The organism is Rhodoferax sp., from assembly GCF_025354435.1.
In the GTDB taxonomy this organism is placed as follows: domain Bacteria; phylum Pseudomonadota; class Gammaproteobacteria; order Burkholderiales; family Burkholderiaceae_C; genus Rhodoferax_B.
This window is the reverse complement of sequence record NZ_JANXMU010000052.1, coordinates 1-55696: the sequence shown is the minus strand read 5'-3', so window position 1 is coordinate 55696 and position 55696 is coordinate 1. Positions and strand designations below refer to the sequence as shown.

Sequence of the window (55696 nt, the reverse complement as noted above, 5' to 3'; positions counted from 1 at the left end):
CCCAAGACCATCACTGTGCAGGCCCAGCACGCCACCACCCAGATCGCCCAGCGCTGGTACCAGGTGGAAAAGTCCGAGCGCCTGGCCACCGTAGGCAAGCTGCTGAACCACTTCCGCCCGGCCAGCACGCTGGCGTTTTGCAACACCAAGCTGCAATGCCGCGCCCTGGTGGCCGCCCTGCAGGCCGAAGGCTTCAGCGCGCTGGCACTCTACGGCGAGCTGGAACAACGCGAGCGCGACCAGGTGCTGGTGCAGTTTGCCAACCGCAGTTGCAGCGTGCTGGTGGCCACCGACGTGGCCGCGCGCGGGCTGGATATTGCCGACCTGGCCGCGGTGATCAACGTGGACGTGACACCGGATTCCGAAGTGCACATCCACCGCATTGGCCGCACCGGCCGCGCCGGGGCCGAGGGCCTTGCCTTGAATTTGGCTTCGATGAACGAGATGGGCTTTGTCGGCAAGATCGAGGTGCTGCAAAACCGCGAATCCGAGTGGCACAAGCTCGAAGAGCTGACCCCCACCAGCAAAGAGCCGCTGCGCCCGCCCATGATGACGCTGCAAATCACCGGCGGTCGCAAGGAAAAGATCCGCGCGGGCGACGTGCTGGGCGCGCTGACTGGCGACGCAGGCTACACCCGCGAGCAGATCGGCAAGATCAATGTGAACGAATACTCCACCTACGTGGCGGTAGACCGCCGCATCGCCCATGAGGCCGAGCGCAAGCTGAACGCGGGCAAGATCAAGGGCAAGAGCGTGCGTGTGCGCCTGATGACGGGTGAAGACGACTAAGCATTAAATCGGGCGCTAGCGTATATATCACCTGCGCTAGTAGCTATCAAATTTAGCACCCCTGTCACAGACCATACGTTGGGTGCAGCCAGAGCGCATGCCCCCAGAGATACCGTGGAACCGGCTTTGCCGGGCCACTGGTATCGCCCCCTGCAAGGAAGGGGTGGGCGGCCACACGCAGTGGGCAAGCCTGGGGGCGCGCTAAGACTTCAGCATTTCCACGTGCGGAATGTTGTCTTCTAGGTAGACAGCTGACACCGGCACAAAGCCGAAGCCCTGGTAGAACTTCAACAGGTACTGCTGGGCGCTGATGCGGTTCGGCTGGCCGGGCCAGGTTTGGGCATTGCGCGCCAAAGCTTCGGTCAACAGCAATTGCCCCAAGCCCTGGCCGCGGAAGCCAGGCGCGGTGAGCACCCGGCCCAGCGAGGGTTCGGGGTATTTGCTGCCGGGATCCGTCACCCGCAGGTAGGCCGCGAGCTGGTCACCGACCCAGGCCAGCAGGTGCCAGCATTGAAGGTCGTAGCCATCGGCATCCGGGTAGACGCAGTTTTGCTCCACCACAAACACCGCCTCGCGCTGCACCATGGCGGCGTGGAATTCCACCGCGCTCAAATCCTCCAACCGCGCCCACTGGAAACGCAACTCAGCCCTTTGCATTTTGCAGGGCGGCGATGCGTTGCTCGATCGGGGGATGGGTCGAGAACAACTGGCCAATGCCACCGGCAATGCCGAAGGCGGCCACGCTCTTGGGCAGCTCGGCCGTGTGCAGGCCACCCAGGCGGGCCAGGGCGTTGATCATCGGCTGGCGGCGGCCCATGAGTTGGGCGGCACCGGCATCGGCGCGGAATTCGCGGTGGCGCGAGAACCAGGCCACCACCATGGACGCGGCAAAGCCCAGCACGATATCCAGCACGATGGTGCTGACGTAATAGCCAATGCCGGGGCCGCTGTTGCGGTCGTCGCCCTTGCGCAAGAAGCTGTCTACCGCGTAGCCGATGACGCGGCTCAGGAACACCACAAAGGTGTTCATCACACCCTGGATCAGCGTCATGGTGACCATGTCGCCATTGGCCACGTGGGCGATTTCATGGCCCAGCACGGCCTCGATTTCTTCGTGCGTCATGCCTTGCAGCAGGCCGGTGGACACGGCCACCAGCGCCGAGTTCTTGAACGCGCCGGTGGCGAAAGCGTTGGGGTCGCCGTCAAAAATGCCGACTTCGGGCATGCCGATCTGGGCCTTGTCGGCTAGGCGGCGCACCGTCTCCATGATCCAGGCCTCGTCAGCATTTTGCGGCTGGGTGATGACACGCACGCCCAAGGTCCACTTGGCCATGGGCTTACTGATCAGCAGCGAAATGATCGCGCCGCCAAAGCCCATCACCAGCGCAAAACCCAGCAGCGCGCCCAGGTTCAGCCCATTGGCCGTGAGGTAGCGGTTGACCCCCAGCAAGCTGGCGACCACACCCAGCACGGTGACGACCAGCACGTTGGTCAGGATGAATAAAAGAATGCGTTTCATAGGGTGTCCCAAGAAAATGATTGGGGGTTAGATGGGGCTTTTGTAAAGAAGTTCAAGCCACAGAACGTCTACGCGCGCGGTGGGCGGAAGATCTGGGTGTCGGCATAAAAGCCGGGGGCGGCATTGTCGGCGCACCAGCCCGGCACACCCAGCACCGGCAAGGGCAGAAAAGGCTTGCTGCCCAGGTGGGCGGCGCTAAGCTGCCCTGCGATGATCGCATCCAAGTTCACTACAGAATTTATAGCTGCTTGTGCACAGTAGACGTGCGCAGTGATCGGTTTTCTTGGAGAAACCAGTTTTTCCAGCAAGGCGTGGCCAAACAGCAGCAACTGGGCCTGCGCCCACAGGGGCCGCAGCGTTACAAACAGCCGCCGCCAGTCCTGCGCCCGCAAGGCCTCCCACAGCGCGGGCGGGGCGATCAAAAAGGCCGCGTTCTCGTCGAACACCGTCAGCGCGTCGCGCACCGGGCCGCGCAAAGGCTGCACGCCATCGGCGGCAATCTGCGCCGCCTGCAGTTGGTTGAGCCGGGTTTTGGTCTGCGGAAAATGCTGCCAGCACAGGCCATTGAAGAAGTCGTGCAGGTTGTCGCGGCTGGGGCACTGGCGGGTGTGGAAGATGAAATGCTCATAGGCCTCGCCGGGTGGCAATGCGGACTGGGGCACGAACTGCACCGGGGCGGACGCAGCGGCGTTCAGGGCCGCAGCGATGCCCTGGTGGGCCTGCGCGGCCACCGCCTGGCCCACCGCGCGGTACGGGGCCAGCCAGGGGGCGGACCAGTCGATATCCTGCAGGCTCATCCCGCCAGGAAGCGCAGCCGGGTGGGCTGGGTCTCGGGGCTGAGTTCAAAGTGCGCGGCGTATTTTTTGAAGAACTTGATGGAGGAGCCGTTCTTGCCGATCAGCTTGGCATCGTGCAGCAGCTTGACGGCATCGTTCAAAGCCACGGTTTGGCCGTCTTGCAGGCCGGGGACGACGGCGAGGATGGCTGCAACGGCTTCTGCCAGCGCGGGTTGGGCGGGTGCGGCAACCGGGGGGGGCGCGGCAAGCGCAGGGGTGGGCGGGCGGGCCTTCGGCACCGCTTTGGCACGCGGGGCGGTCTTTTTGGCAGGTGGTGCTTTGGCCTTGGCTTTGGGTGCGGGCTCCGTATCCGCGGCACTCTTGGAGCGGACGATGAACACCTGCTCGTAGTAGGCGCGGATGTCGGGCGAGAGCTTGGTTTTTTGCGAGAAGCAGATCAGCCGCACACCGCGCTCCCGCAGGCGCAGGGCCAGCGGGGCAAAGTCGGCATCGCCGGTGCCGATGGCAATCACTGCGGGGGCGCATTCGTACCAAAGGTCAAGCGCGTCCACGGCCAGCAGCATGTCGGTGGTGTTCTTGGTCAGCGGATCGTTCAGGGTGGGCCGGATCGCCAAGTCACGCATCACCGTCGCCAGGCCCTTGAGGTTGTCGGCGCTGCCGTAGGCGCGGCGTATGGCCACCGGGCCAACCAGCTCGGTCAGGCGGCGCAGGGCCTCTTCCACCGATTCGGGCGAGGACAGGTTGTCGGCATCGATCAGCAGCGCAACGCCGCCATGGCCTTGCAGGGAAGAGGACTCTTGCATATTTAAAACTCCAGGGGGTTAAGCAACCAGCTTCCAGGGCAGGGCTTCGCCCGAACGCAAAGGCTTCAAGGTGGCTTCACCAAAAGCAAAGCTGTCGGGCGGAGTCCAGCTCTCGCGGGCTAGAGTGATGGTGCCGGTGTTGCGCGGCAGACTGTAGAAGGCGGGGCCGTTGAAGCTGGCAAAGGCTTCCAGCTTCTCCAAGGCACCGGCATTGTCGAAAACCTCAGCGTACATCTCGATCGCGGCGTGCGCCGTGTAGCAACCGGCGCAGCCCGAGGCGTGCTCTTTCAGATGGGTGGCGTGCGGCGCACTGTCGGTGCCCAGGAAGAATTTGGCGCTGCCGCTGGTAGCGACTTCGACCAGCGCCAGGCGGTGGGTTTCGCGCTTCAGCACCGGCAGGCAGTAGTAGTGCGGGCGGATGCCACCGGTGAAGATGGCGTTGCGGTTGTACAGCAGGTGCTGGGCGGTGAGGGTGGCGGCGGTGAATTGGTCGGAATCGCGCACGTACTGGGCGGCTTCACGCGTGGTGATGTGCTCGAACACGATTTTGAGTTCGGGGAAATCGCGGCGCAACGGGATCAGTTGCTGGTCGATGAAAACGGCTTCGCGGTCGAACAGGTCAATGTCGGGGCTGGTGACTTCGCCGTGCACCAGCAGCAGCATGTCGGCGCGCTGCATGGCTTCCAGCGTCTTGTAGACCTTGCGCAGATCGGTCACACCCGCGTCGCTGTTGGTGGTGACACCGGCGGGGTAGAGCTTGGCGGCAACGATGCCGGCGGCCTTGGCGCGGGCGATCTCGTCGGGCGGCAGGCTGTCGGTCAGATACAGGGTCATCAACGGGTCGAATGCCACGCCAGCCGGTACTGCCGCCAGGATGCGGTCGCGGTAGGCCAGCGCCTGGGCGGTGCTGGTCACGGGCGGGCGCAGGTTGGGCATGATGACGGCGCGGCCAAATTGGGCGGCGGTGTGCGGCACGACGGTGTGCAGGGCTTCGCCGTCGCGCACGTGCAGGTGCCAGTCGTCGGGGCGGGTGATGGTGAGGGTGATGGGTGTGGCTGAAGTCATGGGCGGAATTGTCGCATTGCAAAAATTCAGGTTGATGCGGCCAAAAAAAATCCTCCGAAACCATGCGAGGCCTCGGAGGATTTTGCTGAGTCGGCAGCGGCTAATTTAGCGGCTAGTGCGCCAGGATCTTGTTCAGGAAATCCTTGGTGCGCGGCTGGCGGTTTTCGGGGTGGCTGAAAAACTCGTCTTTGGAGCAGTCTTCCAATATCTTGCCCCCCACGTCGATGAAGATCACGCGGCTGGCAACCTTGCGCGCAAAGCCCATTTCATGGGTCACGCACATCATGGTCATGCCTTCTTTGGCCAGGGTGACCATCACGTCGAGCACTTCGCCGACCATTTCGGGGTCGAGTGCCGAGGTGGGTTCGTCGAACAGCATGACCATCGGGTCCATGCTCAGCGCCCGGGCAATCGCCACGCGCTGCTGCTGGCCGCCCGAGAGCTGGCCGGGGAACTTGTCCTTGTGCGCCATCAGGCCCACGCGGTCGAGCATCTTGAGGCCACGCACCTTGGCATCGTCCGGGGTGCGGTTCAGCACCTTGATCTGGGCCAGGGTCAGGTTTTCGGTAACCGACAGGTGCGGGAACAGCTCAAAGTGCTGGAACACCATGCCGACGCGGCTGCGCAGCTTGGGCAGGTTGGTCTTGGGGTCGTGCAGGGCAATGCCGTCGACAAAGATCTCGCCCTTCTGAAAGGGCTCCAATGCGTTGACGGTTTTGATCAGGGTGGACTTGCCAGAGCCCGACGGGCCACATACCACCACCACATCGCCCTTTTTGATGCTGACGTTGCAGTTGTTCAGCACCTGCACAGGGCCATACCACTTGGATACGTTTTTAATTTCAATCATATTTTACTCCACGGCTCGAATGACGGTGCTTGTTAGCGAATGATGGCAATTTTGGCTTGCAGCTTTTTAACCAGGTACGACAGGCCGAAGCACAGGATGAAGTACACCACAGCGGCCAGCAAATAGGCCTCTTCGGGGCGGCCATAAATCTTGCCTGCAGTGGTAAAGCCCTTGAGCAAATCGTAGGCTCCAATGGCGTATACCAGCGAGGTGTCCTGGAACAAGATGATGGTTTGCGTCAGCAGAATCGGCAACATGTTGCGAAACGCCTGCGGCAAGATCACCAGCTTCATGTTCTGCGCATAGGTCATGCCCACGGCCTGGCCCGCATGCACCTGGCCACGCGGGATGGACTGGATACCGGCGCGCATGATCTCGCTGAAGTAGGCCGCTTCAAACGCAATGAAGGTAATGATGGCCGACATCTCTGCGCCAATCGGCCTGCCGACCAGGAACGGAATCAGCAAAAAGAAGCCCAAAATCACCATCACCAGCGGCAAGGAGCGCATGCCGTTGACGTAGAAGGTGGCTGGAATCATCAAGATCTTGCGACCAGACAGGCGCATCAACGCCAGCAGGGTGCCGAAGAAAATGCCGCCTATGGTGGCAATGGCGGTGAGTTCCAGGCTGAAGATGAAGCCTTGCCGTACGAACTTGCTGACGATTTCCCAGCTGAAGAAACTTAGGTCGAGTCCGCCCATATCAATGCCCCCCGCCTGTGCCACCGGCTACAACGAAACCGGGGATCTGGATTTTTTTCTCGATGAACGCCATGACGCGGTTCACTACCACAGCGGACAACACATACAGCAGGCACACCGCCAGGTACACCTCGATCGGCCGCGATGTTTCTTCACCCACCTGGGTGAAGTAGAAGGTCAGCTCTGGGATCGACACCGCAAACGCCACCGAAGAATTCTTCAGCAAATTCATCGACTCGCTGGTCAGGGGCGGGAAAATAATGCGCACGGCCATGGGCAAGATTACATAACGGTAGGTCTGTGCGGTGGTAAAACCCACAGCCATACCGGCATACCGCTGGCCTTTGGGCAGCGCCTGGATGCCGGCACGCACCTGCTCGGCAATCCGCGACGAGGTGAAGAAGCCCAGGGCCATCACCACCAGCGCAAAGCCTGGAATCTGCTGCATCGGCGGAAAGATCTTGGGCAGCACAAAGTACCAGATAAAGATCTGCACCAGCAATGGCACATTACGAAACAACTCTACCCAGACATTGGCCATGCGCACCAGCCAAGGGCTGTTGGGCAAGGTGCGCAGGGTGCCCATGAAGGCCCCCACCACGATGGCGACCAGCCACGAACTGCCGGCCACGGCCAGGGTCCAGCGCCACGCCTCCATCAGCCATTGCAGATAGGTTCGCCCACTGCCGTCATCGTTGAGAAATACCAGCCAATCCATAACACTCTCCATCCAGGTGTGGTGGTATACCGCCAACTGCGGTACACCACCCGTGTAAGCAAATGCTTCCACCCTCAAGTAAAAAAAACCTGCCCACAAAACTGTGTGGGCAGGGTGGTGTACCGCTTAGGGGCGGCGTTTACTTTTTAACGTAATCTTCTGCGGGCTTGTCGTTCAGATTTGCCCAGGCGGCTTTGGTGGCTTCGCTGGCGGGCAGGCCGACCTTGACGTTCTTGGGTGGAATGGGTTGCATGAACCATTTGTCGTACAGCTTGGCCATTTCGCCGGTTTTGACCATGCCTGCAATGGTGTCGTCTGCCAGCTTCTTGAAGGCGGGGTCGTCTTTGCGCAGCATGATGGCAATAGGCTCGACGCTCAAAGGCTCGCCGACGATTTTGTACTCGGCGGGGTTCTTGGCGGTCGAAATATTGCCCGCCAAAATTTGGCCGTCCATCACGAATGCATCGGCGCGGCCAGACTCCAGCAGCAGGAAGCTGTCAGCGTGGTCTTTGCCAAAGACTTCTTTGAAGTCGATGCCGGTCGCACGTTCGTTCTTGCGCAGCAGTTGCACCGACGTGGTTCCCGTGGTGGTGGCCACGCTTTTGCCATTCAGTTGTGCGATGGTGGTAATGCCCGAGTTGGCTTTGACCGCAATACGCACTTCTTCCACGTAGACGGTGTTGGCAAAAGCCACGTCTTTTTGGCGGGTGGCGTTGTTGGTGGTGGATCCGCACTCGATATCGACCGTGCCGTTTTGCACCAGCGGAATCCGGTTTTGCGAAGTCACCAACTGGTATTTGATGTCCAGTTTTTTACCGACTGCTTTTTCCAGATTGGCAATGATGTGTTGGCACACTTCGTAGTGGAAGCCAGTGTATTTGCCGTCACCCAAGGTGAATGCAAGCGAGCCTGAAGAATCCCGTACGCCCATGGTGATGGTGCCGGAAGCCTTGACCTTGGCAATGGTGTCGGTGGCTTGTGCAAACGCACCACCAACCGCGAGAGCAGCCACGGTAATGGCAAGCAAATGTTTCTTCATGAGAACTCCAAGGTAAAAGATAAGAACTACACAACGTAAATTTTAAAGAAACGGGCACAAGGGATAACCCTTGCGCCCACTCTTGGTGCATGCAGAGGGATCGAAAACAATCGACTCCTCTGCGCTATGCAGACTTTGTGCCTGCACAGAAAACAGCTTAATCAGGCTTCACCACCATCGACTGGATAATGGTGACCAGCTGCGGACTCATGGGCAGGTTGATGCTGACACCCGAGGGCAGACGGCGCAAAAACCAACGGGTGTAGAAGCGATTGATGTCCCCGTCATCGGCCAAAGTCGCAAAGGTTTGTTTACCACTTCGGCCAATGGCGCATCACCTTTGCGGTACATGATGCCGTAAGGCTCATACGACAAAAATTCACCCACCACGCCATAGTCAGCTTGCACTTTATTCTGCGCCAGCAGCCCGTAGAGCAGTATGTCATCGGTGGCGAACGCATCCACCTTGTCCGAGGCCAATTGGGCGAACGACTCGGCATGGTCACGCGACACCACCAACTGCAGATTGAGCTTAAATTTATCGGATAGCTCGCGCAGGGTTTTTTCGTTGGTGGTGCCCGCCGTCACGCCTACGCGCTTACCCACCAGGTCGCGGAACGACTTGACCGGCGAGCCATTTTTGACCATCAACTTGGTACCTGAAATAAAAGTTGTGGGTGAAAAACCCACCACTTTTTGCCGCTCCAGGTTGTTGGTGGTGGAGCCGCATTCCAGGTCCACCTGGCCCGAAATCACCGCATTGAAACGTGTCTCGGATGTGACAGGCTGCCATTTAATCAGCAACTCGCGGCCGAGTTCTTCACCAATGGCATCGACCAGCGCGCGACAAATATCAATCGCATAACCGATGGGTTCACCACGCGCCGACAGGTAAGAAAAGGGAATTGATGCATCGCGGTAACCAATAGTCACCGCCCCGGTTTCATGGGCTTTTTTCAGGACTCCAGTCAATGCCTGGGCATTCGCCGCACAGGCCAACAGAAAAGACAGTAGCCCAACTGCCAAGGGCTTGATCCATGGGGTTCGCATGGTGTTGAGCGTCAAGCGGGAGCCGAACTGCTGACCATGGCTGCATCCATGGCGCGGGCATTGATATCGGCAGCGGCTTCGGGAATCAGTTCCCCTTCCCATTTGGCGACTACGGCGGCGGCAATGGAGTTACCCACGGCGTTGGTAGCAGAGCGGCCCATGTCCAAGAAGGTATCCACGCCCAGAATCAGCAGCAAACCGGCTTCGGGAATGTTGAACTGGTTCAGCGTAGCGGCAATTACCACCAGCGAAGCACGGGGTACACCGGCCATGCCTTTGGAGGTCATCATCAGAATCAAGAGCATGGTGATCTGCGTCGACAAGGGCAAATGGATGCCGTAAGCCTGGGCGATAAACAGCGTGGCGAAGGTGCAATACATCATGGAGCCGTCCAGATTGAACGAGTAGCCCATGGGCATCACAAAGCTGGAAATCTTGCGCTTGACACCAAAACGGTCCAGCGCATCCAGAATTTTGGGATAGGCGGCTTCAGAGCTGGCGGTGGCAAACGACAACAGGAATGCTTCCTTGATCAGCACCAGCAGCTTGAAGACCCGTGGCCCCAGGAACACATAGCCCGCAAAGACCAGTACGCCCCACAGCAAAAACAGCCCCAGATAGAAGTCACCTATAAAGACGGCAAACTTCAACAATATGCCCAGCCCATTGACGGCCACCGTGGCGGCCATGGCAGCCAACACGGCCAGGGGGGCTAGCTTCATCACATAGCCGGTGATCTTCAGCATCACGTGCGACAGCTCGTCGATGGCGCTGACCAGCACTTTGGCTTTGTCACCCAGCGATGCCATGGCGACGCCAAAGAACATCGAAAACACCACGATCTGCAGAATTTCATTGTTAGCCATGGCTTCGGCAAACGACTTGGGCACCAGGTGGCTGACAAAGTCTTTCAAGGTGAACTTGGAAGTGGCCAAACCGGCCGACGCACCAATATCTGGCAATGGCAAGCCCAGATTCTCACCCGGCTTCAAGAGGTTGGCCATGACCAGCCCCAACACCAGCGAGATCAGCGAAGCCGTCACAAACCAGCCCAAGGCCTTGCCGAACACGCGCCCTACCGATGCGGCATCGCCCATGTGTGCAATGCCCACCACCAAGGTCGAGAACACCAGCGGAGCAATCAGCATCTTGATCAGCCGCAGAAAAATGTCCGACATGATGGAGATCTAGCCCGCGATTTCGCTAGCTGCTTTTTTGTCGGGGAAACTGGTGAACACCATGTAACCCAGAACGATACCCATCACCATCGCAATCAAGATGGTGTATGCGGCAGGCATTTTTTTCTTCATGTCTCTTCCTCTCGATGTGTTTGAGCCCACCATGGGCAGCCGTCAAAACTATATACAAAGCCCGCAGCAATGGGCTGGTGAATGCTCTATATTGCGCAGAAAAAGTGCAAGCATTTTGTATGCCATCTAGCGATTGCCGCGCACCAGAGCCATCGGCTGCGTCAGTTTTTCAGGTACCAGCAGCGCTTCCAGCTCGGCGCGGGTCATGATGCCCAGCGACTCGGCCACTTCGCCGATGGGAGCACCGGTCTTCATGGCGGTTTTGGCGATCAGGGCCGATTTTTCATAGCCGATGAGCGGGTTCAAAGCGGTCACCAGCGTTACCGATTCGCGCACGCGCCTAGCCAACAATTCGCGGTTTGGCTCAATACCCACTACGCAATTGGTTTGCAAGGTGCGGCAGGCCTGGCTGAGATGCTCGATGCTTTTGAACAGGCTCCAGCCCATAATGGGTTCGAACGCATTGAGCTGCAATTGGCCTGCTTCGGAAGCCATGGTCACCGTCATGTCATTGCCAATCACCTCGAAAGCCACCTGGTTCATCACCTCGGGGATCACTGGGTTCACCTTGCCCGGCATGATGCTGGAGCCCGCCTGGCGTGCGGGCAACCGGATGTCGCCAAACCCGGCCTGCGGGCCGCTGGACAGCAGGCGCAAGTCGTTGCAGATTTTACTGAGCTTGCAGGCCACGCGCTTGAGCACACCTGACAACTGCACAAAAGCTCCCGTATCCTGCGTAGCTTCAATCAGGTTGCCGGCCTTTTCTACGGGTACGCCGCTGATTTCGGCAAGCAACTGGCAGGCCCGGTCCGCATAGCCGCCGGGTGCGTTGATGCCGGTGCCGATGGCGGTGGCACCCAGGTTAATTTCCTGGATCAGCGCGCGGGCTTCGCGCATGCGGGCTTCGTCTTCGCCGATCATGATGGCGTAAGTCAAAAACTCCTGGCCCAAGGTCATGGGCACGGCATCCTGCAGCTGGGTGCGGCCAATTTTCAAAATGTCTTTGAATTCAAAGGCCTTGGCCTCGAAGCCTTCGCGCAGAAACGCCATGGAGGCCAACAGCCGCTCGATGCCCAGCCACAGTGCAATACGCACCGCGGTGGGATAGACATCGTTGGTGCTTTGCGAGGCATTGACGTGGTCGTTGGGGTGCAGTACGTCGTAACGGCCTTTGTCCAGGCCCATTTTTTCGAGGGCCAGGTTGGCGATGACCTCGTTAGCGTTCATGTTGGTCGAAGTGCCCGCGCCGCCCTGAATCACGTCCACCACAAATTCGGTGTGCAGCTTGCCTGCCACCAGATCGTTACAGGCCAGCACGATGGCATCGGCCAGTTTGGCATCCAGCACGCCCAGCTCCACATTGGTGCGGGCGGCGGCAGTTTTGACGAAGGCCAGCGCGCGGATCAGGTCCGGCATGGCCGAAATACAAGTGCCCGAGATCGGAAAGTTGTCTACCGCGCGGGCGGTGTGCACACCCCAGTAGGCGTCTGACGGAATCTGCTTTTCACCCAAAAAATCATGTTCAATGCGAAAGTTGATAGACATACAGACCTAAGGCAGTTGTGGAAGTGGCGAACTGTAAGGTTCCACTTATCCAAACACCAATGCTGTTTGCATGCAGCCTTATGCATAACCGTCATAGATCTGACACATAAGCCATGCCTAACGTGCATAGCTTCTAAACCTTGAGCGCCCTTACGGCTGCCTTATTTGCTTGGTTTCTGCGATGCCAGGTAGGTCCACAAAGCCTGTGCCGTGCCCTTGGCCGCTGCCGGGCCGTTGGGTTTTTCGCGGTAAGCACGTACGTCCATGGTCATCTCCAGGCCGGTCAAACCGGCCGGTGCGGCGCTAACCAGCTTGCGGGAGCGCAGTTCTTTCTTGACCGCGCTGTAGGGCAAGAAGGCGATGCCATGGCCTTCTAGCGCCATGGCTTTCAGGCCTTCGGCCATGTCGGTCTCGTACACCCGGTCCAGGTGGATAGGCGTGGCCGACTGCTTCAGGATCATGTCCACCGTCTGCCCCAGGTAGGCACCCGGTGCGTAGCCCAAGTAGGGCAGCAACTGGCCCGGACGGCCCGGCAACTGGAACAGCGGCGCGCCATCGGAATCGGCCTTGACGTAGGGTGCAATCACCTCCTGCCCCAGGCTGACCATCTCGTAGCGGTCGGCCGCCAGCTGAAAAGGCTGCGAGGTGTGGTGGTAAGCAATCAGCAGATCGCAGCTGCCCTCGACCAGGCGCATCACCGCGTCGTGCACGTTCAGGGCGATCAAACGACTTTTGACGGGGCCAAACTTCTCGCGCAGCAGCGACACCCAGGCGGGGAAAAAGGTAAATGCCAGCGTGTGCGGCACGGCAAATTCGATCACGTCCTGCCCGGCCGAATGGTGGCCGCGCAGCATGGCACGGGTACTTTGCAGCGCCTGCAACACCTCCAACGACTGGGCGTACAGCGTTTCGCCCGCCGGGGTCAGGCGCGTGGGGTAGGAACTGCGGTCCACCAGATCGGTGCCCGCCCAGCCCTCCAGCGCCTGGATGCGCCGCGAGAATGCAGGCTGGGTCACATGCCGCAACTGGGCCGACCGGCTGAAACTGCGGGTTTCAGCCAAGCTGACAAAATCTTCAAGCCATTTGGTTTCCATACACGGATTATGGACGCGCCCTAGATGGGCGATACCACGGCTTGCCCGGTGAAGTGCCGCGTCGCGTTCTCGATAAAGCGCTGCACCGACGCTTCGATGGCCTGGGGCGACCAGCCGCCCACATGCGGGGTGAGCACCACGGTGTCCAAATCCAGCAGTTCGGCAGGCGGCTGGGGTTCGCTCTCGTACACGTCCAGGCCCGCACCGGCCAACTGGCCTGCGCGCAGGGCTGCCGCCAGCGCGGCGGTATCCACCACGCTGCCGCGCGACACGTTGACCAGATAACCGCCCGCGCCCAGCGCGGCCAGTACCTCGGCCCCGACCAGATGGCGGGTGGCCGGGCCGCCCGGCGTAGCCACCACCAAAAAGTCGGCCCAGACCGCCAGCGCCACCAGATCGGCAAAGTAGGCGTGCACCACCTGGGGCTGGGGCTTGCGCCCGTGGTAGCCAATCTGCATGCCAAAGCCCAGCGCCCGCTGCGCCACCTTGTGGCCAATGCCACCCAGGCCGACGATGCCCATGCGGCGGTGCGACACGCTGGCAGACAAAGGCAGGGCATCGCGCCACACGCCCTGGCGGCACTGCCGGTCCAGCTGGGGCACATTGCGCACCACGGCCAGCAGCAGGGCGAAGGCATGGTCGGCCACGCAGTCGTCGTTGGTGCCTGCACCATTGGCTAGCACCAGGCCGCGCACCCGGGCGTGGGCCACATCGATATTCTCGAAACCCACGCCCAGGGCGCAGACGATCTCCAGAGCGGGCAGGACATCCATTTCGGCGGCGGTCAGGCCCACACTGCCAATGGTCAGCACCGCACGGATAGTCGCTCCTTCGGCGGCGATATGGGCCGCGCGCAACACCGGCGTGGGCGCGTACAGCAGCTCAAAATGCGGCGCCAGCATGGCCTGGTGCACATCGGCCATGAAGTTCAAAACCAGGACGCGAGGGCGTGGAGCGGTCATACAAAGTGTTTCACTATCAAATAAATAGCTGCTTGTGCAGGTGGAATATGCGCTAGAGGCCAATTTTTACCATAAATACTATTCCGCGCTTTGCTGCAGCGCCCACATCGCCGCATAGCGTCCGTTGGCCGCCAGCAGCTCAGCGTGGGTGCCGCGCTCCAGGATGCGGCCTGCGTCCATCACCAGAATCTCGTGCGCGTCCACCACGGTGGACAGGCGGTGGGCGATGACCAGCGTGGTCTTGTTGCGGGCGGCGGTTTGCAGTTCGGCCTGGATGGCGCGCTCGTTGGCCGAGTCCAGCGCCGAGGTGGCTTCGTCGAAGATCAGGATGGGCGGGTTCTTCAGCAGCGTGCGGGCAATCGCCACGCGCTGCTTTTCGCCACCCGACAGTTTCAGCCCTCGCTCGCCCACCATGGTGCCGTAGCCCAGCGGCGTAGCGCAGATGAAGCCGTGGATGCGCGCGGCGCGGGCGGCCTCTTCCACCTGGGCGCGGCTGGCACCGGGCTGGCCGTAGGCGATGTTGTATTCCACCGTGTCGTTAAACAGCACCGTGTCTTGCGGCACGATGCCGATAGCTTGGCGCACGCTGGCCTGGGTGACGGTCTGGATGTTTTGCCCGGCGATCAGAATCTCGCCCTGCTGCACATCGTAGAAGCGGAACAACAGCCGCGCCAGCGTGGACTTGCCCGAACCCGACGGCCCCACCACCGCCACGGTTTTGCCCGCCGGGATGTGCAGGCTGATGTCTTGCAGGATGGGCCGCGCCGGGTCGTAGGCGAAGAACACGTGGTCGAAGCGCACATCGGCATGGCCGTCACCAGGCTTCAGCTGCAAGGGCTGGGCACCGGGTGCGTCGGCAATTTCGCGCTCTTTCTCCAACAGGGCGAACATCTTTTCCAGGTCGGTCAGGCTCTGCTTGATCTCGCGGTAGATCACGCCCAAAAAGCCCAGCGGAATGTAGAGCTGGATCATGAAGGCGTTGACCATCACCAGGTCGCCCAGGGTCATGCGGCCATCGACCACGCCCTGGGTGGCGCGCCACAGCATGGCGACCAGACCGGTGGCAATGATGAGCTGCTGGCCGGTATTCAGCAGGCTCAACGTGGTTTGGCTCTTGACCGAGGCGCGGCGGTAGCGCTCCAGGTTTTCGTCGTAGCGCTTGGCCTCAAAGGCCTCGTTGTTGAAGTATTTGACGGTTTCAAAGTTCAGCAGCGAATCGATGGCGCGGCTTTGTGCGTTCGAATCCAGCTCGTTCATCTGCTTGCGAAACTGGGTGCGCCACTCGGTCACCGTCACCGTAAAGGCGATGTAGGCCACCAGTGCGATCAGCGTGATCCAGGCAAACCAGATGTCGAATTTGACAGCCAGCAGGGTCAGCACAAAACCGACTTCGATCAGCGTCGGGATGATGCTGTAAAGCGAATACGAGATCAGCGAATTGACGGCCCGGGTGCCGCGCTCGATATCGCGCGTCATGCCGCCGGTTTGGCGCTCCAGGTGGAAGCGCAGGCTCAAGGCATGCAGATGTTGGAATACCTCCAGCGAAATCCGCCGCGATGCACCCGCCGTGGCCTTGGCAAACACCAGTTCGCGCAGCTCGGTGAACAGCGAGGTAGACAGGCGCAGCAGTCCGTAGGCCACCAGCAGTGCCACCGGCACTACGATCAGCGCGGGGAGCTGGTCGCTGCTGAGCTTGCCGCCGGTGGGGCTCATGGCATCGACCAGTTTTTTCAGCAGCAAGGGCACGCTGACACTGGCCGCCTTGGCCCCGACCATGAAGGTCAGCGCGGCAATCACCCGCCATTTGTACTCCCACAGGTAGGGAAACAGGCGGCGCAGCGTGCGCCAATCAGATTGCGGTGGCGCGGCATGGGTCAGCACCGGCATGGAAGCAAGGGGGGCGGTTTCGCCGTATCGGCGCATGGGGGACAATCTCAGTTATTTGCATTGGATTGTCCCTGATGTCTACAAATTCCAGCGACCCCGTCTCCTTGCCCACCGACATGGAACTGGTACTCAAGGTGATACCGATGCCCGCCGACTGCAACGCGGGGGGCGATATTTTTGGCGGCTGGGTGATGGCGCAGGTGGATCTGGCCGGGTCGGTGATCCCGGCGCGCTACGCCCAGGGGCGTATCGCCACGGTGGCGGTGAAAGAATTCATCTTCAAGCAACCGGTGCGGCTGGGCGATATCTTGTCGTTCTATGCCAAGCTGACCCGGCTGGGCCGCACCTCGGTGACCGTCAAGGTCGAGGTGTATGCCGAGCGCCTGAACATCCAGGGCCGCTACACCAAGGTAACCGAAGCCTCGCTGACCTTCGTGGCCATTACCGAGCAAGGCGAACCCCGCCCATTGCCCGTTCACAACTGATACCGCCACAACCGCCCTACCGACATGCCCCACAACACCGCCGCGCTGAGCCACGAATGGACCACCCTGCAAAACAACTACGAACAGATGGAGCGCAATGCGCTGCTGGTCAAACTGGCGGCCGTGGTGCTGTGTGTGGGAGGCTACGCGCTGGGTGTGCCGTATGAGCTGATCGGCGGCACGGCGTTGCTGCTGTGGGTGCAGGAAAGCCTGTGCCGCACCTCCCAGGCCCGCCTGGGCGAGCGCCTGGTGCGGGTGGAAGCCCTGGTCAGAAACTCTGCCCCAGCCAGTGCTGCCTGCCAGTTGCACACTGAATGGCTGGCCAGCCGCAAAGGCAGCGTGGGTTTGCTGGGCGAGTATGCCGCCCATGCACTGCGGCCTACCGTGGCGTTTCCGTATGCCGTGCTGGTAGTAGCCGCGCTGGTCGCCTACTCAGGACAGTAAAGACTCGGTCAGTGTTTGAGCACCTTGCGGATGGTGGCGGCTAGCTCTTCGGCGACAAACTTGCCCACATAGGCATCGGCCCCCACGCTCTTGACGTGCACCTCGTTGGCAGAGCCGGACAGAGATGAATGGATGATCACCGGCACTCCTTTGAAGCGGCCGTCCTGCTTGATTTTGCGGGTCAGGGTGAAGCCGTCCATCTCCGGCATTTCCAGGTCGGTCAGCACCAGGGCGACTTTGTCCTCGATGGACTTGCCTTCGGCCGCTGCCGCTTCCGACATGGTTTGCAAGCGGTCCCAGGCTTCTTTGCCGGTTTTGCACATAACGAACGGCACGCCCAAAGCCACCAGGCCCTGCTCGATCAGGGTCCGGGCCAGCATCGAGTCGTCGGCCGCCAACACCACCGCGCCGGGGCGCAGCTTGATCGTGGGGCCAATGCTGGCCGCATCGACATCGGGCGCCGAAGGCGGCATCACATTGCGCAAAATCTGCTCCACGTCCAGCACCTGGGCCAGCCGGGTGTTGTCCACATCGCCGTCCAGCCGGGCAATGCTGGTGATCATGCCGCCTTGGGTGTTGGACTCGGCCGATAGCACCTGGCTCCAGTCCAGGCGCACGATCTGATCGACTTCTTCGACCGCAAACGCCTGGGTAGAACGCGCGTATTCGGTCACCATCAAGATATTCAGGCCGTTTTTGGGCAGGCAACCCACGGCTCCCGCCAGATCGATCACCGGGATCACCTGGCCGCGGATATTGGTCATGCCCAGCATGTGTTTGGTAGACCCGGCGACCGCCGTGATGGTGGGCATCACCATGATCTCACGCACCTTGAAGACGTTGATCCCGAACAGCTCGCGCTGGCTCGAATGCGCCGCTTCACCCAGCCGGAACAGCAACAGTTCAAACTTGTTGCTGCTGGTGAGATTGGTCCGTTCGTCTACCTCTTGCTGGACTGTCGCCATGGATTTCCCCTTTGATGCACGCCATTAGATCTGGATTTGGATTTTTTACAAGTTCTCACACTTGCGTGCGCAGTGGAGCTGGATAAAGCCCATCTGCGGTCACCATGGCTTCAGAATGTAACAGCATGATTCACGCAAAGACGGCATTCCCAGCGATCACCCGGCCTTGCCCAACAGTGCGTCTTTCAGTTTCCAGTCCGCCGGGCTGGGGCCCAGCCAAATGCGCAGCAAGGCGTTAAAAAACTCCGCTTCGGGAAAAGGTTCGCCCTGCGGCTTGCCTTTAACCAGCAGCACCGTGCCCACACCGGGCATCCAGTCCAGTTCAAAGGTATCGCCAGGCAGCAGCTTTTTTTGCTCGGCAAACACCTGGCCCATGCGGTACAGGCTGGGCACCAGCTTGGACAGCTCGCCCCGGCCGGTGTTGTCTTCCACGCCCCGGGTGAACAGCTTGCCTAGTTCATTCGCATCGATCTCGCGCAGCATGGTGATGCTGATGCGTTTGGGGCCCGGCATGGCCATCACATCCTCGGGTGTACTGGCTTTTTTGGGCAGGTACAAGCCCGCGGCATAAACCTTGAAGACGGCTTTGTAGCGCACCCCCGCGCCGTTCAGTTGCAGCACGGTGCCGCGTTGGTCCAAGCTATCGGTATAGGCCACACCGGCCACCGTCACGGCCCACACCGGGGCGCTAGCGGCCAGCATACCCAGCCAGACGGCAGCACACGCGAGGAGTGACTTCATTCGAACCAACCTTTGAAAGTGGGGCATGTGCCACCGAGGCCCGCATTTTGACCCGTCTCGACCCGCTTGTCGCAGAAAAGCCCCCGTGCATACCCTGAAGACCAGTGCTTTGCGGGACAGAAGGCTGCGCGTGTTTGCTACACTTTGCGCATGTCCATTCCACGCACCATCATTGCAGGCTGCCTCGGCCAGGGAGCCTGGTCTTGGCGCAAGCCAAATTCTGCGCGTACCTGATTGCACGGCGCTGCCGTGCGTCCCACGCCTCACCCTCCGAGGCTGAATCGACATACAGCACCCCGTGCTGTGCCCCAGGCCCAGTCATAGAACGGGCCTGGACTCTCTCACAAAGGCACTTCCGTGATCACCGAACTTGAATTCAAAAGCCTGGCCCAGGACGGGTACAACCGCATCCCCTTGATGTTGGAGGCCTTCGCCGACCTGGAAACCCCGCTCTCGCTCTACCTCAAGCTGGCCCACACCCGCAATGGAGGCGCGTACAGCTTCCTGCTGGAGTCGGTGGTGGGTGGCGAACGCTTTGGCCGCTACAGCTTCATCGGCTTGCCCGCCCGCAGCTTTCTGCGCGCCAGCGGCTTTGGGGCGGCTGCCAAAACCGAAGTCGTGCGCGACGGCGTAGTGGTTGAGACGAACCAGGGCAACCCGCTGGACTTCATCGAGGCCTACCAAAAACGCTTCAAAGTGGCGCTGCGCCCCGGCCTGCCACGCTTCTGCGGCGGCCTGGCGGGCTACTTTGGCTACGACGCGGTGCGCTACATCGAGAAAAAGCTCGAAACCACCTGCCCGCCCGACACCCTGGGCTGCCCCGACATCATGCTGCTGCAGTGCGAAGAGCTGGCGGTGATCGACAACCTGTCGGGCAAGTTGTACCTCATCGTTTACGCCGACCCAACCCAGCCCGAGGCCTATCCCAATGCCAAAAAGCGCCTGCGCGAACTGAAAGAGCAGCTCAAGTACTCGGTCAGCGCCCCCGTCGTCAAGCCCACCCAAAGCCACCCCACCGAGCGCGAATTTGCCAAGGCCGACTACATCGCGGCGGTGGAACGCGCCAAGGAGCTGATTGCGGGCGGCGACTTCATGCAGGTGCAGGTGGGCCAGCGTATCAAGAAGCGTTACACCGAATCCCCCCTGTCGCTGTACCGCGCGCTGCGGGCGCTGAACCCCTCGCCCTACATGTTCTTCTACAACATGGGCGACTTCCATGTGGTGGCCGCCTCGCCCGAAATCCTGGTGCGCCAGGAGTCCATGGCGAATGGCGAACAAAAGGTCACCATCCGCCCCCTGGCAGGCACCCGCCCCCGCGCCTCCTCGCCCGAGCAGGACAAGGCTGTGGAAGCCGAACTCATCGCCGACCCCAAGGAACGCGCCGAACACGTGATGCTGATCGACCTGGCCCGCAACGACATCGGCCGCATCGCCAAGATTGGCACGGTCAAGGTCACCGAAGCCTTTGCGGTAGAGCGCTACAGCCATGTGATGCACATCGTCAGCAACGTGGAGGGCACGCTGCTCGACGGCATGAGCGCCATCGACGTGCTCAAGGCCACCTTCCCCGCAGGCACGCTGACCGGCGCGCCCAAGGTCCACGCCATGGAGCTGATCGACCAGCTGGAGCCCTCCAAGCGCGGCCTGTACGGCGGTGCCTGCGGCTACATCAGCTACGCGGGCGACATGGACGTGGCCATCACCATCCGCACCGGCATCATCAAAAACCAGACCTTGTACGTGCAAGCCGCCGCTGGCGTGGTGGCCGACTCGGTGCCCGAGCTGGAATGGAAAGAAACCGAAGCCAAAGCCCGCGCCCTGCTGCGCGCCAGCGAACTTGTTGAAGAAGGTTTGGAGTGACCATGAAACTGCTGATGATCGACAACTACGACAGCTTTACCTACAACATCGTCCAGTACTTCGGTGAACTGGGCGCAGATGTGGAGGTGGTGCGCAACGATGAAATCACCCTCGAAGAAATCGCCGCTCGCGCCCCCGACCGGCTGGTGATCTCTCCCGGCCCGTGCTCGCCCAAGGAGGCGGGCATCTCCGTCGCCGCCATCCAGCACTTTGCGGGCAAGCTGCCCATCCTGGGCGTGTGCCTGGGGCACCAGGCGATTGGCGCGGCCTTTGGCGGCAACATCATCCGGGCGCAGCAGCTGATGCACGGCAAGACCAGCGTCATCACCACCACGCAGCAAGGCGTGTTTGCCGGGCTGCCGGAACAGTTCACGGTGAACCGCTACCACTCGCTGTCCATCGAGCGCAGCACCTGCCCCACCGAGCTGGAGATCACCGCCTGGACCAATGACGGCGAGATCATGGGCGTACGCCACAAGACGCTGGCCATCGAGGGCGTGCAGTTCCACCCCGAGTCCATCCTCACCGAGCATGGCCACGCGATGCTGAAGAACTTCCTGGACCAGGGAGCGCGGTGATGCTGGACAGCCTGGGCATCGTGCACCTGCCGCTGTTCATCGCCTCGGGCTGGCTGCTGAACCTGACCCCGGGGCCGGACGTGTTCTACATCCTGTCCAATGGCCTGCGCGGCGGCTGGCGCGCGGGCGTGGTGGCGGCCCTCGGCATCACCGCGGGCTGCTTCGTCCACATCTTCGCCGCTGCTGTGGGGGTCAGCGCGCTGATCACCGCGTCGGCCACGGCCTTCACCGTGCTCAAGTGGCTGGGGGCGGCCTATCTGGTGTGGGTGGGCATTCAGATGCTGCGTTCACCCAAACCCGTGGATGCTACGGATTCCATAGCTACACCCGCAGACCAAACAAGCGCTAGCGGCCTAAAAAGCTTAAAGAAAGTGTTTCTGCAAGGCTTCTGGACCAACGCGCTGAACCCCAAGGTGGCGCTGTTTTTTCTGGCCTTCTTGCCGCAGTTCATCACCCCCGGTGCGGCGCAGCCCACGCTGGCCTTCGTGCTGCTGGGCCTGCTGTTCAACCTGAACGCCGTGCCCATCAACCTGGGCTACGCCCTGCTGGCCGCCTGGGCCGCCCGCCGCATGGGCGCGGTGCGGCGCGGCATGCACTGGCTGGAACGCGGCGCGGGCGCGCTGTTTGTCGCTTTTGGATTGAAGCTGGCCTTGTCCAGCACCCCGAACCCCTGAACCGGAGACCTCCATGATCACCCCCCAAGAAGCCCTGCAGCGCACCATCGAACACCGCGAAATCTTCCACGACGAGATGCTGCACATCATGCGGCTCATCATGCGCGGCGAAATGTCGCCGGTGATGATGGCCGCGCTGATCACCGGCCTGCGCGTGAAGAAGGAAACCATCGGCGAAATCACCGCCGCCGCCCAGGTGATGCGCGAATACTCCACCAAGGTCCACGTGGCCGATAAAACGCATCTGGTGGACATCGTCGGCACCGGCGGCGACGGCTCGCACACCTTCAACATCTCCACCTGCTCCATGTTTGTGGCCGCCGCCGCCGGGGCCAAGGTCAGCAAGCACGGCGGGCGCAGCGTCAGCAGCAAAAGCGGCAGCGCCGACGTACTGGAAAGCCTGGGGGTCAACATCCACCTGACGCCCTCCGCAATAGCCCAGTGCATTGCCGAAGTTGGCGTGGGCTTCATGTTCGCCCCCAACCACCACCCGGCCATGAAAAACGTGGCCCCGGTGCGCAAGGAACTGGGTGTGCGCACCCTGTTCAACATCCTCGGCCCCCTGACCAACCCGGCCGACGCACCCAACATCCTGATGGGCGTGTTCCACCCCGACCTGGTCGGCATCCAGGTGCGCGCCCTGCAACGCCTGGGTGCCGAGCACGCGCTGGTGGTCTACGGCAAGGACGGCATGGACGAAGTCAGCCTGGGTGCGGCCACCGTGGTGGGCGAACTGAAAAACGGCGAAATCAGCGAATACGAAATCCACCCCGAAGATTTCGGCATGACCATGGCCAGCCACCGCAACCTGCGTGTCGAAACCCCCGAGCAGTCCAAAGCCATGCTGCTGGGCGTGCTGGACAACGACCACGGTGCCGCCCGCGACATCGTCATCCTCAACGCTGGAGCCACGCTGTACGCAGCCAATGTGGCCGAGTCGCTGGCCGCTGGCCTGGTGCTGGCCCGCCAAGCGATCGAGTCGGGCGCGGCGCGGGCGAAGCTGGAGGAGTTGGTGGCAGCTAGCCAAGCCAGCCCATCAACGTAACGCTACATTTAATATAGCTGCTTGCGTATATAGCTAGTGCGCTAGAAGCCATTTTCTCTTAAATCACCCCCAGCGCCGCGCCAACCACGCATCCACAGAAATCTTCCCCGGACCCTGCGCCACCAGGTACAGCAGCAGCGCCGCCCAGGTGCCGTGGGTGGGGTAGGCATCGGGGTAGACGAAGAGCTGGATGGTCAGCGTCATGCCCAGCAGGCCCAGAGCCGACAGGCGCGTGGCCACGCCCAGCAGCAGCAGGATGGGAAAGAAATGCTCGGTGCAGGCGGCCAGGGTGGCGGCCAGTTCGGGCGGCAGCAGGGGCAGCTTGTATTCCTGCTGGAACAGCGCCACAGCCGAATCCGACAGGTGCGGCCAGCCCAGGTGGAACTCGCCGCCCACCAGGTCGATGGCCAGGCCTTCGACCTTGGTCTGGCCGGATTTCCAGAACACGGCGGCGATGGAAAAGCGGGCCAGCAAGGCGATCAGCGAATGGGGGATGCGGGCGCACGTGGCGATGAAGCTGCGCAGCAAAGCGGGGGACGTTTCAGGGGCGGTGGTCATGGGGTTCTCCGAAATGGATGCGGGTGATGAGGTGTTGGCGGATCAGCAGGGCCAAGGTGGGTGGCAAATCCAGTGCGGCATCGGCACTGGCGGCGGCCAGCAGGCTGGCACCCTGCTGCAGCGCGGTGATATAGGCACCGGCGGCGGCAGAAACCTCCAGCAGCTCCACATCCAGCCCCTGGCGGAATACCAGTGCGGTTTGCGGCAGCGCGGGGTCTACATCGGTGGCCTGTAGCCTGCCCTGGTGGGCCGCCCAGAGCGAACACACGGCGAAGCGGGAAGCCACCACCTGCAGCGAGGGATGCAGCGTTAGCCGCAACTGCGCCAGTTGCTGCGGGTCGGCCAGCGCGACCTGCAAAGCCTCTGGCATCACCGCATCCACATCGGCAGCGTGGTAGGCGCATACGCGGCCCATCTCCAACCGCGCCACGTCGGCCAGGTAAGGTACGCTGGCGGCGGGTTCGAAATTTTCGACAAAAGCGGCAAAATCTGCGCCGTACCAGGCCATGACGCGGGTGCGCGGCGGATGCGCCTGCACGTGCAGCCGCGCCAGGGCCCGAAAGAAGTCCTGGCCCACCAGCTCTTGCACCGCAGGAAAGGTAGCGGCCAGCGCATCCACCAGCGACACCACCACGTTGTTGCGGTAGATGGCAAAGCGCGCGGCGGGGTCGGAGCCGTTCCAGGTGGTCAGCCCGCCCGGGCAGGCCTGCGCAGGGTCCAGCAGCGCTTGGGCGAAAGCAGCTTGGGGGCTCATGCTGCGCCCTCCACCGCTTGCAGATAGCGCTCTGCCGCCTGGGCTTCAGCCAGCAGCAGCGGTAATGCGGGTACGTCGTTGTCGCGCTCGACCAGCGTGGCCACCGGGCCGGTGAGGCCCAGCGTGTAGGCGTACAGGTCCCACACGGCCTGGGCCACCGGGCTGCCGTGGCTGTCGATCAGCAAGGCATCACCCAAGCTGTCCTGCGTGGTGGCAAAGCCGGCCAGGTGGATCTCGCCCACCGCGTGCAGCGGCAGGGCCTGGAGGTAGGCGCGGGCATCGAATTGGTGGTTCACGCTGCTGACAAACACGTTGTTCACGTCCAGCAGCAGGCCGCAGCCGGTGCGGCGCACCACCTCGTGGATGAAGCCCGCCTCGGGCATCGTGGAGGCGGCAAATTGCACATAGGTGGCGGGGTTCTCCAGCAGCATGCGGCGCTGCAGACGGGTCTGCACCTGGTCGATGTGGTCGCACACGCGCTGCAAGGTGGCGGCGGTGTAGGACAAGGGCAGCAGGTCGTTGAGGAACACATCGCCGTGGGTAGACCAGGCCAGGTGCTCGGAAAAAGATTGGGGGGCGTAGCGGTCGAGCAGCACGGCCAGCGCGTGCAGGTGGGTGGTGTCCAGCGGCGCATCGGCCCCGATGGACAAGCCCACGCCGTGGATGGACAGCGGGTAGCGTTCGCGGATGCGGGCCAGGTAGTGGTGGGACGGGCCACCGTCCACCAGGTAATTCTCGGCATGGATTTCAAAGAAACCCAGGTCGGGTGCGGTGTCCAGAATCTCCCGGATGTGGGCAGATTTGAGGCCGATGCCCACACCGGGCGGCAAGGTTATGGGCATGGCGGGCCTTGGAGGCGTGTTTACATCTTGGCGGGGAAAGCCATTTTTTGGCCCATGCCGGTGGGTGAGCTCATGGATTTCATGGTTTCGCAGGTGCCTGCGGGCACAAACTTCCAGGAGTTGGCCTGGTAGTCCATCTTGGAAGTGCCTGCACAGGTGGTGCCCGCGCCAGCGGCACAGTCGTTCTTGCCGGCCATGGCCACGCCGAAGCATTTTTCTTTTTCGTCGGCAGCGGCAGCCGGGGCGGCGGCCATCGCCAGGGCAGAGCCCAGGGCCAGGGCCAGAACAGCGGTGGAAGCAAAGGATTTGGTGGAAGCAGTCATGAAAATCTCCGGTTAAAAAAGCACTTGGGGTTGAAGGTCAGCAGGGTGTTTCGCCTTGCTGTGGAGTAGTCGGGGGGGATGGCCGCTTCTTACAGCCTGCCCCGGTTATTTTTACGGTGCATCAAAAAATAGACCGCAGGGATGACGAACATCGACAGCAGCGGCGCGGTCACCATACCGCCGACCATGGGCGCTGCGATGCGCTGCATCACCTCGGAGCCGGTGCCGCTGCCCCACAAAATCGGCAGCAGGCCGCACAAGATGACGGCTACCGTCATGGCCTTGGGGCGCACGCGCAGTACCGCACCTTGCAGGATGGCGATCTTTAAATTCTCATCATTTTCTGTGTCTAGCGCTTGTTGCGCCTGCCAAGCTTGCTTCAAATACAGGAGCATGATCACGCCAAACTCGGCAGACACCCCGGCCAGCGCAATAAAGCCCACCGTGCCCGCCACCGACAGGTTGTAGCCCAGCAGGTACAGCAGCCAGATACCGCCCACCAGCGCAAACGGCAGGGTGGCCATGATCAGCACCGCGTCGCCCACCCGTTGAAACGTGAGGTACAGCAGCACAAAAATGATCAGCAGGGTAAAAGGCACTACCACCTTCAGCTTGGCCGTGGCCCGCTCCAGGTACTCAAACTGGCCCGACCACGACACAGCATAGCCCGCAGGCAGCACGACGCTGGCGGCAACGGCTTTTTGCATGTCCTGCACGGCAGATTGCAGGTCGCGCCCGCGAATGTCCACGTAGACCCAGCCGGACAGGCGGGCGTTTTCGCTACGCAGCATGGGCGGGCCATCAGCGATAGCGATGTCGGCCACATCACCCAACGCCAGCCGCGCCCCGCTCTCCGCCACCATGGGCAGCATACGCAACTGGGCCACCGAATCGCGCATCTCGCGCGGGTAGCGGATATTGATAGGGAAGCGCTGCGCCCCCTCCACCACCTCGCCCACGTTGTCGCCGCCCACGGCGGTGCTGATGACAGCCTGCACGTCGGCAATGTGCAGGCCCAAACGGGCAGCATCGGCGCGGCGGATGGTGATGTCTACATAGCGCCCGCCGGTCAAGCGCTCGGCCAGCGCGCTGCTGACACCGGGCACGGTTTTCAGAGTGCGCTCGATCTCGCCCGTTAGGCGGTCGATGGTGGCCAGATCGGCCCCGGCCACCTTCACGCCCACCGGGCTTTTGATGCCGGTGGCCAGCATGTCGATGCGGTTGCGGATGGGCGGCACCCAGATGTTGGCCAGGCCCGGCACCTGCACGATGCGGTCGAGTTCGGCCACCAGCTTGTCTTGCGTCATGCCGGGCCGCCACTGGTCTTTGGGCTTGAACTGCACGGTGGTTTCCAGCATCTCCATGGGTGCGGGGTCGGTGGCGGTGTCTGCCCGGCCTGCCTTGCCATAGACACTGGCCACCTCGGGCAGGGTTTTGATGAGGCGGTCGGTCTGCTGCAGCAGCTCCGCCGCCTTGCCCGCCGACAGGCCCGGCAGGGCCGACGGCATGTAGAGCACATCGCCCTCGTCCAGCGCGGGCATGAATTCGCCACCAATGTGTTGCAGCGGCCACAGGCTGGCCCCCAGCAGCACGACCGCCACCACCAGCGTGGCACGCGGCCAGTGCAGCACGTGGGTCAGCAGCGGGCGGTAGATGGCAATCAACCAGCGGTTCAGCGGATTGGCGTTTTTATCCGGAATGCGGCCCCGCAGCCCGTACCCCTTCAGCACCGGAATCAGCGTGACCGACAGGCCCGCCGCCGCCGCCATGGCATAGGTTTTGGTGAAGGCCAGCGGCGCAAACAAACGACCCTCTTGCGCCTCCAGCGTGAACACCGGGATGAACGACAGCGTGATGACCAGCAGCGAGAAAAACAGCGCAGGCCCGACCTCTGCCGCCGCGTCGCCCATGACCCGCCAGCGCTCCCGTCCGTGCAGCTTTTCCCCGGGGTGCGCATGGCGCCACTGCTCTAGGTGCTTGTGGGCGTTTTCCACCATCACCACCGCCGCATCGACCATCGCACCGATGGCAATCGCAATGCCGCCCAGCGACAGGATGTTGGCGTTCACCCCCTGGTAGCGCATGGCGATGAAGGCCACCAGGATGCCGATGGGCAGCGAGACGATGGCCACCAGGGCCGAACGCAGGTGGCCCAAAAATACAAAGCACACCACGGCCACCACCGCAAACTCTTCCAGCAGCTTGTAGCCTAGGTTGGCCACCGCACGTTCGATCAGGCCCGAGCGGTCGTAGGTGGGCACGATCTCCACGCCTGGGGGCAGGCTGGCTTGCAGGCTGCGCAGCCGGGTTTTGACGGCGGCAATCGTCTGCAGCGCGTTCTGGCCCGAGCGCATCACGATGACACCGCCCACGGCCTCGCCCTGCCCGTCCAGCTCGCCAATGCCGCGGCGCATTTCCGGGCCGAACTGGATGCGGGCCACGTCGCCCAGGTGCACCACGGCACCCGCAGCGGTGGTCAGCGGCAGGGACCGAAAATCGTCCAGCGTTTGCAAATAGCCGCTGGCGCGCACCATGTACTCGGCCTCGCCCAGCTCCAGCACCGAGCCCCCGGCTTCCTGGTTGCCCCTGCGTATGGCCTCAGCCACCTTGCCCAGAGGAATCCGCAAGGCCGCCAGCTTCTGCGGGTCGGGCACCACCTGGTACTGCCGCACCATGCCGCCGATGGTGGCCACCTCGGCCACGTTGGGCACGGTTTTCAGCTCGTATTTCAAAAATCCGTCTTGCAGCGCCCGCAGTTGCGAAAGGTCTTGCCCGCCGCTGCGGTCTACCAGCGCGTACTGGTAGATCCAGCCCACGCCGGTGGCATCCGGCCCCAGCGTGGCTTTGGCACCGGGCGGCAGGCGCGACTGCACCTGGCCCAAGACCTCCAGCACCCGCGAACGGGCCCAGTACAGGTCGGTGCCGTCCTCGAACAGCACGTACACAAACGAGTCGCCAAAGAACGAGTAGCCGCGCACGGTCTTGGCCCCCGGCACCGACAGCATGCTGCTGGTCAGCGGATAGGTCACCTGGTTTTCCACCAACTGCGGGGCCTGGCCGGGGTAGCTGGTGCGGATGATGACCTGCACGTCGGACAGGTCGGGCAAGGCATCCAGCGGGGTGCGCTGCACGCTGACCACACCCCAGGCGCTGAGCAGCAGCGTGGCCAGCAGCACCAAAAATCGGTTGGCGATGGACCAACGGATCAGCCGGGCGATCATGGCGTGGCCCCGGCGTTCATGCGCGCTTCCACACCTTTCAGGCTGGCTTCGGAGTCGATCAGGAACTGGCCCGAAACCACCACCCGCTGCCCGGCTTGCAGGCCGCGCAGCACCAAGGTGTGGCCATCGGCCTCGGCCCCGGTTTCCACCACCACCGGGCGGAAGTGGCCGTCCGCCTCGGCCAGCACCAGCACCGTGCGCCGGGCGGTGGGGATCAACGCCTCGGTGGGCACCTGCAACGATGCATCCACCAGCACGCTGCGCACGCCCAGGTTCTGCTGCATGCGCGGGCTGACGGTGACTGTGCTGGCATCCCCCTCGGCGGCACCTGCCGCACCGTCGGCGTACACCGGCACCAGCATCATGTCCATGAAGGGCAACTTGGCCGGTGCGTCAAACTTGTTCCCCGGCACCATGGGGTCGTGGTAGTACAGCACTTTGCGGCCCGTGGCGGGGTCCACATCACCGGCTTTGATGCCGCTGGCGATGTGGCGGCGGGTGGCAGCTTCACCCTCGGCAATGCTTTGCGGCACGGCGGCAGGTGCCACCACGGGCACGCTGGCGGCACCGCGCTGCCAACCCCATTGGTAAAGGCCATAACCCCCACCCACCCCGGCCATTAAAACGACAGCTATCCCAAACTTCTTCATTCCAGTCTCCTAACGTCACCTACAAGGAACGCCCAGAGCGCGCACATCCAGGGGACGCAGCAGCCCGAGCCTAGCGCAATGCCGGATCGGCCTACAGACGGAAGACTTGGTTGAAGAGGTAGAGCGGCGGACTGCCGGGGGGCCGCGCGGGGTTGGCCGCCGGAGCGGCCCAGACCGCCAAGGCCCGCAAGGGCAACAACCACACCAGCGTCCACAGCGCCGCCCACACAGGCGACGGCAGATCCACGCCGCTGCTTTGGTGGGGCGACTGCGGACTGGCCTCGCCCGTGGCCTTGCACAGGTTGGGCTGCGCCGGGTCCATCTGGTCGGCAGGCATAGCATCGCAGCCCGGCATGGTGCTGGCCGCCACCGGCTTCAGCCACTGGGGGCACACATAGCCTGCGGTGGCCAACTGCGCAAACAGCACGCACAGAACCACCCAAAGGGCAATCCAGAGGCGGCGTGTGGGCAGGTGCAAAGACATGTATTCATGTTTGCCACAGCAGATGCTGGGGGGTCTAAACTGGGGTTTTGCTCCACCGGCACTAGCCCATCCCTATGCAACTCTCTACTCTTTTAGGCACCCAGCTGCCCCTCATCCAAGCCCCCATGGCTGGGGTCCAGGGCAGCGCGCTCGCGGTGGCCGTTAGCAACGCGGGGGGCCTGGGTTCTTTGCCCGCCGCCATGCTGGGGCTGGAGGTTTTGCAGGCCGAGCTGACGCGTATCCAGGCGCAAACCAGCCAACCCTACAACGTCAACTTTTTCTGCCACACCCCGCCGCCGCCCGCAGATGACACACCGTGGCGCGCGGCGCTGGCACCGTACTACCAAGAGATGGGCCTGAACCTAGCCAGCATCGTCCCTGGCCCGGGCCGCGCGCCATTCAGCGCCGAGGCCGCGCACCTGCTGCGCGCCTTTAGGCCACCGGTGGTGAGCTTCCATTTCGGACTGCCCAGCCCCGCGTTGCTGGAGGTGGTGCGCAGCTGGGGGGCCAAGGTGCTGTCTTCGGCCACCACGGTGGAAGAAGCGCTGTGGCTACAGGCGCAGGGGGTGGATGCCATCATTGCCCAGGGCCTGGAAGCGGGCGGGCACCGTGGGCATTTTTTATCGGACGACCTGACCCAGCAAATGGGTACCTTCGCCCTGCTGCCGCAGATCGTGCGGGCGGTGGGCTTGCGTGGGAGTAACCTACCGGTGATTGCCGCCGGGGGCATTGCCGATGCGCAAGGTGTGGCGGCGGCCATGGCCCTGGGTGCGGCAGGCGTGCAAATCGGCACGGCCTACCTGCTGTGCCCCGAGGCCACCACCAGCGCCATGCACCGGGCTGCGCTGCAAAGCGATGCCGCGCAGCACACGGCCTTGACGAATGTATTTACCGGGCGGCCCGCGCGCGGCATCCTGAACCGGGTGATGCGCGAGCAGGGCCCGATCAGCGCCGCGGCCCCGGCGTTTCCTTTGGCCACCGCCGCCATGGCCCCGCTGCGGGCGGCGGCAGAGCGCCAGGGCAGCGGAGATTTCTCGCCGCTGTGGTCGGGGCAAAACGCCAGCGGTTGCCTGGCCCTGCCTGCGGCAGAGGTGACACAGGCCCTGGCGAAAGGGTTCTAAAACCGGGCCTAAACCGACGGCCTCAGTGCTTCTCGGGCTTGGTCAAGTCCAGCACGTTCACGCCCGCGGGTGGGCGGTGGCGGTTGAGCCAGCGCGGGTCGGCCAGGCTGCGCTCTACGTCGGCGCGTCCGGCGGCCCAATGCTCACGCACCGTGGCGCGCGAGAACTCGTAGTCTTTGGACTGGGTTTCAAAGTGCTTGCTGCGGTGGATCAGGTGCACGATGGTCACGGCGGAGGCCGATCCGGCGTTCAGCAGCTTCTTCAAATCAGGGTCGTTGGCAAATTCGGGTGGCAGCTTGGCGGCCAGCTTTTGGGCGGCGTTGGAGAGCTTTTGCTGCGCCGCCACCTGGTCGGTGTTGAAGCGGGTGCGGCTGGCAAACTGGATGTCCTTGCCCCGCTCGGCCACTTCGCTCAGGTTGCGCGGCATGTGGCCCTGGGCACTGAACAAATCCACCTGGAACACCAGCATGTCTTCGGCGGCGGGCTGGTCGATCACGTACTGCAGCGGGGTGTTGGACACCAGACCGCCGTCCCAGTAGAACTCGCCGTCCACCTCTACCGGCGAAAAACCCGGTGGCAGCGCGCCGCTGGCCATGATGTGCTGCGGCCCTAGCGGCTTGGTGTGCAGGCGGTTGGCCGAATCAAAGTAGGCGAAGTTGCCGCTGGTCACGTTGACCGCGCCCACCGACAGCCGCACATTGCCGTCCGGGCAGTGGCGGTTGATGCGGTCAAAGTCCACCAGCTTGAGCAGCGTGGCGCGCAGCGGTTCGGTGTCGTAAATGCCCAAGGCCGCCAATGTGCCCTGGGGCTGGTACTGGGCGGCTGGCACACGGGGCTTGAAGAAACCCGGCGTGCCCAGCATCGACACCATGGCCGCGCTGGATTCGTTGAAAAACTCGCGCGCCTGGATGCCCCAGTCGGCAGGTGGGGCCGGGGCCACCAGCTGCGACGACACGCCCTCCCAAAATTCCTTCAGGCGCGGTACCCGCAGGTGCTTGGGGTTGCCCGCGATGATGGCTGCGTTGATAGCGCCAATCGACACGCCCGCGACCCATTCGGGGCAAATGCTGTTTTCTTCCAGTGCCTCATAGACCCCCGCCTGGTAGGCCCCCAGCGCGCCCCCGCCTTGCAGCACCAGGGCGCATTGTTCGTGGTGCGGGCCGGGCAAGGCCTTTTTGGAAGCAGCGGAAGCGGAGGAAGAAGCCACGTTAAAACCTTTCAGGCAAAGCCATGTTGCAATGCAGTATAGAGGTGGGTTTGGCGGCAGGGATGTCCACCGCGCAAAGAGGCCCGACACCGGCATCACTACAAAATAGATAGCTACTAGCGTATACCAAATATACGCTATAGGCACTTTTTATATAAATTCCCAGGGGCAACAGAAGCGAATTGTTACGCTGCCAGCCGCCACGCGCCCGGCGGCAAATCGCCCAGCGTAAAGGAGCCGATCTGCACCCGCACCAGCCGCAGCGTTGGCAAACCCACGGCCGCCGTCATACGCCGCACCTGGCGGTTGCGCCCTTCGCAGATACGTATCTCCAGCCACGCGGTGGGCAGGTGCGCGCGGTAGCGTACCGGCGGTGTGCGCGGCCACAGGCCGGGCGGTTCGTCGATCTGCACCGCCTCGGCGGGCAGGGTCATGCCGTCGTTGAGCAGCACGCCCTGGCGTAGCGCCTGCAATGCCGCCTCGGTGGGTGTGCCGTCTACCTGGACCCGGTAGGTTTTGAACTGCTTTTCCTGGGGCTGGGTGATGCGCGCATTCAGCACGCCGTCGTCGGTCAGCAGCAGCAGGCCTTCCGAATCGCGGTCCAGCCGCCCCGCCACGCGCAGGCTGGGGTCGGTGATGAACTGCGCCAGCGTCGGCCGGTCGCCATCGGGCCGGAACTGGGTGAGGACGTTGAAGGGTTTGTTGAAGAGGACGATTTTGGGCATGGCATCCCCCGCCTCTTGCGGTGCAACATCGACGGTGTGCGGCGGGGAGCCCGCATTTTGCCTGCTGCGCGCCGGCCCATGCCAGCGGACGGGGCATGGCCGCCCTCCGCTGGCACGCGGCATCAGCGCGCGTCGGACACGGTGCGATTGTTGACGACCCCGGCAATGGTGACGTTCTTGAGCACGATGTCGTGCACGTTGTACGCGTAGATCGGTCCCGCGGCTGTGGCCGAAGCCGGACCCGCAGATGCTGGAGTGCCGAAATCGCAGTCGGTGATGGTCACGCCGGTGATCGCAGGCACGGCGGGTACCGGCAGGCTGCCGTTGTAGTCAAACGCCACCGGGCCCTGGGCGACGATGGCCTGGAAGCACGAGGCCGTCTGGCCATTCAGCGTGACATTGCCCACCTTTACATTGGAGATATTGACGTTCTGCACCAGCGCGGGGCGCGTGCGGATCGCGTCCTTGCTGGACTGGTAGTCGCAGTCAAAAGTGATGATGCCGCCCTGCGAGGCCGACGGGTTGGAGCTGGCGGTGGTCGCCACGCCAATGGGCACGCTGGCGTTGATGGGGCTGCCCACCAGCAAAGAGCTGCCGTAGCCTGCGCCGCTCAGGCTCACGCCGTTGGGCAAGCTCACGCCGTTGACGTAGAAGTCCTTCACATAGCCGCCGCGGTTCATATTGGTCTTGATGCGGATGGCGATGTTCAAGGCGTTAGTGGCCCAGTTCTCGTTCAGCATCACCAGGTTGCGGGCGTAGATTTTCTCAATCCCGGCACCCATTTCGCTGCCCAGCGTGATGCCGCCGTGGCCGCTGTTCATGGTGCAGTTCTGGATCAGGTGGTTGCGGGCCGGGCCGTATTCGGTGTCCAGGTTTTTGCCGGACTTAATGGCGATGCAGTCGTCCCCGGTGTTGAACACCATCTTGTCGCACAGCACGGTATTGCAGGCATCGGGGTCAAAGCCGTCGTTGTTGGGGCCAATGCTGTCGACCAGCACGTTGCGGATCGCCACGTTGGTACAGCCCACCGGGTGGTGCTGCCAGAAAGGCGTGTTGCGGGTTTGGTAGCTGTCCATCAGCACATTGGTGCAGCCTATGAACTCGACCATGCAGGGGCGCAGGAAGTGGCCCAGGCCAAAAATGCGCTGGGCCACCGGCACACCCGCCTTGGACAGCGCAGGCAGGTAATTCTGATCCTGCTGCCAGGGCGTGACGGGGTTGGTCAGCAGGGTGTACAAGGTGGCATCGATGCCTGGCACCTTGGTGCGCAGATCCACATTGCGCGGATTGCTATAGGCCTGCGAAGGGGTGGCCGAACCCACCACGCCGTACACGCCGGTATTGCCCTTGTACGTCCACCAGCAGGTGCTGGTATTGCCGCTGCCGACAAACGGTGTCATGGCCTGCCCGTTCAGGATGGAAGTGTTACCTTCGCCGGTGAGGGCGATGTTGGTTTGCTGGTAGGCGTACACGGGCGAGCCGTAGTTCAGGCAGTCATTGGCCTGCCAGCGGGTGTAGTACAGCTTGCCGTTGCTCTGGCAATCCACCGGGCCATCTTTGGCGTAATCGCTGGGGATGGGGCTGAAATAGATGGTGCAGTTGGCGCTCAGGTGAAAGTTCACATTGCTGAGCAGCACGATGGGGCCCGCACAGTACCAGTTGCCCGATGGCACCACGACACGCCCGCCGCCGCTGGCGTTGCAAGCCTGGATCGCCGCCAAAAAGGCCGGTCGCGCATCGAATGCACCGACCGCCGCCGTGGTGTCCGCGCCTGCACTGGTGGGCGATTTGCTGGCATCGGTGTAGGGGTTGGGGGCCGACACCACCGCACAGGTCTGCGCGCCGTAATCCACCACCGAGAAATCCCGCTTGGGAAACATGTTTTGGGTGACCGCGGCCAAGGCTTTCTCGATCCGGTCAGCGGCACCACTGGTGCCCCAGATAGGGTCCCAATCGCCATTGCCACCACCACAGCCGACGAGCTGGCCCATGGCCAGGCCGCCGAAAACCAGGCCGGTACGTTCTAGGAAGGTGCGGCGTTGGATGCCCGCAGGAGTTGCAAAACTGTTGCCAATGGCGGACTGCAGCGCGGAAGGCGTGGGTTTGGTGTTCATAGCGAATGCCTGTCAAAAACAAAGGGGTTTGCAAAACCCGCTGGGAGGAAGACTTCCAACGGGGGACCGAGCACGCCGAAAAGGGGCTCGGCCATAGAACGGGCGGCCAAGAACCGCCGCGATGGTCCATGCGGGGGTGGAAGTCTCCTTATAGTTGTCTAACGTCTGACCACTAATTTAATGGAGCCACCTTGGCGATGTCAACGAATTTCAGAATCTTTACCCTACGCAACACTTAAGGTTTGCAGGGCACGGGTAAATCTGGATTACAAAATGCTTTATTTTTTGGTTATGATGTACGTCATCAGACAACAAAATCTAAAACCATGCCCCCATAGTGGCAGGGATGCATGGAAACCTTTTCCATGTAGATCGGCCACCAGGGCACGGGTGGTGGTCCTTGCATGTCGCATCGGTTGTTCCAGACCGATCCGAAGGTGCTTGGCGAAAGACGCAAAGCAATGCAGCCCGGGGCTGCGCAGTGATGCAAAAAAAAGAACAAATAGCCTGCCAGCGTATGTTCCTTATACGCCAGCAGCTATTTATTCAATAGCAAGCCTCAAGGCATCGCCGCCAGCAGCGCCGCGTTGCCGCCCGCGGCCGTGGTGTTCACCGTCAGCGTCTGCTCGGCGCAAAAGCGCACCAGGTAGTTCGGGCCGCCTGCCTTGGGGCCGGTGCCGCTCAGGCCTTCGCCGCCGAAGGGCTGCACGCCGACCACCGCGCCGATGATGTTGCGGTTGATGTAGACGTTGCCGATATGCGCGGCGGCAGCCAGGGCGTGGGCGCGGCTGTCGATACGGGTCTGGATGCCCAGCGTGAGGCCGTAGCCCAGCGCGTTGATCTGCTCGATCACGGCTTGCGGATCGCCCGACCAGCGCACGATGTGCAGCACCGGACCGAAGATTTCCTGCGCCACGTCGGCCACCTGGTTCAGCTCGAAGGCTTGCGGCGCTATCAAGTTAGTAGCATCTTGTGCAGGAGGAACTGGCGCCAGCAGTGCTTTTGCCGTGGAATGCAGGCGCAGAATGTGCTTTTGGATGCCGTCGAAAGCTTCTTTGTCGATGACTGGGCCCACGTCGGTGGCCCAGTCTGCGGTGTTGCCCAGCACCAGCTCTTTGGCCGCGCCTTGCACCATCTCTATCACGTGGTCGGCAATCGCTTCGTGCACACACAGCAGGCGCAGGGCCGAGCAGCGCTGGCCTGCGCTGCGGAAGGCGCTTTGCACCACGGCATCCACCACCTGCTCGGGCAGGGCGGTGCTGTCCACCAGCATGGCGTTGATGCCGCCGGTCTCGGCGATCAGCGGGATGATGGGGCCGTCCTTGGCCGCCAGGGCGCGGTTGATGTGGCGGGCTACCGGCGTGGAGCCGGTGAACACCACGCCCGCAATGCCGGGCAGGGCCACCAGGGCCGCGCCCACGGTTTCGCCGGGGCCGTGCAGCAGCTGCACCGCGCCCTCGGGCACACCGGCGGCGTGCAGCAGGCGCACGGCTTCCAGGGCGACAAACGGGGTTTGCTCGGCGGGCTTCGCCAGCACGGTGTTGCCGGTGGCCAGGGCCGCAGCCACCTGGCCCATGAAGATGGCCAGCGGGAAGTTCCACGGGCTGATGCAGACCCACACGCCGCGGGCGGTCAGCCGCAGCTCGTTGGTTTCGCCGGTAGGGCCGGGCAGCGCGACCGGGGCCATGATGCGTTCGGCCTCATCGGCGTAGAAGCGCAAGAAGTCCACGGCCTCGCGCACTTCGGAGACGGCATCGCCCCAGGTCTTGAAGGCTTCGTTGACCAGGATGGCGCAGAAGCGGGGCATCTGGTGTTCCAGCAAGTCGGCGCTTTGGCGCAGCAGGGCGGCACGCTGGGCAGTGGGCGTTTTGCTCCAAACTTTATAGCTACTAGCGCTGGTAGTGTATGCGCTAGAGGCCAATTTGGCATCGAACTCTGGCACATTGGGAACCACCAGTGCGTCATAGGCGGTTTGCAGTGCGGCGCGCTGGGTGGCGACCTCCAGGTCCAGCCCGGCGCTGTTTTTGCGGCCTGCGCCAAACAGCACGGGCGGCAGCAGAAAGGCCGATTGCGGCTCCAGGCGCAGGGGCGAGACCAGAATTTCTTCCATGCCCACCGACTCGTCGGCCAGCTGGTGCACGAAGGACGAGTTCGCGCCGTTTTCCAGCAGGCGGCGTACCAGGTAGGCCAGCAGATCGCGGTGCTTGCCCACCGGGGCGTAGACGCGGCAGCCGATCAACGGGTTCTTCAGCACCTCGCGGTACACGCCCTCGCCCATGCCGTGCAGGCGCTGCAGTTCGAACGGGTTGCCGCTCTTGGCGGCCAGGTGCAGGATGGCGGCGATGGTGGCCGCGTTGTGCGTAGCGAACTGGGGGTAGATGGCATCAGGCGCGTCCAGCAGGGCCTTGGCGCAGGCTAGGTAGGACACGTCGGTATGGTGCTTATGGGTGAACACGGGGTAGTGCTGCAGACCGAGCTCTTGGGCACGCTTGATTTCCGAATCCCAGTACGCGCCCTTGACCAGGCGACACATCAGGCGCAGCTTGTATTTGCGGCCGATGCTGGCGATGTGCTCGATGAGTTCCAGCGCCCGGGTTTGGTAGGCCTGCATGGCCAGACCGAAGCCGCGCCACTGGGGCTGGTGCTTGGCCACCAGCGCGGCCAGGGCTTCAAACACGTCGAGCGACAGCTCCAGACGGTCCACCTCTTCAGCATCGATGGTCAGGTTGATGTTGGCATGGGCAGCTTGCTCGCACAGGGCCCAGACGCGGGGCACCAACTCGGTCAGCACGCGCTGGCGCTGGGTCCATTCGTAGCGCGGGTGCAGGGCGCTGAGCTTGATGGAAATACCATCATTTTTCTCGGTCGCGCCTGTCTTGTCTGCACGGGAAGCTATTGCTTCAATAGCGCTCTTGTAGCTTTGCAGGTAGTGCAGTGCATCGGCATCGGTACGCGCGCCCTCGCCCAGCATGTCGTAACTGTAGGTGAGCTGGGGCTGCTTTTTGCGGGCCGAGGCGGCTTCGTCCATGGCGTCGCCAATGGTCTGGCCCAGCACGAACTGGCGGCCCAGGAGCTGCACGGCGCGCACGGTGGCGGCGACCACGGTCTTGGCGCCCAGCTTGGTCAGCAGGCCCTGGGGGGCTTCGGCTTCGGGCAGGAATTTTTTCGACAGGGCAATGGCGCTGCTGGACAGCTTGGCCAGGGTGGAGCGGCCCAGTACCGACGCGGCGCCGGTTTCGTCCATGCCGTCAAAGTCGGCGCGGCCCAGTTGGTCGGCCGTCAGGGCAATCGCCGTTTCGGCATCGGGCACGCGCAGCAGGGCTTCGGCCAGGCGCATCAGGGCCAGGCCCTCGGCGCTGGAAATGGGGTATTCGCGCAGCAGGCTTTCCATGGCCCAGAACGGCGGCGGGTTGTCGCGCACGGCCTGCACCCAGGGGCGCGCGGGGGCGCTGGCCACACCCCAATCCAGCGCGCCCGACAAGGCGGCAAGGCGGTGGGCAACGGTTTCGGACTCGGACCGGTAAGGGGTGGGCAAACGCATGGTGGATTTCCTGGTGGGTGACTGCAATAACCGCTAGTTTGCCGGGTTAAAACAAAACAATCTCACCAAATTAATCAAACCAACTAGTGATTAATTTCGTAATTTTGACCTATGCCCCAATGATCGGAAATGCGTTACGCAAGCCCGAAATCAGCATCTGCACCGCCATGGCGGCCAGCAGCAAACCCATCAGGCGCTCCAGCGCGATCAGGCCGGATTTGCCGATGCGCCGCGCCAGCCCATTGGCCGACAGCAGCACCACCCACACCACCACCATGCTCAGGGTGATGGCCCCGGCCCAGCTCAGCATGCGCTCGGGCTGGCGCGAGGCCAGCAGCAGAACGGTGGCCAGGGAAGACGGCCCGGCGATCATCGGAATTGCCAGCGGCACCAGCATGGGCTCGGCCTCTTCCTCCGGGCCGGAAAAGCCCACGCCCATATTCGGGAAAGCCATGCCCATGGCAATCAAAAACAGGATCACGCCGCCTGCAATTTCCAGCGAAGCATCGGTGAGGTGCATGACGTGCAGCAGCCGGTCGCCGACCAGCATGAACACCAGCAGGATCCCTAACGCAAACAGGCACTCCCGGGTAATGACCCAGAAGCGCCGCTCTTTGGGCGTGTTGCGCAGCAGGCTGAGCACGATGGGCACGTTGCCCAGCGGGTCGGTGACGATCAGCAAGACCAGCAGGGCTGACAGAAAGTCATGTTGCATCCGTCACCTGCCGCATCAGGGTGCTTTTGCCAAACAGGCTTTCGACCAAATCGACTGCCAGCTCGGCGGTCTGGTTGCGCACGTCCAGCGCGGGGTTCAGCTCCACAATGTCCAGCGAGGCCAGCAGGCCGGTGTCGGCGATCATTTCCATGCACAGCTGGGCCTCGCGGTAGTTGGGGCCGCCGCGCACGGTGGTGCCCACGCCGGGGGCGATGTCGGGGTCGAGAAAGTCTACGTCCAGGCTGATGTGCAGATGGGTGTTGGCATCCAGTCCGTCCAGCGCCATTTCCATGGTGTGGCGGATGCCCATCTCGTCGATGAAGCGCATGTCGAAGACTTCAATGCCCTGCTCGTGCACAAAGCGCTTTTCACCCGCATCCACGCTGCGGATGCCGATTTGCACGATCTCGCGGGCGCTGATGGCGGGCACATGGCCGCCAATTTCGACCAGCTCTTTCGGGCCATGTCCGCACAGACAGGCCACCGGCATGCCGTGGATGTTGCCGCTGGGAGTGAGTGCGGCGGTGTTGAAGTCGGCATGCGCATCTAGCCACAGCACGCGGAGTTTTTTACCGGTGTCTCGGCAGTAGCGGGCCACGGCACTGATAGAGCCAATGCCTAGGCAATGGTCACCGCCCATCATGATGGGCAGGCGGCCTGCGCTGAGTTCTTTGTAGACCACGTTGTGTGTCAGCTCGTTCCACTGGGCCACTTCGGGCAGGTGGCGGTAGCCGTCTACCGGGGGCAGCCAGGGGTTGGCCGGGCCGCGGATGTTGCCGCAGTCGCGCACATCCAGCCCGGCCTGCTCCAGCGCGTGGGCCAAGCCCGCGACGCGCAACGCCTCGGGCCCCATGCGTGCGCCGCGCACGCCCGCGCCGATGTCGGTGGGGACGCCAATCAGGCTCACGCCCTGGGTGGAATTGCTCATGCTGCTTGTGTGTCGGGTAGGGAAACAGGTGCCACAAAGCGCGAAGCCGTGGGACGTACCAGACTATACAAATCTTTCGGGTCGGCGAGGTCGGGAATCAGCGCCAAACGCTGGCCCAGGCCCAATTCACGGGCGGTGTCACGCATGAAGCGCAGAGCCGAATAGTCTTCCATGGCAAAGCCGACGGAGTCAAACACGGTGATTTGCGCTTCGCTGGTGCGGCCCACGGCGCTACCGTTCAGTACTTGCCAGAGTTCAGTGACGGCAAAGTCGGCGGGCAGCTGCTGCAGGTCGCCTTCGATGCGGGTTTGCGGCTCGTATTCCACAAACACGCTGGCGGCACGCAGCACGTCGGGGTGCAGCTCGGTCTTGCCTGGGCAGTCACCACCCACGCCGTTGATGTGCATGCCCGGTTCGATCATGTCGGGCGTGAGGATGGTGGCGTTGGTTTTGTCGGCGGTAACGGTGGTGACGATGTCGGCACCGCGTACGGCCTGTGCGGTACTGGTGCAGATCACCACTTTCAGGCCCGTGCTGCGCAGGTTGTCGGCCAGCTTGGCGGTGGCCAACGGGTCGGTGTCGAACAGGCGCACTTCTTCGATGCCCATCAGGTGGTGGAAGGCCAGGGCCTGGAATTCGCTTTGCGCGCCGTTGCCGATCAGCGCCATGCTGCGGCTGTTGGGGCGGGCCAAGACGCGGGCCGCCACCACCGAGGTGGCGGCAGTGCGGATGGCGGTGGTCAGGGTCAACTCGCTCAGCAGTTCGGGCACGCCGGTGGCCACGCTGGCCAGCACGCCAAACGCCATCACCGTGGGCAGGCCGTGCAGGGCATTGTTTTTGGGGTGGCCATTGACGTACTTGAAGGCGTAGCTCAGGTCGTCTGCAATCGGCATCAGCTCGATCACACCGTCGGTGGAGTGGCTGGCCACACGGGCGCATTTATCAAACGCTTCCCAGCGCAGAAAGTCGGCCTGGATGGTATCGACCATACCGCGCAGGCAGGCATCCAGCCCCTTGCGTTGGACGATGGTGGCCACGTCATGGGCGCTGAGGAAAGGGGTGGAAACGAGGGAGGTGGTAGTCATGGTGCAGGCCTGTGGTGGGGAATGCATCTAGTGTCGCCACGCGGCATGTCAATGTAAATCGTCAATATTGCTAGCTTTATGCATGAATATTAACGTTTTGACGCATATGGTTGCCATAATGTCAAATTGACCATAAAAAAAGCCACCCGGAAAACCGGGTGGCTTTTTGTCATTCAGATACCAACTGGCTTACGCCAGCGTGGATTTAGAACGAGTGGTTCAGACCAATAGCGTAGATGTCGGTCTTGACCTTGTTGCCGCCAGCTGCTGGCTTGGTTTCGCCGAACACTGCGCCGGTGTACACAAAGGTACGCTTGGACAGGGAGTACTTAGCACCGAGGCCGAAACCGTCGCGCTTGTCGCCAGACACGCCATTCAGCTTGTCTTTGGAGTAAGCGTAGCCGGTGGACAGGGTCAGAGCTGGGCTCACAGGCACATCAACACCGATTTGGTACTGGTCAGACTTCGTGTTGTCTGCTTGCACGTTGCGGTTGTAGCTACCTTCGAGCTTAGCCACGCCTAAGTCGTACGAAGCGTTCACCAGGGTGGTCTTGTAGGAAGCAACAGCAGCGCTGTTAGCAGCTGCACTCGCAGTAGCGAAAGCAGCGGCAGGTGCCACTGGAGTGATGGACAAGGTGTTCACAGCCAGGCCATAGGCGCGCTTAGCAAGCTTGTCTTCTTGGTATGCAATACTTGCATAGATAGGACCAGCGGAGTACTGCACGTTCACAGCGCCAACGCCGATTTCCTTCTTGGCACCAGCAGTAGCCGTAGCATTGCTCTTGTTTTCGCCCAATGCGTAGCTGACAGCAGCGGTCAAACCACCGAAGCTAGGTGTCGAGTAGTACACCGAGTTGCCTGGGGTTGGATTGTAGTTATTGGTCCAAACCGAGTAAGCAGGAGCCAGCAACGAATCCCACAGTGGGTCGCTGTTGATGCTGGTGTCGTCGTAAGCGGTACGCACGTTACCGATGCGGAACTCACCGAAGTTGCCAGCCAGGCCAACATACGATTGACGGTTGAACAAAGAACCAGCCTTGCTGCTAGAACCGTTGTCGATATTGAAGCCACCTTCCAGAACGAACAGAGCCTTCAGGCCGCCGCCCAGATCTTCAGAGCCCTTCAGGCCGAAACGGCTACCGTTCACGCCACCGCTCTCAACCTTGGTCTGGCGCAGGCCAGCTGCTTTGGAAGATTGCAGGTTCACGTCAGCGATACCGTACAAAGTCACGGAAGACTGGGCCATAGCGCCAGTGGAGGCCAAAACTGCCAGTGCGATCAAACTCTTTTTCATATCAATGTTCCTATCGGGTTAAAAAGAAATAACGTAGGCAAGTGTGCACCAAAACCCAAAGCTACTAGCGATAACCCTATAAAAACGATCATGCATTGTTGCTTTTAAAACACAGCCTCTTGCGGTATCCAAGGCCCTTCGCTGCATTGACTTTGTGCTGTCACAACCGTTTTTCCCCAATGAATGGCCGCAAAATACATGCATGGATGCGACCGACCAACAGCTGATCTCTTATTTACGTAAAGATGCCCGAACCTCGGTGGCGACTCTGGCGCACAAGCTGGGGGTGTCGCGCGGTACGGTCACCAACCGGATCACCAAACTGGAAGATGCGGGCGTGATCGTGGGCTACACCGTGCGGCTGCGACCCGATGCCCAACCCCATGGCATTTCCGCCTGGATGTCGATTGCGGTATCCGGTAACGCCACCCGCGCGGTGATCGACAGCCTGCTGGGCGAACCGGGTGTGGCCACCTTGCACGACACTAACGGCCAATGGGACTTGCTGGCCGAGCTGCGTGCTGCACACTTGGCAGAACTGTCGCAGGTGCTGGAACGCATTCGGCTGGTGCGCGGCATCAGTAGCACCGAAACCAGCATCCACCTTGCAACCTACCGCTTATCCTGACTCTATTTTGGTGACAACGCCTTTCCCCGACCTGGACCGCATCGACCTGAAGATCCTGGGATTTTTGCAGGAGGATGGCCGCATTTCCAACCTCAAACTGGCGGAGAAGGTGGCGTTATCGCCCACGGCGGTGCTGGCGCGGGTGCAGCGCCTGACCAAAGACAACTACATCCTGGGTTACGAGGCGCGTTTGAATCCGCTGCAGTTGGGTGCATCAATGATGGTGTTTGTGGAGGTACTGCTGGACCGCACCACGCCCAATGTGTTTGATGCATTCAAGGCCGCTGTGCAGGTCCGCCCTGAGATCATGGAGTGCCATATGGTGGCCGGTGGCTTTGACTACCTTCTGAAAACCCGCATGGCCGATATGCTGGCCTACCGGGAATTTGCGGGTACGGTGCTATGGCAGTTGCCCGGCGTGCGTGAAACCCGTACCTATGCGGTGATGGAAGAGGTTAAAAACTCAACCCGCCTGCGCCTGCCATGAAGTGCACAGCACCTTTATCGGCCATGCTGCGCGCACTATGGGGTGGTGCACTCTGCATATTGACCAACTCGGCAATGGCGCAGCAGCCCCCGGTGGCGGTGGAGCGGCTCGGTGTGCCAGAAACACTGCTGGGCATATTGAGTTATGCACGCTGGCCCAACGAATCCATGCCGCTGCGCTTGTGTATTGCAGGGCGCAGCCTGCATACCGAGCACCTGCTGAAGAACGGGTTGGCAGCCTTGGCCCAACGGCCTATCGTCGTCCGTGCACTGGCGCTCGACAACGATGCACCTATAGCTACCCAATGTGATGCCTTGTATATAGGCACGTTGGATGAATCCGCTTCACGCCGTATTTTTTCCAACGTCGTGGGATATCCGGTGCTCACCGTCAGTGAACGCATTTCACCATGTGCAGCGGGTGCTATGGTGTGCTTAGATGCCAATGACCAAAATAGTGTGCAGTTTGAAATTAATTTAGATGCAGTTGCCCGCAGCGGCGTGCGGGTGAATCCGCAGGTCCTGCGGCTTGGGCGGCGTGCTGCGAAGGCGCACCCATGAACCAGCACACCCGCCCCACCACGCTAGCGGCAGGTCGCGTGAGCCTGCTCGCCACCCTACAACATGCCCATTTCCGCGTTGCCACCATCGTGATGGTGGCGGTAGGGTTCGCGTTGACGCTAGCCGCCTTGGTCGCCTTGCGCAGCGCTGCAGACCACAATCTGCAACTCGTGGCTCGCTCAATTGCCTACACAACGGAAGCCGCTGTCGTGTTTAGGGACACGATTGCCATCCAGGAATCGCTTGGGCTGATTGCACGCCAGGAATCTCTGGCCAGCGCCAAGATTGTGGATGCCCACGGCACTCTGCTGGGACAGTACATCCGACCGACCGACAGCCTGCTTGATGCCGTAGGCGACCGCATCGTAGCCTTGCTCTTGCCCCAGCCCACTATCGCGCCGGTGATGTACCAAGGACAGCGCATCGCCGAGGTGCGCCTGCGGGGCGACGGGGCTGGCTTTGTGGGCTTTATCTTTATGGGCCTGACAGGCATGTTGGTGTGCTTAGCATTGGGGGCAATAGCAGTACGACAGCTGTCGCGACGCATCCAGCGCGATATTCTTCAGCCAGTGCTCGCCCTGACGGCAGTGACCTACGCAGCCCGGTTTGACCGCGCCACCTCGGCCCGTGCCCCGGCATCCAGCATCACGGAATTCCACCAATTGGGTGAAGATTTCAACGCCTTGCTAATGGAGATTGAGGTCTACCAGACCCAACTGCACCAGGAAAATAAATCGCTGTCGCACCTGGCCAACCACGACAGCCTGACCGGCCTGCCCAACCGCGCATACTTTCGCCGCCGCCTTACCCGGGTGCTGCAAGACATCCAGACCACCGGCGGTAGTTTGGCAGTCTTGTATTTGGATAACGACCACTTCAAGTCAATTAACGACCGTTATGGCCATGCTGTGGGAGATGCCTTGCTGGTCGAAGTGGCCGACCGGGTGCGGGCGCAGGTGCGTGAAAACGATGTGGTGGCCCGCCTCGGAGGCGATGAATTTGCCATCCTGCTGGCCCCTTTGCACAACGTGGAAGATGCCGCGCGGATTGCCGACAAAATCATCGCCAGCATGGCCGTACCACTGGATACCCGGCCACAAGACCACATCGTGCCGTCGCTGAGCATTGGCATTGCGATCTACCCCATACACGGGCAAACTGCCGAGCAACTGCTGCGTGCCGCCGACCGGGCCATGTACCGGGTCAAGAGCCAACAGCGCGGCCAACGCCACATATTTAATGTACAAACCGACCAACAGGACGGGGCTGACTCCCAGCATCCGGTCGACAACCGAGAAGTTCTGTAATGCCACCGTACACCCAACTGAAAACGCTGCCTCGCATTGACTCCAAGATACGCCGCCACCTGCTCGGGTCGGCCGCCATTTTCACCCTGGCCGTGTTGGGGGCATGCCAATCTGCGCCTCCCGCACCGGCCTTAGATCCGGCCGCTCAACGCACGGCAGAGCTGGTGCGCCTGGGCTTTGTCCGTACCGAAGAGGGCTGGGAGTACCCTATTTCGGGCAAGATACTGTTTGATACTGCATCGGATGCCATGGATGCCGAAAGCCAAGCCGTGACCACCAGCATCGGCAGTGCCTTGGCACGGCTGGGTATCGACCATCTGCGGGTAGAGGGGCATACCGACAATGTCGGTTCTGCAACGTTCAACCAAACTCTGTCGTTGCGCCGGGCAGAGGCCGTCGCACGGGCTCTGGCATCCCAAGGCTTACCGATAGACGGCATGGAGGTCCGCGGCTGGGGCAAAGACCGGCCAGTGGTGGCCAACGATACCCCTGCGGGACGCCTACAAAACCGCCGGGTCGCGGTGATCGTTCCCGCGCAGTAAGCTGACAGGCCCCATACGGGCCGGGTTACCGCACGCCAAAAATAGCCGTACCCACGCGCACCATGCTGCTGCCAGCCGCCACAGCGGCCTCCAAGTCGGCCGTCATGCCCATAGACAAAGTATCGAAATGCGAAGCTGCTGGTTGAATCGCTTCGGCAACGCTATCAAACAAGGCCTTAGCCTGCGCGAACACAGCCAACTGCCCGGCGTAGTCTGCCGCAGGCTCCGGAATAACCATCAGCCCCCGCAAACACAAGCGTGGCATTGCGGCAACCTGGGTCGCCAGCGCCAATGCCTGCGCAGGCGGTACACCGGATTTGGTCACACCGCCGTCCACATTGATTTGCAGGCACACCTGTAGCGGCGGCAGGTCGACCGGACGCTGGTCGTTCAAGCGCTGGGCAATTTTGAGCCTGTCGATGCTGTGCACCCAGTCAAAATGCGCAGCGACTAAGGCGGTTTTATTGCTTTGGATGGGGCCGATACAGTGCCATTCGAGCGGTAAATCCTGCAAAGCGGCGATTTTTTCCACGGCTTCCTGGATGTAGTTTTCGCCGAAACGGGTCTGCCCTGCCGCAAAAGCCTCACGCACCGCCTCTGGCCCCCAGGTTTTGGAAACAGCCAGCAGGCCCACGCTGTGGTTTGGCCGCAATGCGCGCGTACAAGCTGTAACGATGCGCTCACGAACGCCTTGGAGATTGTTACTAATCGTAGTCATAATCAAACCTACAGCGTACCAAACATCAAGGGGCTCCGTGGACATCACCCAACTGCTTGCATTCAGCGTAAAAAACAAAGCCTCGGACTTGCACCTGTCGGCCGGCTTGCCACCCATGATCCGGGTGCACGGCGATGTACGCCGCATCAACGTCGATCCGCTGGACCACAAAACCGTCCACGCCATGGTCTACGACATCATGAGCGACAGCCAGCGTAAACAGTACGAAGAGTTTTTAGAGGTCGATTTCTCGTTCGAAATTGAAGGCCTGGCGCGGTTCCGTGTGAATGCCTTCAACCACGCCCGGGGTGCCGGTGCCGTGTTGCGGACCATTCCATCCAAGATTCTCACGCTGGCGCAGCTCAACGCGCCCAAGATTTTTGGCGATCTGGCCCTCAAGCCCCGTGGCATGGTGCTGGTGACCGGCCCTACTGGTTCGGGCAAGTCCACCACGCTAGCCGCCATGGTGAACCACCTCAATGAGACCGAATACGGCCACGTGCTGACGGTGGAAGATCCGATTGAGTTTGTCCACGAATCCAAAAAATGCCTGATCAACCAGCGCGAAGTCGGCCCGCACACGCTGAGCTTTGCCGCAGCCCTGCGCTCGGCCCTGCGCGAAGATCCGGACGCCATTCTGGTCGGCGAAATGCGCGACCTGGAAACCATCCGCCTGGCCATGACGGCGGCCGAAACCGGGCATCTGGTGTTTGGCACCCTGCACACCTCCAGTGCGGCCAAAACCATAGACCGGATCATTGATGTTTTCCCGGCCGAAGAAAAAGAAATGGTCCGCGCCATGCTGTCGGAATCGTTGCAAGCCGTCATATCGCAAACCCTGTGCAAAACCAAGGACGGCCAGGGCCGCGTGGCAGCACACGAGATCATGCTGGGCACCAGTGCGATCCGTAACTTGATCCGCGAAGCCAAGGTGGCGCAGATGTACTCCACCATCCAGACCGGCAACAGCGTGGGCATGCAAACACTCGACCAAAACCTGACCGATTTGGTACGCCGCAACATCATCAGCCCGGCCGAAGCCCGTGGCAAAGCCAAAATTCCGGAAAACTTTCCGGGATGACTCTCCAGATGCACCTGACCCACCACGATTGGAGCACCCCATGAAGGGTATTCTGGAGTTTTTACTCCACAAGTCGGAGCCCAAACCCGAGGCGGCTCCGCCAGACTCTGTGCTGTTCACCACTGCGTTCAATGGCCAAAACATCGACCCCTCGATGCTGGTGCCATGGGAAGCGCGGGCCATCGAAGTGGGTGCCAAGCGCCTGCCCACTGCCAGCAGCATGCGCACTCTGCAGGCCCTGTGGGGCAAAGACAAGAACATGGAGCAGCTCGACCCAGCCTCCATCGAGCGCATGGAACGCTTCTTCCAGTTTGCCCTGGTGCCCGGCGGGCGCGACATCATCCGCCAAGGCGAGTACGGCAACTTCATGGTGGTTCTGCTCAAAGGCACGATCGCGGTAGACCGGCTGCAGCCCTGGGGCGAGCACCTGCGGCTGGCCGAAACCAAGCCAGGCGACATCTTGGGTGAAATGTCCTTACTCGACAGCGGCATCCGCTTTTCGGCCTGCACTACGCTGGACGACTGCGAAATCGCCGCGCTCAGCGCTGAGTCGATGGACGACATGATGAATTCCGACCCCCGGTTGGCCGCCTGTCTGATTGCTCTGCTGGCGCGCAAACTCTCGCTGCGGCTGCGCGCCATCAGCGCGCGGTTCAGCGACCGTCCAAACTGAGGGCACACACGATGGAACGCGACCAAGCCAGCAAGTTCATCAACGACCTCTTGAAGCTCATGGTCAGCCGCAATGGCAGTGACCTTTTTATCACTTCTGAATTTCCGCCCGGCATCAAGGTCGATGGCAAGGTCACCAAAGTCTCGCCCCAGCCGCTCACCGCCGCCCACACGCTGGCCCTAGCCCGCTCGGTGATGAACGACAAGCAGGCCGCCGAGTTTGAGCGCACCAAGGAATGCAATTTTGCGATCTCGCCAGCAGGCATTGGTCGTTTCCGTGTCAACGCCTTCGTGCAGCAGGGCAAAGTGGGCATGGTGCTGCGGGTGATCCCGATCAGCATCCCCACGGTGGACAGCCTGGGCATGCCGCAGATCCTGAAAGACGTGGCCATGACCAAGCGCGGCCTGTGCATCATGGTGGGCGGCACCGGTTGCGGCAAATCCACCACCCTGGCATCTATGGTCGATTGGCGCAACGAAAACTCGTATGGCCACATCATCACCATCGAAGACCCGGTGGAGTTTGTGCACGCGCATAAAAACTGCGTCGTCACCCAGCGCGAAGTGGGCCTGGACACCGACAGCTGGGACGTCGCCCTGAAGAATTCGCTGCGCCAAGCCCCCGATGTCATCCTGATGGGCGAAATCCGCGACCGCACCACCATGGAACACGCCGTGGCCTTCGCCGAAACCGGCCACCTGTGCCTGGCCACGCTGCACGCCAACAACGCCAACCAGGCGCTGGACCGCATCCTGAACTTCTTCCCCGAAGAGCGCCGGGCCCAGTTGCTGATGGATTTATCGCTGAACCTGCGTGCCGTGGTGTCGCAGCGGCTGATTCCCCGGCAGGACGGCAAGGGCCGCACAGCTGCGGTCGAGATTTTGCTCAATACCCCGCTGATCTCCGACCTGATTTTCAAGGGCGAGGTCACCGAGATCAAAGAGATCATGAAGAAGAGCCGCAACCTGGGCATGCAGACCTTTGACCAGGCCCTGTTTGATGCCTACGAGAGCCAGCTCATCAGTTACGAAGATGCCCTGCGCCACGCCGATTCGCTCAACGACCTGCGATTGCAGATCAAGCTCAACAGCAAGCGCGCTAAAACACAAGATTTAGCTGCTGGCACCGAGCATTTCGCGATCGTTTAGGCTCCCCCCAGGCTGCAGCGCTTCGCGTCTTTGGCCAACCTCCTTGCGGGGGGCAACACCGCAGCCTGGCAAAGCCAGTTCTGCGGTGTTTCTGGAAGGGGTAAGTTCTGTCCTTTTAGTTCCATCCATTGATTTATATGCCTAGTACCAATCCTAAAACCTACGCTTCAGTTCCTTCCAAAAAAGTCGCCTTTCTGGGCTTGGGGGTCATGGGGTATCCGATGGCGGCGCACTTGGCGCTGGCAGGGCACTCGGTGATTGTCTATAACCGAACCACTACTAAATCAATAGCATTCTGTGAAGAGTACGCCAGCGCTAGAGCCCCAAAACATGCTGAAACTCCGCGCCTGGCTGCGCAGGGGGCGGACATCGTTTTTTGCTGCGTGGGCAACGATGCGGATCTGCGATCCGTCACGCTGGGGGCCGACGGGGCTTTTGCGGGCATGGAGCCGGGCGCGATTTTTGTGGACCACACCACCGCCTCGGCCGAAGTGGCGCGCGAACTCGACGGTGCTGCCCGCACCCTGGGCCTGCGCTTCATCGACGCGCCGGTGTCTGGCGGCCAGGCAGGTGCCCAGAACGGCTTGTTGACGGTGATGTGCGGCGGCGACCCCGCAGCTTTTGATGCCATCGCCCCTACGGCTATGGCGTTTTCGCGTGCCTGCACCCGGGTGGGCGATAGTGGCGCGGGCCAGTTGGCCAAGATGGTGAACCAGATTTGTATCGCTGGCCTGGTGCAGGGTCTGAGCGAGGCCGTGGCCTTTGGCCAGCATGCGGGCCTGGACATGGTGCAGGTGCTGGAAGTCATTGGCAAGGGCGCAGCCCAAAGCTGGCAAATGGACAACCGCGGCAAAACCATGGTGGCCGACCAGTTTGAATTCGGCTTCGCAGTGGACTGGATGCGCAAAGACCTGGGCCTGGTGCTGGACGAGGCCAAGCGCAACGGTGCACGCCTGCCCGTTACCGCCCTGGTGGACCAGTTTTATGCCGACGTGCAGAAGATGGGCGGCCAGCGCTGGGACACCTCCAGCTTGATCAAAAGACTCAAGTAAGCACCATCCAAACAACAACGCCCGCCAAGGCATCTCGGATGCCTTGGCGGGCGTTGTTGTTTAGTAGACTGGTGTTTTTAATTGACCGGGGCCGCCGTGCTGACGGGTGCCGCCTTGGGGCTCAGGCCTTGCAGCTCTTCTTCGGTCAAGATGTCAAACACCCGCACCACTTTTTGCACGCCGCTGATGCTGCGGGCCAGATCGGTAGCGCGATTGGCTTCGCGCAGCGAAACGCGGCCCATCAGGTAGACCACACCGCGTTCGGTGATGACCTTGAAGGTGTTGGACTGCACGTCCTTCGCGTCCACCAGCGTGGCTTTGACCTTGCCGGTAATCAGCGTGTCCGACGAGCGCTGCGTCAGCGAGGATGCGCCCAGCACGCCCACTTCGTTGACCACAGAGCGCACGTTCTCCACCTTCAGCACCAGCTCTTGCAGCTTTTGCTGGTCGGCAGCGGTGGGCACTTCGCCGGTCAACAACACCTGGCGGTTGTAGCTGGTGACGTTGACATGGGCGTTTTCGCTCAGGCTTTGGCCGATGCGGTTGTTGGCGCGCAACTCAATGCCTTCGTCTTCCAACTGGGCTCCGGAGGTACGCCGGTCGGTGGCCACAAAGGCACCCCCCATGGCCGCGCCGCCAATCACCAAAGGTACGCAGGCAGACAAGCTGGAGCCCAGAACAACAGCCGCCGCAGCGGTCAGGAGAAAACGGTGCATGGAGTCTTTCAAAAAATTAAAGCGAGGGCTCGATGTCGCCCAGCAACTGAGAATCTACGCCGTCGCACAAGCAGTGCAGTACCAGCAAATGGACCTCCTGGATACGCGCGGTGCGGTCATGCGGCACACAGATATGCACGTCGGTCTCGCGCAGCGCCGCCCCCATCTTGCCGCCGCCCTTGCCGGTCATGGCCACCACGGTCATCTCACGTTCGTGGGCGGCTTCGATGGCCAGCAATATGTTGGCCGAATTGCCGCTGGTGGTGATGGCCAGCAGCACGTCGCCGGGCTGGCCCAGGGCACGCACCTGCTTCGCGAAGATCACGTCAAAGTTGTAGTCGTTGCCGATGGCGGTGATGATGGAGCTGTCGGTGGTAAGCGCAATTGCACCCAGCTCAGGCCGCTCGCGCTCGAAACGGCCCACAAACTCGGCCGCAAAGTGCTGCGCATCGGCCGCCGAGCCGCCGTTACCGCAGGCCAGCACTTTGCCGCCGCTGGTCACAGCCGCCAGCATGGCCTGGATGCCCGCTGCGATGGGTTTGCTGAGTGGCTGCGCCGACTGGTACTTCAGGTCGGCGCTGTCAATGAAATGTTGCTGAATGCGTTGTTCAATCATGGTGCGGAATGATACCCGCGCCATGTAACGCAGTATGTAAATGAAAACGGGTGACTTCGCCTCCTCCAGAAACACCGCAGAACTGGCTTTGCCAGGCTACTGGTGTTGCCCCCTGCAAGGGGGTTGGAGAAAGATGCATAGCACTGAAGCCTGGGGGTGTGCTGAGTTAACTGGCATCAAAGGCGGCTTGCAGCCACTGGATGCCTGCGTACTCGATCAGCACCACGTCAAACCGGCACGGCGGCGGGGTACGCAGGCGCATCAGGTAGTTGCGGGCAGCAAATACGATACGCTTTTGCTTGGTGACACTGATGCTGGCCGCCGCGCCGCCAAAGGCCGCCGTAGCCCGCTGGCGCACCTCCACAAACACCACCGTGCCGTCGGGCGCGCGCATCACCAGGTCAATTTCGCCGCCACCGCGCCCAGGGGTCCGATAATTGCGCTCCAGCAGACGCAGGCCCTGGGCCTGCAAATGCGCCAGCGCCCGGTCTTCGGCCGCATCACCCGTCTGTTTGGTGGTGCCCGGCGCGGCCAACCCGATTTTTTTGAGGAAATCCATTGAGCGCTTCTTTTGCTTCCGCCTTGAAAGCCGCCCAGGAGGCAGCCGCTTCGCAGCATTATCCAGCGGGCACGCTGTACATCGTAGCCACGCCCATCGGCAATCTGTGCGACATCAGCCTGCGGGCCCTGCACGTGCTGGGTTTGGTAGATGCCATCGCCTGCGAGGACACGCGCCACACCCAGGCTCTACTGCGCGCCTACGGCATCGACAAGTCCAGCGCACAACTACTGGCGGTGCACCAACACAACGAAACCGAAGCCGCACAAAACGTGGTGCGGCGGCTGCAACAGGGCGAGCGCATCGCCTACGCCAGCGACGCGGGCACCCCGGCCATCAGCGACCCCGGCGCGCGGGTGGTGGCCGCCGCGCGCGCCGTGGGCATTGCGGTAGTGCCGCTGCCCGGCGCCAGCAGCATCACCGCGGCGCTAAGTGCGGCCGGCATCGTGCAAGACACGGGTTTTGTATTCATCGGCTTTTTGCCCAGCAAGGCTACCGAGCGCGACAACGCTGCCCTGGCGCTGCTGGCCGAACCGCGCGCCGTGGTGCTGCTGGAAGCCCCGCACCGCATCGAGGCACTGGCCCGCAGCCTGGCCTGCCTGGGTCCACGCCCAGTGACGGTGGCGCGCGAGATCAGCAAGCAGTTTGAAGAAATCGCCACCGTGGCCGCGCAGGATCTGGCAGCCTGGCTGGCCGCCCAGTCGTCGCGCACGCGGGGAGAATTTGTACTGGTGGTGCACCCTGCCCCGCCCACCGAGGCCCCGACGCAAGACCTGCGGGTGCTAAAGCTGCTGCTGGCCGAGCTGCCACTGAAAACCGCGGTGCAACTCTGTGCCGACATCACCGGCCAGCCGCGCAGAGGCCTGTACAGCGCCGCACTGGCTTTGAAGCCCGAATCCGACGAAGACTCCTGAATTCATAGCTACTAGCGTAGGCAGAATCTGCGCTAGCGGCCTGTTTCATTCAGATTTTCGCGCGCGAGGCCAAACAAAGCTCAACGGGTGCTGGCGCAGGCGGCGCAGCACGGCGTAACGCAGACGCTGGCGGTCCAGCCCGGTCACGCTGTGCGCCCCCAGGGCCAGTTGCAGCGCCAAGAAGAAGCTGACCGTCAGGTTCAGCACGCCGATCAGCGGAATCGCCGCCACACACCACCAAAACACCGGCATCTTCCACACCAGGTTGCCATACGCCGCCGCCGCCGCCGCCAACTGGCCAGTGGACAGGGTGACGTGGCGGGCCTCCAGCCCCAGGCCCACAAAGGCCAGCACCGGTGGTAGCAACCCAAGCATGAAACCCAGGGAAATGTTCGACGCAAAGCCCGAAATATGCTCGCGCATGAAGCGCGCCCAGCGGTCGGCGCGCGGTACACCCAGCACGCGGGTGATACGCGGGTTGTAACGCAGGGCCGAATCCAGCTGGTGCAGCACAAACCAGTTTTCCACCGCTCCCGCAATCAGGCTGGCTACAAACAGCAGCACCCCGGTAAAGGCCGCAAACAACAAGGTGCTGGGGCTGAGCAGGCTCAGGGTCTGGAACACATGGTCGGCCTCGACCCGGCTGACCATGTGTTTGCCGCCGACCCAGAACATGGCAAAGCTGATCAGCAGCACGCAGGGGGTCACCATGCCTACATTGCCCAGCACCGCCGCCACCTGCGAGCGCACCAGGTGGGTGACTTCATCGACAAACTCTTCAATCGCCCGGCTATTGCCCAGGTCTTTGAGTTTGGCCGCCATGGCGGGGGCGGTCATGGCCGGTTGCTTGGTGGCCAGCGTCCAGTGCAGCAGCTGGATCATCACGAAGCTGGCGGCGTACATCACGCCCGACCACATGCCCGCCCAAAAGGCCGTCAGGCCCACCGCGCCGATCAAAAACTTCAGCAAGGTGGTCAGCGACGTGGCCGCACCGCCACCGGCGGCCTTGACCAGCATGCCGCGGTACTCGCTGCGGTCGCGGGTGATGTAGTGCTCGCCAGTTTCGGCGCTGCGCTCGGTCACCTTGGCGGCCAGCATCGAGGCGTTGCCACGCACCAGCGCGCGCAGGCTGCGGCGCTCCTGCCCGGCATAGGCTAGGCGCACCACCAGTCGGCTGGCGCTGGCATCGGGCGTGGGCGACAGCAAGCAGTCCATCAGATCGCGCACCCGCAGCAAGCGTTCGCGCAACTGGCGCAGCATAAAGACCAGATTGACCGAGATGCCGTGGTCGTTCAGGTGCGGGTACACACTGGCCGCCGCCTGGCGGCACAGCTCCAGCCGCTCGCGCAGGCGCTGGGCGGCGGCCTCCAGTTCGGGCAGCTCGCGCGGCGTGGCAATGAAAGCCCGGCGCAGGGCATCCACCTCGGCCGACAGGCTGTTGAACGGTTCGTCGTGCCGGGCGGCGGCGCTCATGCGCAGGCGCAACTCCGATGCCACCCCGGTGGCCATGATCTGGTTGCTGCAAAAGGTGATGGCCTGCAGCAGCTCGTCTTGCCACAGCGTGATGCCGGGGGTGCGCGAAGGGGACGACAGCAAATCGCCGATGCGCGCCAGGGTGGCCGCATCCAGCGCCGCCAGCCAGGCCGCATCCAGCGTATTGGGCAGCACCAAGCTGAAAAGTTCGGCCGCGTCGGTGGTTTCGGGTGTGCTGGGCAGTATCTTGCAGCGCAGCCGATAACCCAGTTCGCTGAAAAACGCCGTGCGGGGTGAAAAACCGTAGTCGGACAAGACCATGGTGCTGTCCACCGTGTCGGCCAGCACCTTCCACCAGGTGCGCAGACGCACCTGCAGTTCGAGCCGGGCCTCCACTGCACCCAGAAACCGCTGCACCCGGCTGACCGCGTCGTCCGGCGCGCGGTTGTCGCCACGGATCCAGTCCAGCAGGCCAATCAGCCACAAATGGCGCTGCGCCAGGGGCGCGTCGGCATCTAGCGTATCAAGTAGCGAGGTGAGAGTGTGTGTGGTCAATGCGATGGGTGTTCTCTAGGGTAAATGCTTATTCTAGAGAAGATGGTGCGGCTGGCGGGGATCGAACCCACGACCCTTGGCTTCGGAGGCCAATACTCTATCCACTGAGCTACAGCCGCAACGTGAGCGATTGTAGCCGCTGGTCGTAGCGGCCAAAAACCAGCGATTACCGGGGCCTGTAAAA

Annotated in this window: 53 protein-coding genes, 1 tRNA gene and 2 pseudogenes (1 of these 56 cut by a window edge); 18 read left to right on the top strand and 38 right to left on the bottom strand. The window is 62.1% G+C overall.

The window, feature by feature from the left end; translation table 11 throughout:
- A protein-coding gene (gene dbpA, locus Q0T48_RS14440; RefSeq protein WP_295957373.1) for an ATP-dependent RNA helicase DbpA crosses the window boundary here: on the top strand, positions 1–789 show its 3' portion. 627 nt of this gene lie to the left of the window's left edge; the window shows 789 of its 1416 coding nt (coding positions 628–1416); its start codon lies off the left edge, out of view; the stop codon is at positions 787–789.
- A 201-nt stretch (positions 790–990) separates the two neighbouring features.
- On the opposite strand, the gene Q0T48_RS14435 is transcribed toward dbpA, so the two are convergent.
- The 15 genes and pseudogenes from Q0T48_RS14435 to Q0T48_RS14365 form a co-directional block, all read right to left on the bottom strand.
- On the bottom strand, positions 991–1446 hold the full coding sequence (locus Q0T48_RS14435; protein ID WP_295957372.1) for a GNAT family N-acetyltransferase: 456 nt from the start codon (positions 1444–1446) through the stop codon (positions 991–993).
- Complete coding sequence (gene htpX, locus Q0T48_RS14430) at positions 1433–2308, bottom strand: protease HtpX (RefSeq protein WP_295957370.1); 876 nt, start codon at positions 2306–2308, stop codon at positions 1433–1435. Before htpX ends, Q0T48_RS14435 begins: the two co-directional genes overlap by 14 nt.
- 68 nt (positions 2309–2376) lie before the next feature.
- Positions 2377–3105, bottom strand: a complete 729-nt coding sequence (locus Q0T48_RS14425) for a DUF3025 domain-containing protein (protein ID WP_295957368.1) — start codon at positions 3103–3105, stop codon at positions 2377–2379.
- Positions 3102–3908, bottom strand: coding sequence for an NYN domain-containing protein (locus Q0T48_RS14420; protein ID WP_295957366.1), 807 nt, complete (start codon positions 3906–3908; stop codon positions 3102–3104). Before Q0T48_RS14420 ends, Q0T48_RS14425 begins: the two co-directional genes overlap by 4 nt.
- Before the next feature lie 18 nt (positions 3909–3926).
- On the bottom strand, positions 3927–4973 hold the full coding sequence (gene pyrC, locus Q0T48_RS14415; RefSeq protein ID WP_295957364.1) for a dihydroorotase: 1047 nt from the start codon (positions 4971–4973) through the stop codon (positions 3927–3929).
- Between the two features lie 112 nt (positions 4974–5085).
- A complete protein-coding gene (locus Q0T48_RS14410) occupies positions 5086–5823 on the bottom strand; it encodes an amino acid ABC transporter ATP-binding protein (RefSeq protein WP_295957362.1) in 738 nt (245 codons plus the stop codon).
- A 32-nt stretch (positions 5824–5855) separates the two neighbouring features.
- Entirely contained in the window at positions 5856–6524 is a 669-nt protein-coding gene (locus Q0T48_RS14405) for an amino acid ABC transporter permease (protein ID WP_295957360.1), read from the bottom strand.
- A gap of 1 nt (position 6525) precedes the next feature.
- Positions 6526–7254, bottom strand: a complete 729-nt coding sequence (locus Q0T48_RS14400) for an amino acid ABC transporter permease (protein ID WP_295957409.1) — start codon at positions 7252–7254, stop codon at positions 6526–6528.
- A 127-nt stretch (positions 7255–7381) separates the two neighbouring features.
- The gene (locus Q0T48_RS14395) at positions 7382–8281 is read right to left on the bottom strand and encodes a transporter substrate-binding domain-containing protein (protein WP_295957358.1); all 900 of its coding nucleotides are present in this window, start codon (positions 8279–8281) and stop codon (positions 7382–7384) included.
- A 157-nt stretch (positions 8282–8438) separates the two neighbouring features.
- Positions 8439–9331, bottom strand: a pseudogene (locus tag Q0T48_RS14390) (amino acid ABC transporter substrate-binding protein).
- Positions 9332–9342: 11 nt separating this feature from the next.
- A pseudogene (locus Q0T48_RS14385) lies at positions 9343–10641 on the bottom strand (dicarboxylate/amino acid:cation symporter).
- Positions 10642–10767: 126 nt separating this feature from the next.
- Positions 10768–12186 carry an aspartate ammonia-lyase gene (locus Q0T48_RS14380; protein WP_295957357.1) on the bottom strand — a complete coding sequence of 473 codons (1419 nt, stop codon included), beginning with the start codon at positions 12184–12186 and terminating at the stop codon, positions 10768–10770.
- A 161-nt stretch (positions 12187–12347) separates the two neighbouring features.
- The gene (locus tag Q0T48_RS14375; protein ID WP_295957355.1) at positions 12348–13280 is read right to left on the bottom strand and encodes a LysR substrate-binding domain-containing protein; all 933 of its coding nucleotides are present in this window, start codon (positions 13278–13280) and stop codon (positions 12348–12350) included.
- 20 nt (positions 13281–13300) lie between these two features.
- Complete coding sequence (locus tag Q0T48_RS14370) at positions 13301–14242, bottom strand: 2-hydroxyacid dehydrogenase (RefSeq protein ID WP_295957354.1); 942 nt, start codon at positions 14240–14242, stop codon at positions 13301–13303.
- Positions 14243–14320: 78 nt separating this feature from the next.
- A complete protein-coding gene (locus Q0T48_RS14365) occupies positions 14321–16165 on the bottom strand; it encodes an ABC transporter ATP-binding protein/permease (RefSeq protein WP_295957352.1) in 1845 nt (614 codons plus the stop codon).
- A gap of 38 nt (positions 16166–16203) precedes the next feature.
- Between Q0T48_RS14365 and Q0T48_RS14360 the strand changes: the two genes are divergently transcribed.
- Both Q0T48_RS14360 and Q0T48_RS14355 read left to right on the top strand, forming a co-directional pair.
- Positions 16204–16614, top strand: coding sequence for an acyl-CoA thioesterase (locus tag Q0T48_RS14360; protein WP_295957351.1), 411 nt, complete (start codon positions 16204–16206; stop codon positions 16612–16614).
- Between the two features lie 24 nt (positions 16615–16638).
- Positions 16639–17058 (top strand): hypothetical protein, encoded by a 420-nt coding sequence (locus Q0T48_RS14355; RefSeq protein WP_295957350.1) that lies wholly within the window; start codon positions 16639–16641, stop codon positions 17056–17058.
- Between the two features lie 8 nt (positions 17059–17066).
- On the opposite strand, the gene Q0T48_RS14350 is transcribed toward Q0T48_RS14355, so the two are convergent.
- Complete coding sequence (locus Q0T48_RS14350; RefSeq protein WP_295957349.1) at positions 17067–18023, bottom strand: chemotaxis protein; 957 nt, start codon at positions 18021–18023, stop codon at positions 17067–17069.
- Between the two features lie 156 nt (positions 18024–18179).
- Entirely contained in the window at positions 18180–18764 is a 585-nt protein-coding gene (locus Q0T48_RS14345) for a chalcone isomerase family protein (protein ID WP_295957347.1), read from the bottom strand.
- Between the two features lie 357 nt (positions 18765–19121).
- Here Q0T48_RS14345 and trpE point away from each other — a divergent pair, with 357 nt between their 5' ends.
- The 4 genes from trpE to trpD are packed head-to-tail and all read left to right on the top strand — an operon-like array spanning position 19122 to position 22921.
- Complete coding sequence (trpE, locus tag Q0T48_RS14340) at positions 19122–20624, top strand: anthranilate synthase component I (protein WP_295957345.1); 1503 nt, start codon at positions 19122–19124, stop codon at positions 20622–20624.
- 2 nt (positions 20625–20626) lie between these two features.
- Positions 20627–21202, top strand: coding sequence for an aminodeoxychorismate/anthranilate synthase component II (locus Q0T48_RS14335; protein WP_295957343.1), 576 nt, complete (start codon positions 20627–20629; stop codon positions 21200–21202).
- Positions 21202–21876, top strand: coding sequence for a LysE family translocator (locus tag Q0T48_RS14330; RefSeq protein WP_295957341.1), 675 nt, complete (start codon positions 21202–21204; stop codon positions 21874–21876). Before Q0T48_RS14335 ends, Q0T48_RS14330 begins: the two co-directional genes overlap by 1 nt.
- A 13-nt stretch (positions 21877–21889) precedes the next feature.
- Positions 21890–22921 carry an anthranilate phosphoribosyltransferase gene (gene trpD / locus Q0T48_RS14325; RefSeq protein ID WP_295957340.1) on the top strand — a complete coding sequence of 344 codons (1032 nt, stop codon included), beginning with the start codon at positions 21890–21892 and terminating at the stop codon, positions 22919–22921.
- 63 nt (positions 22922–22984) lie between these two features.
- Here the strand turns inward: trpD and Q0T48_RS14320 are convergent, their stop codons facing one another.
- The 7 genes from Q0T48_RS14320 to Q0T48_RS14290 form a co-directional block, all read right to left on the bottom strand.
- A complete protein-coding gene (locus tag Q0T48_RS14320; RefSeq protein WP_295957338.1) occupies positions 22985–23479 on the bottom strand; it encodes a DoxX family protein in 495 nt (164 codons plus the stop codon).
- A complete protein-coding gene (locus tag Q0T48_RS14315; RefSeq protein WP_295957335.1) occupies positions 23463–24233 on the bottom strand; it encodes a DUF2063 domain-containing protein in 771 nt (256 codons plus the stop codon). The genes Q0T48_RS14320 and Q0T48_RS14315 overlap by 17 nt, the downstream gene beginning before the upstream one ends.
- A complete protein-coding gene (locus tag Q0T48_RS14310) occupies positions 24230–25075 on the bottom strand; it encodes a DUF692 domain-containing protein (RefSeq protein WP_295957334.1) in 846 nt (281 codons plus the stop codon). Before Q0T48_RS14310 ends, Q0T48_RS14315 begins: the two co-directional genes overlap by 4 nt.
- A gap of 20 nt (positions 25076–25095) precedes the next feature.
- The gene (locus tag Q0T48_RS14305; protein WP_295957332.1) at positions 25096–25398 is read right to left on the bottom strand and encodes a DUF2282 domain-containing protein; all 303 of its coding nucleotides are present in this window, start codon (positions 25396–25398) and stop codon (positions 25096–25098) included.
- Between the two features lie 89 nt (positions 25399–25487).
- Positions 25488–28619, bottom strand: a complete 3132-nt coding sequence (locus Q0T48_RS14300) for an efflux RND transporter permease subunit (RefSeq protein WP_295957330.1) — start codon at positions 28617–28619, stop codon at positions 25488–25490.
- Positions 28616–29269 (bottom strand): hypothetical protein, encoded by a 654-nt coding sequence (locus Q0T48_RS14295; RefSeq protein ID WP_366887959.1) that lies wholly within the window; start codon positions 29267–29269, stop codon positions 28616–28618. Before Q0T48_RS14295 ends, Q0T48_RS14300 begins: the two co-directional genes overlap by 4 nt.
- Positions 29270–29360: 91 nt before the next feature.
- On the bottom strand, positions 29361–29753 hold the full coding sequence (locus tag Q0T48_RS14290) for a hypothetical protein (protein ID WP_295957328.1): 393 nt from the start codon (positions 29751–29753) through the stop codon (positions 29361–29363).
- A 74-nt stretch (positions 29754–29827) separates the two neighbouring features.
- Here Q0T48_RS14290 and Q0T48_RS14285 point away from each other — a divergent pair, with 74 nt between their 5' ends.
- Positions 29828–30874 carry a nitronate monooxygenase gene (locus Q0T48_RS14285; RefSeq protein ID WP_295957327.1) on the top strand — a complete coding sequence of 349 codons (1047 nt, stop codon included), beginning with the start codon at positions 29828–29830 and terminating at the stop codon, positions 30872–30874.
- 22 nt (positions 30875–30896) lie between these two features.
- On the opposite strand, the gene Q0T48_RS14280 is transcribed toward Q0T48_RS14285, so the two are convergent.
- The 8 genes from Q0T48_RS14280 to Q0T48_RS14245 form a co-directional block, all read right to left on the bottom strand.
- Entirely contained in the window at positions 30897–32081 is a 1185-nt protein-coding gene (locus Q0T48_RS14280) for a DUF3734 domain-containing protein (RefSeq protein WP_295957326.1), read from the bottom strand.
- A gap of 185 nt (positions 32082–32266) precedes the next feature.
- Complete coding sequence (locus Q0T48_RS14275; RefSeq protein WP_295957324.1) at positions 32267–32806, bottom strand: pseudouridine synthase; 540 nt, start codon at positions 32804–32806, stop codon at positions 32267–32269.
- A 122-nt stretch (positions 32807–32928) separates the two neighbouring features.
- A complete protein-coding gene (locus tag Q0T48_RS14270) occupies positions 32929–34920 on the bottom strand; it encodes a glycoside hydrolase family 28 protein (RefSeq protein ID WP_295957322.1) in 1992 nt (663 codons plus the stop codon).
- A 559-nt stretch (positions 34921–35479) separates the two neighbouring features.
- Entirely contained in the window at positions 35480–38461 is a 2982-nt protein-coding gene (locus Q0T48_RS14265) for an L-glutamate gamma-semialdehyde dehydrogenase (protein WP_295957319.1), read from the bottom strand.
- Positions 38462–38570: 109 nt separating this feature from the next.
- Entirely contained in the window at positions 38571–39176 is a 606-nt protein-coding gene (locus tag Q0T48_RS14260) for a MarC family protein (protein ID WP_295957317.1), read from the bottom strand.
- Positions 39166–40104 carry an arginase gene (gene rocF / locus Q0T48_RS14255; protein ID WP_295957315.1) on the bottom strand — a complete coding sequence of 313 codons (939 nt, stop codon included), beginning with the start codon at positions 40102–40104 and terminating at the stop codon, positions 39166–39168. Before rocF ends, Q0T48_RS14260 begins: the two co-directional genes overlap by 11 nt.
- Complete coding sequence (locus Q0T48_RS14250; RefSeq protein WP_295957314.1) at positions 40101–41189, bottom strand: ornithine cyclodeaminase; 1089 nt, start codon at positions 41187–41189, stop codon at positions 40101–40103. The genes rocF and Q0T48_RS14250 overlap by 4 nt, the downstream gene beginning before the upstream one ends.
- A gap of 205 nt (positions 41190–41394) precedes the next feature.
- A complete protein-coding gene (locus tag Q0T48_RS14245; protein ID WP_295957312.1) occupies positions 41395–42483 on the bottom strand; it encodes a porin in 1089 nt (362 codons plus the stop codon).
- Positions 42484–42685: 202 nt separating this feature from the next.
- On the opposite strand from Q0T48_RS14245, the gene Q0T48_RS14240 reads away from it, so the two are divergent.
- The 5 genes from Q0T48_RS14240 to Q0T48_RS14220 are packed head-to-tail and all read left to right on the top strand — an operon-like array spanning position 42686 to position 46007.
- Positions 42686–43111: an Lrp/AsnC family transcriptional regulator gene (locus Q0T48_RS14240; protein ID WP_295957310.1), complete on the top strand. Its 426-nt coding sequence runs from the start codon at positions 42686–42688 to the stop codon at positions 43109–43111.
- A gap of 10 nt (positions 43112–43121) precedes the next feature.
- Complete coding sequence (locus Q0T48_RS14235) at positions 43122–43598, top strand: Lrp/AsnC ligand binding domain-containing protein (protein ID WP_295957308.1); 477 nt, start codon at positions 43122–43124, stop codon at positions 43596–43598.
- Positions 43595–44158 carry a YfiR family protein gene (locus Q0T48_RS14230; RefSeq protein WP_295957306.1) on the top strand — a complete coding sequence of 188 codons (564 nt, stop codon included), beginning with the start codon at positions 43595–43597 and terminating at the stop codon, positions 44156–44158. Before Q0T48_RS14235 ends, Q0T48_RS14230 begins: the two co-directional genes overlap by 4 nt.
- Entirely contained in the window at positions 44155–45465 is a 1311-nt protein-coding gene (locus Q0T48_RS14225; RefSeq protein WP_295957304.1) for a diguanylate cyclase, read from the top strand. Before Q0T48_RS14230 ends, Q0T48_RS14225 begins: the two co-directional genes overlap by 4 nt.
- The gene (locus Q0T48_RS14220) at positions 45465–46007 is read left to right on the top strand and encodes an OmpA family protein (protein ID WP_295957302.1); all 543 of its coding nucleotides are present in this window, start codon (positions 45465–45467) and stop codon (positions 46005–46007) included. The genes Q0T48_RS14225 and Q0T48_RS14220 overlap by 1 nt, the downstream gene beginning before the upstream one ends.
- A gap of 25 nt (positions 46008–46032) precedes the next feature.
- Here Q0T48_RS14220 and Q0T48_RS14215 read toward each other — a convergent pair whose 3' ends face one another.
- Complete coding sequence (locus tag Q0T48_RS14215) at positions 46033–46725, bottom strand: YggS family pyridoxal phosphate-dependent enzyme (RefSeq protein ID WP_295957407.1); 693 nt, start codon at positions 46723–46725, stop codon at positions 46033–46035.
- Between the two features lie 37 nt (positions 46726–46762).
- On the opposite strand from Q0T48_RS14215, the gene Q0T48_RS14210 reads away from it, so the two are divergent.
- The 4 genes from Q0T48_RS14210 (at position 46763) to Q0T48_RS14195 (ending at position 50679) form a co-directional block, all read left to right on the top strand.
- Positions 46763–47806, top strand: a complete 1044-nt coding sequence (locus Q0T48_RS14210; protein ID WP_295957300.1) for a type IV pilus twitching motility protein PilT — start codon at positions 46763–46765, stop codon at positions 47804–47806.
- Positions 47807–47846: 40 nt separating this feature from the next.
- Positions 47847–48479 (top strand): cyclic nucleotide-binding domain-containing protein, encoded by a 633-nt coding sequence (locus Q0T48_RS14205; protein WP_295957299.1) that lies wholly within the window; start codon positions 47847–47849, stop codon positions 48477–48479.
- An 11-nt stretch (positions 48480–48490) separates the two neighbouring features.
- Positions 48491–49627 (top strand): PilT/PilU family type 4a pilus ATPase, encoded by a 1137-nt coding sequence (locus Q0T48_RS14200; RefSeq protein WP_295957297.1) that lies wholly within the window; start codon positions 48491–48493, stop codon positions 49625–49627.
- 137 nt (positions 49628–49764) lie between these two features.
- On the top strand, positions 49765–50679 hold the full coding sequence (locus Q0T48_RS14195; protein ID WP_295957295.1) for an NAD(P)-dependent oxidoreductase: 915 nt from the start codon (positions 49765–49767) through the stop codon (positions 50677–50679).
- 77 nt (positions 50680–50756) lie between these two features.
- Here Q0T48_RS14195 and Q0T48_RS14190 read toward each other — a convergent pair whose 3' ends face one another.
- The 3 genes from Q0T48_RS14190 to Q0T48_RS14180 all read right to left on the bottom strand — a co-directional run bounded on the left by Q0T48_RS14190 (position 50757) and on the right by Q0T48_RS14180 (position 52570).
- A complete protein-coding gene (locus tag Q0T48_RS14190) occupies positions 50757–51395 on the bottom strand; it encodes a BON domain-containing protein (protein ID WP_295957294.1) in 639 nt (212 codons plus the stop codon).
- Between the two features lie 16 nt (positions 51396–51411).
- The gene (locus Q0T48_RS14185; RefSeq protein ID WP_295957291.1) at positions 51412–52011 is read right to left on the bottom strand and encodes a phosphoheptose isomerase; all 600 of its coding nucleotides are present in this window, start codon (positions 52009–52011) and stop codon (positions 51412–51414) included.
- A 166-nt stretch (positions 52012–52177) separates the two neighbouring features.
- A complete protein-coding gene (locus Q0T48_RS14180; protein ID WP_295957289.1) occupies positions 52178–52570 on the bottom strand; it encodes a YraN family protein in 393 nt (130 codons plus the stop codon).
- On the opposite strand from Q0T48_RS14180, the gene rsmI reads away from it, so the two are divergent.
- The gene (gene rsmI / locus Q0T48_RS14175; protein WP_295957287.1) at positions 52570–53484 is read left to right on the top strand and encodes a 16S rRNA (cytidine(1402)-2'-O)-methyltransferase; all 915 of its coding nucleotides are present in this window, start codon (positions 52570–52572) and stop codon (positions 53482–53484) included. The genes Q0T48_RS14180 and rsmI overlap by 1 nt on opposite strands.
- A 45-nt stretch (positions 53485–53529) precedes the next feature.
- Here the strand turns inward: rsmI and Q0T48_RS14170 are convergent, their stop codons facing one another.
- The gene (locus Q0T48_RS14170) at positions 53530–55512 is read right to left on the bottom strand and encodes a recombinase (RefSeq protein WP_295957285.1); all 1983 of its coding nucleotides are present in this window, start codon (positions 55510–55512) and stop codon (positions 53530–53532) included.
- A gap of 43 nt (positions 55513–55555) precedes the next feature.
- Positions 55556–55631: transfer RNA gene (locus Q0T48_RS14165), tRNA-Arg, on the bottom strand.
- Positions 55632–55696 lie beyond the last annotated feature (65 nt).

What these genes read in the sequence shown, in the direction of transcription:
- Q0T48_RS14350 (WP_295957349.1), bottom strand. Translation starts at nt 18,023, where the DNA reads ATGGCGACAGTCCAGCAAGAGGTAGACGAACGGACCAATCTCACCAGC.
- Q0T48_RS14365 (WP_295957352.1), bottom strand. Translation starts at nt 16,165, where the DNA reads ATGCGCCGATACGGCGAAACCGCCCCCCTTGCTTCCATGCCGGTGCTG.
- Q0T48_RS14330 (WP_295957341.1), top strand. Translation starts at nt 21,202, where the DNA reads ATGCTGGACAGCCTGGGCATCGTGCACCTGCCGCTGTTCATCGCCTCG.
- Q0T48_RS14425 (WP_295957368.1), bottom strand. Translation starts at nt 3,105, where the DNA reads ATGAGCCTGCAGGATATCGACTGGTCCGCCCCCTGGCTGGCCCCGTAC.
- pyrC (WP_295957364.1), bottom strand. Translation starts at nt 4,973, where the DNA reads ATGACTTCAGCCACACCCATCACCCTCACCATCACCCGCCCCGACGAC.
- Q0T48_RS14260 (WP_295957317.1), bottom strand. Translation starts at nt 39,176, where the DNA reads ATGCAACATGACTTTCTGTCAGCCCTGCTGGTCTTGCTGATCGTCACC.
- Q0T48_RS14370 (WP_295957354.1), bottom strand. Translation starts at nt 14,242, where the DNA reads ATGACCGCTCCACGCCCTCGCGTCCTGGTTTTGAACTTCATGGCCGAT.
- Q0T48_RS14335 (WP_295957343.1), top strand. Translation starts at nt 20,627, where the DNA reads ATGAAACTGCTGATGATCGACAACTACGACAGCTTTACCTACAACATC.
- Q0T48_RS14285 (WP_295957327.1), top strand. Translation starts at nt 29,828, where the DNA reads ATGCAACTCTCTACTCTTTTAGGCACCCAGCTGCCCCTCATCCAAGCC.
- Q0T48_RS14310 (WP_295957334.1), bottom strand. Translation starts at nt 25,075, where the DNA reads ATGCCCATAACCTTGCCGCCCGGTGTGGGCATCGGCCTCAAATCTGCC.
- Q0T48_RS14205 (WP_295957299.1), top strand. Translation starts at nt 47,847, where the DNA reads ATGAAGGGTATTCTGGAGTTTTTACTCCACAAGTCGGAGCCCAAACCC.
- Q0T48_RS14400 (WP_295957409.1), bottom strand. Translation starts at nt 7,254, where the DNA reads ATGGAGAGTGTTATGGATTGGCTGGTATTTCTCAACGATGACGGCAGT.
- Q0T48_RS14405 (WP_295957360.1), bottom strand. Translation starts at nt 6,524, where the DNA reads ATGGGCGGACTCGACCTAAGTTTCTTCAGCTGGGAAATCGTCAGCAAG.
- Q0T48_RS14190 (WP_295957294.1), bottom strand. Translation starts at nt 51,395, where the DNA reads ATGCACCGTTTTCTCCTGACCGCTGCGGCGGCTGTTGTTCTGGGCTCC.
- Q0T48_RS14410 (WP_295957362.1), bottom strand. Translation starts at nt 5,823, where the DNA reads ATGATTGAAATTAAAAACGTATCCAAGTGGTATGGCCCTGTGCAGGTG.
- Q0T48_RS14185 (WP_295957291.1), bottom strand. Translation starts at nt 52,011, where the DNA reads ATGATTGAACAACGCATTCAGCAACATTTCATTGACAGCGCCGACCTG.
- trpD (WP_295957340.1), top strand. Translation starts at nt 21,890, where the DNA reads ATGATCACCCCCCAAGAAGCCCTGCAGCGCACCATCGAACACCGCGAA.
- Q0T48_RS14275 (WP_295957324.1), bottom strand. Translation starts at nt 32,806, where the DNA reads ATGCCCAAAATCGTCCTCTTCAACAAACCCTTCAACGTCCTCACCCAG.
- htpX (WP_295957370.1), bottom strand. Translation starts at nt 2,308, where the DNA reads ATGAAACGCATTCTTTTATTCATCCTGACCAACGTGCTGGTCGTCACC.
- Q0T48_RS14305 (WP_295957332.1), bottom strand. Translation starts at nt 25,398, where the DNA reads ATGACTGCTTCCACCAAATCCTTTGCTTCCACCGCTGTTCTGGCCCTG.
- Q0T48_RS14270 (WP_295957322.1), bottom strand. Translation starts at nt 34,920, where the DNA reads ATGAACACCAAACCCACGCCTTCCGCGCTGCAGTCCGCCATTGGCAAC.
- Q0T48_RS14215 (WP_295957407.1), bottom strand. Translation starts at nt 46,725, where the DNA reads ATGACTACGATTAGTAACAATCTCCAAGGCGTTCGTGAGCGCATCGTT.
- Q0T48_RS14375 (WP_295957355.1), bottom strand. Translation starts at nt 13,280, where the DNA reads ATGGAAACCAAATGGCTTGAAGATTTTGTCAGCTTGGCTGAAACCCGC.
- Q0T48_RS14195 (WP_295957295.1), top strand. Translation starts at nt 49,765, where the DNA reads ATGCCTAGTACCAATCCTAAAACCTACGCTTCAGTTCCTTCCAAAAAA.
- Q0T48_RS14345 (WP_295957347.1), bottom strand. Translation starts at nt 18,764, where the DNA reads ATGAAGTCACTCCTCGCGTGTGCTGCCGTCTGGCTGGGTATGCTGGCC.
- Q0T48_RS14360 (WP_295957351.1), top strand. Translation starts at nt 16,204, where the DNA reads ATGTCTACAAATTCCAGCGACCCCGTCTCCTTGCCCACCGACATGGAA.
- Q0T48_RS14230 (WP_295957306.1), top strand. Translation starts at nt 43,595, where the DNA reads ATGAAGTGCACAGCACCTTTATCGGCCATGCTGCGCGCACTATGGGGT.
- Q0T48_RS14265 (WP_295957319.1), bottom strand. Translation starts at nt 38,461, where the DNA reads ATGCGTTTGCCCACCCCTTACCGGTCCGAGTCCGAAACCGTTGCCCAC.
- Q0T48_RS14355 (WP_295957350.1), top strand. Translation starts at nt 16,639, where the DNA reads ATGCCCCACAACACCGCCGCGCTGAGCCACGAATGGACCACCCTGCAA.
- Q0T48_RS14250 (WP_295957314.1), bottom strand. Translation starts at nt 41,189, where the DNA reads ATGACTACCACCTCCCTCGTTTCCACCCCTTTCCTCAGCGCCCATGAC.
- Q0T48_RS14180 (WP_295957289.1), bottom strand. Translation starts at nt 52,570, where the DNA reads ATGGATTTCCTCAAAAAAATCGGGTTGGCCGCGCCGGGCACCACCAAA.
- rocF (WP_295957315.1), bottom strand. Translation starts at nt 40,104, where the DNA reads ATGAGCAATTCCACCCAGGGCGTGAGCCTGATTGGCGTCCCCACCGAC.
- Q0T48_RS14315 (WP_295957335.1), bottom strand. Translation starts at nt 24,233, where the DNA reads ATGAGCCCCCAAGCTGCTTTCGCCCAAGCGCTGCTGGACCCTGCGCAG.
- Q0T48_RS14435 (WP_295957372.1), bottom strand. Translation starts at nt 1,446, where the DNA reads ATGCAAAGGGCTGAGTTGCGTTTCCAGTGGGCGCGGTTGGAGGATTTG.
- Q0T48_RS14300 (WP_295957330.1), bottom strand. Translation starts at nt 28,619, where the DNA reads ATGATCGCCCGGCTGATCCGTTGGTCCATCGCCAACCGATTTTTGGTG.
- Q0T48_RS14225 (WP_295957304.1), top strand. Translation starts at nt 44,155, where the DNA reads ATGAACCAGCACACCCGCCCCACCACGCTAGCGGCAGGTCGCGTGAGC.
- Q0T48_RS14220 (WP_295957302.1), top strand. Translation starts at nt 45,465, where the DNA reads ATGCCACCGTACACCCAACTGAAAACGCTGCCTCGCATTGACTCCAAG.
- Q0T48_RS14245 (WP_295957312.1), bottom strand. Translation starts at nt 42,483, where the DNA reads ATGAAAAAGAGTTTGATCGCACTGGCAGTTTTGGCCTCCACTGGCGCT.
- Q0T48_RS14290 (WP_295957328.1), bottom strand. Translation starts at nt 29,753, where the DNA reads ATGTCTTTGCACCTGCCCACACGCCGCCTCTGGATTGCCCTTTGGGTG.
- Q0T48_RS14240 (WP_295957310.1), top strand. Translation starts at nt 42,686, where the DNA reads ATGGATGCGACCGACCAACAGCTGATCTCTTATTTACGTAAAGATGCC.
- Q0T48_RS14320 (WP_295957338.1), bottom strand. Translation starts at nt 23,479, where the DNA reads ATGACCACCGCCCCTGAAACGTCCCCCGCTTTGCTGCGCAGCTTCATC.
- Q0T48_RS14380 (WP_295957357.1), bottom strand. Translation starts at nt 12,186, where the DNA reads ATGTCTATCAACTTTCGCATTGAACATGATTTTTTGGGTGAAAAGCAG.
- Q0T48_RS14420 (WP_295957366.1), bottom strand. Translation starts at nt 3,908, where the DNA reads ATGCAAGAGTCCTCTTCCCTGCAAGGCCATGGCGGCGTTGCGCTGCTG.
- Q0T48_RS14200 (WP_295957297.1), top strand. Translation starts at nt 48,491, where the DNA reads ATGGAACGCGACCAAGCCAGCAAGTTCATCAACGACCTCTTGAAGCTC.
- Q0T48_RS14295 (WP_366887959.1), bottom strand. Translation starts at nt 29,269, where the DNA reads ATGAAGAAGTTTGGGATAGCTGTCGTTTTAATGGCCGGGGTGGGTGGG.
- Q0T48_RS14395 (WP_295957358.1), bottom strand. Translation starts at nt 8,281, where the DNA reads ATGAAGAAACATTTGCTTGCCATTACCGTGGCTGCTCTCGCGGTTGGT.